Annotated in this window: 41 protein-coding genes (1 of these 41 cut by a window edge); 28 read left to right on the top strand and 13 right to left on the bottom strand. The window is 57.7% G+C overall.

The genetic code is table 11. The annotated features are described in order from the left end of the window. Positions 1–121: 121 nt before the first annotated feature. From SIK97_RS25650 to ampH, 4 genes are all read right to left on the bottom strand, one after another. On the bottom strand, positions 122–1,840 hold the full coding sequence (locus SIK97_RS25650; RefSeq protein WP_057173161.1) for a lysophospholipid acyltransferase family protein: 1,719 nt from the start codon (positions 1,838–1,840) through the stop codon (positions 122–124). A gap of 239 nt (positions 1,841–2,079) precedes the next feature. Then, entirely contained in the window at positions 2,080–2,571 is a 492-nt protein-coding gene (locus SIK97_RS25645) for an REP-associated tyrosine transposase (protein WP_064392185.1), read from the bottom strand. A gap of 212 nt (positions 2,572–2,783) precedes the next feature. After that, positions 2,784–3,758 (bottom strand): porphobilinogen synthase, encoded by a 975-nt coding sequence (gene hemB / locus SIK97_RS25640; RefSeq protein WP_057173160.1) that lies wholly within the window; start codon positions 3,756–3,758, stop codon positions 2,784–2,786. A gap of 106 nt (positions 3,759–3,864) precedes the next feature. Next, positions 3,865–5,025: a D-alanyl-D-alanine-carboxypeptidase/endopeptidase AmpH gene (gene ampH / locus SIK97_RS25635; RefSeq protein ID WP_014837555.1), complete on the bottom strand. Its 1,161-nt coding sequence runs from the start codon at positions 5,023–5,025 to the stop codon at positions 3,865–3,867. A gap of 220 nt (positions 5,026–5,245) precedes the next feature. On the opposite strand from ampH, the gene SIK97_RS25630 reads away from it, so the two are divergent. The 3 genes from SIK97_RS25630 to SIK97_RS25620 all read left to right on the top strand — a co-directional run bounded on the left by SIK97_RS25630 (position 5,246) and on the right by SIK97_RS25620 (position 8,221). Further along, positions 5,246–5,758, top strand: a complete 513-nt coding sequence (locus SIK97_RS25630) for a cysteine hydrolase family protein (RefSeq protein ID WP_160741885.1) — start codon at positions 5,246–5,248, stop codon at positions 5,756–5,758. A gap of 117 nt (positions 5,759–5,875) precedes the next feature. Further along, a complete protein-coding gene (gene sbmA, locus SIK97_RS25625; protein ID WP_046877017.1) occupies positions 5,876–7,096 on the top strand; it encodes a peptide antibiotic transporter SbmA in 1,221 nt (406 codons plus the stop codon). An 18-nt stretch (positions 7,097–7,114) separates the two neighbouring features. Continuing rightward, positions 7,115–8,221 (top strand): DUF1615 domain-containing protein, encoded by a 1,107-nt coding sequence (locus tag SIK97_RS25620; protein WP_046877016.1) that lies wholly within the window; start codon positions 7,115–7,117, stop codon positions 8,219–8,221. Here the strand turns inward: SIK97_RS25620 and SIK97_RS25615 are convergent. Further along, positions 8,218–8,520, bottom strand: a complete 303-nt coding sequence (locus tag SIK97_RS25615) for a DUF2755 family protein (protein WP_009653569.1) — start codon at positions 8,518–8,520, stop codon at positions 8,218–8,220. The genes SIK97_RS25620 and SIK97_RS25615 overlap by 4 nt on opposite strands. 255 nt (positions 8,521–8,775) lie before the next feature. Here SIK97_RS25615 and SIK97_RS25610 point away from each other — a divergent pair, with 255 nt between their 5' ends. Continuing rightward, entirely contained in the window at positions 8,776–8,979 is a 204-nt protein-coding gene (locus SIK97_RS25610) for a DUF2754 family protein (RefSeq protein WP_004132489.1), read from the top strand. A gap of 115 nt (positions 8,980–9,094) precedes the next feature. Here the strand turns inward: SIK97_RS25610 and ddlA are convergent, their stop codons facing one another. Continuing rightward, positions 9,095–10,192 carry a D-alanine--D-alanine ligase gene (gene ddlA / locus SIK97_RS25605; protein WP_057173163.1) on the bottom strand — a complete coding sequence of 366 codons (1,098 nt, stop codon included), beginning with the start codon at positions 10,190–10,192 and terminating at the stop codon, positions 9,095–9,097. A 101-nt stretch (positions 10,193–10,293) separates the two neighbouring features. On the opposite strand from ddlA, the gene SIK97_RS25600 reads away from it, so the two are divergent. The 8 genes from SIK97_RS25600 (at position 10,294) to psiF (ending at position 18,146) form a co-directional block, all read left to right on the top strand. After that, positions 10,294–10,977, top strand: coding sequence for an extensin family protein (locus tag SIK97_RS25600; RefSeq protein WP_014228135.1), 684 nt, complete (start codon positions 10,294–10,296; stop codon positions 10,975–10,977). Between the two features lie 169 nt (positions 10,978–11,146). Then, positions 11,147–12,346 carry a multidrug efflux MFS transporter gene (locus SIK97_RS25595; protein WP_014228136.1) on the top strand — a complete coding sequence of 400 codons (1,200 nt, stop codon included), beginning with the start codon at positions 11,147–11,149 and terminating at the stop codon, positions 12,344–12,346. A 177-nt stretch (positions 12,347–12,523) separates the two neighbouring features. Beyond that, a complete protein-coding gene (gene idnO / locus SIK97_RS25590; protein WP_014228137.1) occupies positions 12,524–13,288 on the top strand; it encodes a gluconate 5-dehydrogenase in 765 nt (254 codons plus the stop codon). Between the two features lie 94 nt (positions 13,289–13,382). Next, positions 13,383–14,669, top strand: coding sequence for an MFS transporter (locus SIK97_RS25585; protein ID WP_004848153.1), 1,287 nt, complete (start codon positions 13,383–13,385; stop codon positions 14,667–14,669). Positions 14,670–14,735: 66 nt separating this feature from the next. Further along, entirely contained in the window at positions 14,736–15,728 is a 993-nt protein-coding gene (gene idnR, locus SIK97_RS25580) for a DNA-binding transcriptional regulator IdnR (protein WP_014837560.1), read from the top strand. Positions 15,729–15,955: 227 nt separating this feature from the next. Then, entirely contained in the window at positions 15,956–16,216 is a 261-nt protein-coding gene (iraP, locus tag SIK97_RS25575; protein WP_004848155.1) for an anti-adapter protein IraP, read from the top strand. A gap of 88 nt (positions 16,217–16,304) precedes the next feature. Beyond that, positions 16,305–17,735 (top strand): alkaline phosphatase, encoded by a 1,431-nt coding sequence (phoA, locus tag SIK97_RS25570; protein WP_025107196.1) that lies wholly within the window; start codon positions 16,305–16,307, stop codon positions 17,733–17,735. A 90-nt stretch (positions 17,736–17,825) separates the two neighbouring features. Next, on the top strand, positions 17,826–18,146 hold the full coding sequence (psiF, locus tag SIK97_RS25565; protein ID WP_004132478.1) for a phosphate starvation-inducible protein PsiF: 321 nt from the start codon (positions 17,826–17,828) through the stop codon (positions 18,144–18,146). A gap of 46 nt (positions 18,147–18,192) precedes the next feature. Here psiF and proC read toward each other — a convergent pair whose 3' ends face one another. Beyond that, positions 18,193–19,002 carry a pyrroline-5-carboxylate reductase gene (gene proC, locus SIK97_RS25560; protein WP_004848157.1) on the bottom strand — a complete coding sequence of 270 codons (810 nt, stop codon included), beginning with the start codon at positions 19,000–19,002 and terminating at the stop codon, positions 18,193–18,195. Between the two features lie 116 nt (positions 19,003–19,118). Between proC and SIK97_RS25555 the strand changes: the two genes are divergently transcribed. Further along, on the top strand, positions 19,119–19,577 hold the full coding sequence (locus SIK97_RS25555; RefSeq protein ID WP_009653579.1) for a YaiI/YqxD family protein: 459 nt from the start codon (positions 19,119–19,121) through the stop codon (positions 19,575–19,577). Here SIK97_RS25555 and SIK97_RS25550 read toward each other — a convergent pair. After that, a complete protein-coding gene (locus tag SIK97_RS25550; RefSeq protein WP_014228142.1) occupies positions 19,574–20,272 on the bottom strand; it encodes a DUF2076 domain-containing protein in 699 nt (232 codons plus the stop codon). The genes SIK97_RS25555 and SIK97_RS25550 overlap by 4 nt on opposite strands. Before the next feature lie 334 nt (positions 20,273–20,606). Here SIK97_RS25550 and aroL point away from each other — a divergent pair, with 334 nt between their 5' ends. The 4 genes from aroL to ppnP all read left to right on the top strand — a co-directional run bounded on the left by aroL (position 20,607) and on the right by ppnP (position 22,702). Further along, positions 20,607–21,134, top strand: a complete 528-nt coding sequence (aroL, locus tag SIK97_RS25545; protein ID WP_004848163.1) for a shikimate kinase AroL — start codon at positions 20,607–20,609, stop codon at positions 21,132–21,134. Positions 21,135–21,205: 71 nt separating this feature from the next. Then, positions 21,206–21,397, top strand: a complete 192-nt coding sequence (locus tag SIK97_RS25540) for a YaiA family protein (RefSeq protein WP_004129622.1) — start codon at positions 21,206–21,208, stop codon at positions 21,395–21,397. Positions 21,398–21,649: 252 nt separating this feature from the next. Beyond that, the gene (locus SIK97_RS25535; RefSeq protein WP_165795123.1) at positions 21,650–22,330 is read left to right on the top strand and encodes an AroM family protein; all 681 of its coding nucleotides are present in this window, start codon (positions 21,650–21,652) and stop codon (positions 22,328–22,330) included. An 87-nt stretch (positions 22,331–22,417) separates the two neighbouring features. After that, positions 22,418–22,702: a pyrimidine/purine nucleoside phosphorylase gene (ppnP, locus tag SIK97_RS25530; protein WP_004099395.1), complete on the top strand. Its 285-nt coding sequence runs from the start codon at positions 22,418–22,420 to the stop codon at positions 22,700–22,702. A 42-nt stretch (positions 22,703–22,744) separates the two neighbouring features. On the opposite strand, the gene rdgC is transcribed toward ppnP, so the two are convergent. Further along, entirely contained in the window at positions 22,745–23,656 is a 912-nt protein-coding gene (gene rdgC / locus SIK97_RS25525; protein ID WP_032748204.1) for a recombination-associated protein RdgC, read from the bottom strand. A gap of 90 nt (positions 23,657–23,746) precedes the next feature. On the opposite strand from rdgC, the gene mak reads away from it, so the two are divergent. After that, positions 23,747–24,652, top strand: a complete 906-nt coding sequence (gene mak, locus SIK97_RS25520) for a fructokinase (RefSeq protein ID WP_057173159.1) — start codon at positions 23,747–23,749, stop codon at positions 24,650–24,652. 47 nt (positions 24,653–24,699) lie between these two features. Here the strand turns inward: mak and SIK97_RS25515 are convergent, their stop codons facing one another. From SIK97_RS25515 to sbcD, 3 genes are all read right to left on the bottom strand, one after another. Next, positions 24,700–25,062, bottom strand: a complete 363-nt coding sequence (locus SIK97_RS25515) for an NUDIX hydrolase (RefSeq protein WP_014228145.1) — start codon at positions 25,060–25,062, stop codon at positions 24,700–24,702. Positions 25,063–25,351: 289 nt separating this feature from the next. Next, positions 25,352–28,486, bottom strand: coding sequence for an exonuclease subunit SbcC (gene sbcC / locus SIK97_RS25510; RefSeq protein ID WP_057173158.1), 3,135 nt, complete (start codon positions 28,484–28,486; stop codon positions 25,352–25,354). After that, on the bottom strand, positions 28,483–29,685 hold the full coding sequence (sbcD, locus tag SIK97_RS25505) for an exonuclease subunit SbcD (RefSeq protein WP_057173157.1): 1,203 nt from the start codon (positions 29,683–29,685) through the stop codon (positions 28,483–28,485). The genes sbcC and sbcD overlap by 4 nt, the downstream gene beginning before the upstream one ends. Before the next feature lie 278 nt (positions 29,686–29,963). On the opposite strand from sbcD, the gene phoB reads away from it, so the two are divergent. The 5 genes from phoB to malZ all read left to right on the top strand — a co-directional run bounded on the left by phoB (position 29,964) and on the right by malZ (position 37,167). After that, positions 29,964–30,653: a phosphate response regulator transcription factor PhoB gene (phoB, locus tag SIK97_RS25500; RefSeq protein ID WP_004099401.1), complete on the top strand. Its 690-nt coding sequence runs from the start codon at positions 29,964–29,966 to the stop codon at positions 30,651–30,653. A 21-nt stretch (positions 30,654–30,674) separates the two neighbouring features. After that, complete coding sequence (gene phoR, locus SIK97_RS25495; RefSeq protein WP_004848171.1) at positions 30,675–31,964, top strand: phosphate regulon sensor histidine kinase PhoR; 1,290 nt, start codon at positions 30,675–30,677, stop codon at positions 31,962–31,964. Between the two features lie 418 nt (positions 31,965–32,382). Beyond that, entirely contained in the window at positions 32,383–33,702 is a 1,320-nt protein-coding gene (brnQ, locus tag SIK97_RS25490) for a branched-chain amino acid transporter carrier protein BrnQ (protein WP_014837566.1), read from the top strand. Between the two features lie 123 nt (positions 33,703–33,825). Beyond that, positions 33,826–35,196: a proline-specific permease ProY gene (gene proY, locus SIK97_RS25485; protein WP_014228149.1), complete on the top strand. Its 1,371-nt coding sequence runs from the start codon at positions 33,826–33,828 to the stop codon at positions 35,194–35,196. Positions 35,197–35,349: 153 nt separating this feature from the next. Continuing rightward, the gene (gene malZ, locus SIK97_RS25480; RefSeq protein WP_049101914.1) at positions 35,350–37,167 is read left to right on the top strand and encodes a maltodextrin glucosidase; all 1,818 of its coding nucleotides are present in this window, start codon (positions 35,350–35,352) and stop codon (positions 37,165–37,167) included. Here malZ and SIK97_RS25475 read toward each other — a convergent pair. Beyond that, complete coding sequence (locus SIK97_RS25475; protein WP_004129645.1) at positions 37,164–38,066, bottom strand: LysR family transcriptional regulator; 903 nt, start codon at positions 38,064–38,066, stop codon at positions 37,164–37,166. The genes malZ and SIK97_RS25475 overlap by 4 nt on opposite strands. Positions 38,067–38,357: 291 nt before the next feature. Between SIK97_RS25475 and SIK97_RS25470 the strand changes: the two genes are divergently transcribed. From SIK97_RS25470 to SIK97_RS25450, 5 genes are all read left to right on the top strand, one after another. Continuing rightward, complete coding sequence (locus SIK97_RS25470; protein ID WP_004848179.1) at positions 38,358–38,999, top strand: hydrolase; 642 nt, start codon at positions 38,358–38,360, stop codon at positions 38,997–38,999. 136 nt (positions 39,000–39,135) lie between these two features. After that, on the top strand, positions 39,136–39,681 hold the full coding sequence (locus SIK97_RS25465; RefSeq protein ID WP_025107189.1) for an antibiotic biosynthesis monooxygenase: 546 nt from the start codon (positions 39,136–39,138) through the stop codon (positions 39,679–39,681). A gap of 24 nt (positions 39,682–39,705) precedes the next feature. Next, entirely contained in the window at positions 39,706–41,574 is a 1,869-nt protein-coding gene (locus SIK97_RS25460; protein WP_047724320.1) for an amidohydrolase, read from the top strand. 136 nt (positions 41,575–41,710) lie between these two features. After that, positions 41,711–44,368 (top strand): DUF2339 domain-containing protein, encoded by a 2,658-nt coding sequence (locus SIK97_RS25455; protein ID WP_057173892.1) that lies wholly within the window; start codon positions 41,711–41,713, stop codon positions 44,366–44,368. Continuing rightward, positions 44,365–44,425, top strand: the start of a protein-coding gene (locus SIK97_RS25450; RefSeq protein WP_057173893.1) for a DUF3999 domain-containing protein. Its footprint extends 1,334 nt past the window's final position; 61 of the gene's 1,395 nt are visible here — the first part of the coding sequence; its start codon is at positions 44,365–44,367; the stop codon falls past the right edge of the window. Before SIK97_RS25455 ends, SIK97_RS25450 begins: the two co-directional genes overlap by 4 nt.

Below are 44,425 nucleotides of genomic sequence, written 5' to 3'. Positions count from 1 at the left end.
TTCGATGCCACACTGCATACGAAAAATGCTTGCATGGCATAACAGTATCTACCGGTCCGCAGAAAGCGGTAAACCCGTAGCCCGGCTAAGGCGCAATGCGCCGCAAGCCGGGAAAAGGCTTTTATGCCGATTTTTGCGCGTCCAGATGTACCCCAATATAGCGCTGATAGCGGTTGGCCTTCAGGTAGGTCAAGTCCACCAGCACCAGACCATCCACGCAGTTGTTGAAATCCGGGTCGCTGCCGAAATCGATAAACTGCACGCCGCCCGGCTCGCAAACTTCAGAGTACTGCTTATACAGCGGCGGGATCGCGCAGCCGAGGTTGCCGAGCAGGGACTTCAGCCGCGCCAGATCGTCGTTGTAATCTTCTCCGCCAAACTGCGCCAGCACATCGGGCAGCGAGGCCGGATAAGGGCGACGCGACTCCGCCAGCGGATGCGTCGCCGGGAACCACAGTCGATAGAACGCGACCAGCAGATCGCGCGCCGACGGCGGCAGCCCGCCGGAAATCGACACCGGGCCGAACAGATAGCGATAGTGCGGATAGCGCGCCAGATACGCGCCGATGCCGGACCACAGGTAGTCCAGTCCGCGGCGGCCCCAGTAGCGCGGCTGGATAAAGCTGCGCCCCAGCTCAATTCCGTGCTGCAGAATATCGTCCATGCGAGCGTCGTAATGGAACAGGCTGTAGCTATAGACGCCGTTCAGGCCGCGCTTTTCCAGCTGCATCGCGGTCGGCATAAAGCGGTAAGCGCCGACGATTTCCAGGTCTTCTTCATCCCACAGAATCAGATGCAGATAGTCGTCGTCGTAACCGTCAACGTCGCGACGTTTGCCGCTGCCTTCGCCCACCGCGCGGAAGGCGATTTCCCGCAGGCGGCCCAGTTCGCGCAGCACCGGCGCATCTTCCTGGCCGCGGCGCTGCCAGAGATAAATCACTTTGCCATCCGCCGTTCGCCCCAGCGTTTCCGCCCGTCCCAGTTCGCGCTTGAGCAGGGCGCGGTCTTCGGGTCGGGCGATAGCGCTTTCGCTTTTAAATACGCCGGGCTGCCCTTTTGCCAGCAGCTCCAGGTGGCGATAGCAGCGTTCGGTCAGCTCGCGAACAGAGCGCAGAGGATCGAACCAGCTTGACCAGGCAATCTGTTGGCCGAAATTAACCGGCAGGCTGCCGTTGCGGCGGCGAAACATTTGCTGCATCAGCAGCAGCAGCGGCAGGCTATCGGAAATCAGCGTGCTGGCGTAAAACAGCGCGCTGTTGCGCGCGCGGATCCACGCCGGCAGCAGCGGGGCGCGATATTTCGCCGCCAGCTTAATAAATCCGGAGTGCCATTTTTTATCGCGAATACCGCGCCGGGTGAGGCGTGAAACTTCACCCGCCGGGAAGAAAATCAGCACGCCGCCGTTTTGCAACTGCTGGTCCATCTGCTGCAGCGCCGCTTTGGCGGTTCGGCCGTTGATATTATCGACCGGAATAAACAGCGAGCTCAGCGGTTCAAGGTGGGTCAGCATGCGGTTGGTGACCACTTTGACGTCGCGACGCACGCGGGACACCGCGTAGAGCAGGGCCAGGCCGTCAAGCGTACCGGTGGGGTGGTTGGCGATAATGACCAGCGGGCCATGTTCGGGGATTTGTTCGAGATCGTGCGCCGGGATAGCGCAGCGGATATTAAGATGTTCGAGCACCTGTTCGACCGTATCCAGTCCTTTCAGGTGATGATGACGCGCGGCAAACTGCTGAAACTCTTCCTCATGCAGGAGCTTTTTCAGCACCTTTTTCTGCCAGAGCGCTGGCTTTGCCTGAGGCCACAGGTCATCGATGACATTGTCGAGACTAAACATAGCGGCACCTCCTCCGTCCTGCCCAGACAGTAGAAGGCGCAGATGTCGCTCAGATTACAGTTGAGTGAAGATTTGGGATATTTCCCCGGGTTGCGGCTGGCGCCTTACCCGGGCTACCGGCCCACAGACGGTGGTGAACCCGTAGCCCCGGTAAGCGCAGCGCAACCGGGGGAAGCCTGGCAATGAACCCGGCAACCGGAGCAGATCGTAGCCCCGGTAAGCGTAGCGCGACCGGGGGTTTACTGGCGTTCGCCGCACAAAAAATCGTGAATTTCGCCACCCCAATTATCGGGATATAACCCGCGGCGTACATCCCGGTGAAAGGTTGAAAAAGGCCAATCACAAACCTGTCGTACCCAACCGTGTTTTACAGGATTAATGTAGGTGTAATCGATATGCCGGCGGTAGTCATCTTCATCGCGGATTACATGTTCCCAGAAACGCGGTTGCCAGACATTTTCTTGTTTTAATGCTTTGCTAAAGCAACCTTTTATGTCCCGCCATCTGGCGGAGAAATCGCTATCGTCTCCGGGTAATGTCCAGATGCAATGAAGATGTTCAGGAAGGATAACCCATGCATCAATGTAAAAGGGTTTTCGCCGTTTGATGGTGAGGATGGCGTGACGTAAAGTTCCGATGTGCTCGGTCAGAAGTCTGCTTTTTCGGTTTCGCAAATTAACTGTAAAAAACCAGGTTCCACCCTTCAGGTAATAACGACGGTAGGCCACCATGCAGCGCTCCTTTGCAAAAGATAGCGTCTTAAGCGGCAGGATAGAGTCGGGGTAACAGTCTGGCAAGAATCCAAAGATAATGGTGGAAAGAGTCTCGCAACTTTCTGCAGCAGAGGAATTCCCCGGGTTGCGGCTGACGCCTTACCCGGGCTACCGGAGCAGGTTTGTAGCCCCGGTAAGCGTAGCGCGACCGGGGAACGGTAATAGCCGAATTAACGCAGGATTTTCTTTTCGGCGAGATCGAGGGCGAAGTAGCTGAAGATCAGATCCGCGCCGGCGCGCTTGATTGCGCCGAGGCTTTCCAGCACCACTTTCTCTTCATCGATAGCGCCGGCCTGGGCGGCGAACTTAATCATCGCGTATTCACCGCTCACCTGGTACGCGCCGAGCGGCAGGTTGGTGCGCTCGCGCAGATCGCGCAGGATATCGAGATAGGGACCGGCCGGTTTGACCATCAGGCAGTCGGCGCCCTGGGCTTCGTCCAGCAGCGATTCGCGAATCGCTTCGCGGCGGTTCATCGGGCTCATCTGATAGGTTTTACGATCGCCTTTCAGCGCGGTACCCGCGGCTTCGCGGAACGGACCATAGAACGATGAAGCGAACTTAGTGGAGTAGGACATAATCGCCGTATCGGTAAATCCGGCGGCGTCCAGCGCCTGGCGAATGGCCTGCACCTGGCCGTCCATCGCGGCGGACGGGGCGATAAAATCCGCGCCTGCGGCAGCGGCGACCACCGCCTGCTTACCGAGGTTGGTAAGGGTTAAATCGTTATCGACACCGTGGTCGCACAGCACGCCGCAGTGGCCGTGGGAGGTGTATTCGCAGAAACAGGTGTCGGACATCACGATCATCTCCGGCACCGCCTCTTTACAGATGCGGGACATGCGCGCCACCAGGCCGTTTTCGTTCCAGGTATCGCTGCCAACGGCATCGGTATGATGGGAAATCCCGAAGGTCATCACCGAACGGATACCGGCGTTGGCAATGCGCTCGATTTCGCGCGCCAGGTATCTTTCCGGAATACGCATCACGCCGGGCATCGCTTCGATGGCTTTGTAATCGTCGATTTCTTCTTCAACAAAGATCGGCAACACCAGGTCGTTCAAACTCAGTGTTGTCTCTTCAAACATGGCACGTAGCGAAGCGGACTTGCGCAGTCGGCGCGGGCGAGTGATTAAATCTGTCATGGTTTGCCTGATTTTGTGAAATGAAAAAAGCGAGTTTACCTCAATTGGCGGCGGGATGTTTCGCCAAAACGATCCTTATCTATCGTCGGCAAAACATCCCAACAGGTTACTGGCTGGCGGTCTCAATCCCGGGGCGGTCGCCGCTTAATTCGCTGACCAGCTCGTTGACGCCATCGCTCATGTTGTTGAAACGCGTCAATGAAGAGCGGGTGACCACCACGAAGGCGCCGACGTTAGCCTGCGGGTTCATCGCCATGTAAGTGATAAAACCGCCGCCGCCGCCGGTCTTCTGAATAATGCCCGGCTGGCCGTTTTTCGGCTTCATGTAGACCCAGCCGAGACCCAGCGCATCGGCTTTGCCCGGCACGTCCATCCCGATCACCCTCGTCAGCTGGCTGCGTTGATAAATGAGCGTCTGCATCCGGTCCGCCTGCTGCCCGCGGGTGAAGAAATCGGAAGAGAGGAACTGCTGCATCCAGCGCATCATATCGCCAGGCGTGGAGTAAACGCCGCCGCTGCCGATGGCCGCCAGCGTATTGTTGCACGGGCTGGCCCCTTTCTCCGGGATCATCAGGCGCCGGCACTGATCGGGCGAAGGCGTAAAGGTGGTGTCTTTCATCCCCAGCGGACGGGTAATCTGCTCTTCAAACAGCTGCGGCCAGGGCTTGCCCGCGGCGGTAGAGAGCGCATCGGCCAGTAAATCGAACGCCAGATTGGAATAGGCGGCCTGGGAACCCGGCGCGGCTTTTAACGTTGCCGTGGAGAGCCAGTTCCAGCGCTGCTGGCGCGTTGGCCAGACGAACACCGGACGATGCGCCGCGCCGCCTGGCTGCTCGCGCGGCAGGGCGCTGGTATGGGTCGCCAGATTCACCAGCGTAATGGGCGCTCCCTGATATGTCGGCACGCGCGCGCCCGGCGGGGCGTATTTGCTCAGCGGATCGTTGAGCTTCACCACGCCCTGGTCGAGAAGTTTGACCAGCATTTCGCTGGTCATCAGCTTGCTCAGGGAGGCGATGCGAATCACCGAATCGAGCTGCGGGTGCTCATTATTGCCCGGGCGCGTCTCGCCGAAGCTGCGGAATACGCGCTGGTTACCATCGATAACCACCAGCGCCATGCCGATCGCGCCGCTGCCGTAGTAGATATGGTTAGCGTAACGGTCGACAACATCCGCAGCGAATTCCGGGTCGACGCTCGGCTGCGCGGCCTGGGCCGATGTCAACGACGCCGCGCACAGCGCAGCAAAAATGAGCAGACTACGTTTCAACGGGGGCATCCATCATGGTGAAGAAAAATATAGAGCGTATTTATACTACGAAGCGCCGCCGAGCAAAGCGCTAATAACGCCATTCTGTGCGGAAAAACGTAACCTGGCGTAAAAAATCCTTTTTTTGCTTTCGGATAGCGGCTTTCGCCTGCGGGCGCGTATGATATTCGTTTTGGCTAAACATGGGTGGCAAGAGACGATGGCGGCGAAACGGGTAGTGATGGTAGTGGATATGCAAAATGGCGTTTTCGCGACGCCGCGTATTGAGCGCGAGCGCTGCGCGGCGCAAATTAACCGCCTGATAAACGCCGCGGATACCGTTATCTTCATTCAGCACTGCGAAGAGGGCGGTCTGGAAGAGGGGAGCGAAGGTTTTGCTTTGCTGCCTGAACTGCACCAGCCGGCAGGCGCGTTGTTCGTGACCAAGACCGCCTGCGACGCCTTTTACCGCACCCGCCTGGAAGAGGTGCTGCGCGAACATCACATCACGCAGTTTGTGATTTGCGGCTGCGCCACCGACTACTGCGTAGATACCACCATCAAAAACGGCGCCAGCCGGGGCTATGCGATTACCGTCGCTGAAGATGCCCATACCACAGCCAACCGCCCGGCGGCGCAGGCCGTCACGCTGATCGCCCACTACAACGAGGTGTGGCGTACGCTGACCGTTCCGGGCAATCCTTTACAGGTGAAATCGACAGAAACAATTCTGAACGGATGGTCGGCGAACTAAGCTGCTGATATCCGGTCTCATCATCCGCCCACTTTGCTTCGCTGCGACGGCTTTGCGGCGGGCGTCTTTGTGGTACACAGCACAGCAAAACGAAAAAGAAGTTAGCAGGAGAGCATGATGTTTAAATCCTTTTTCCCCAAACCGGGGCCGTTTTTTATTTCTGCCTTTATCTGGTCGCTGCTGGCGGTGATCTTTTGGCAGGCGGGCGGCGGCGACTGGCTGCTGCGGGTCACCGGCGCATCCCAGGATGTGGCGATTAGCGCGGCGCGCTTTTGGTCGCTCAACTACCTGGTGTTCTACGCGTTCTACGTATTCTGCGTGGGCGTTTTCGCCCTCTTTTGGTTTATTTACAGCCCCCACCGCTGGCAGTACTGGTCGATCCTCGGCACCTCGCTGATTATTTTCGTCACCTGGTTTCTGGTCGAGGTCGGGGTGGCGATCAACGCCTGGTACGCCCCGTTCTACGATCTTATTCAGGCCGCGCTGGCGACGCCGCATAAGGTCAGCATTAACCAGTTTTATCAGGAGATTGGCATCTTTCTCGGCATCGCGCTTATCGCGGTGGTCATCGGGGTGATGAACAACTTCTTCGTCAGCCACTACGTTTTCCGCTGGCGTACCGCCATGAACGAACACTATATGGCGCACTGGCAGCATCTGCGCCATATCGAAGGCGCGGCGCAGCGTGTGCAGGAAGATACCATGCGCTTTGCTTCCACCCTGGAGAGCATGGGCGTCAGCTTCCTTAACGCGGTGATGACCCTTATCGCCTTCCTGCCGGTGCTGGTGACGCTCTCCGCGCACGTCCCGGATTTACCGATTGTCGGCCACCTGCCCTACGGCCTGGTGATTGCCGCCATTGTCTGGTCGTTAATGGGTACCGGCCTGCTGGCGGTGGTGGGGATCAAGCTGCCCGGCCTGGAGTTCAAAAACCAGCGCGTTGAGGCAGCCTATCGTAAAGAGCTGGTGTACGGCGAAGATGACGCCAACCGCGCGACGCCGCCGACGGTGCGTGAGCTGTTTGGCGCCGTGCGCCGCAACTATTTCCGCCTCTATTTCCACTACATGTATTTCAATATCGCCCGTATTCTGTATCTGCAGGTGGATAACGTTTTCGGTTTGTTCCTGCTGTTTCCGTCGATTGTTGCCGGTACGATTACGCTGGGCCTGATGACCCAGATCACCAACGTCTTTGGCCAGGTCCGCGGTTCATTCCAGTATCTGATTAGCTCATGGACTACACTGGTTGAGCTGATGTCTATCTACAAACGTCTGCGCAGCTTCGAGCGTGAGCTGGATGGCAAAGAGCTGCAGACCGTGACGCAAACATTAAGTTGATCAACGCAAGGATGAACCATGCCGGTAGCGCAATCCCGAATCACTTCTCTCACCCTGACGCTACTGGCAGGGATTGTCCTCACCGCCTGCTCCAGCAAGCCGGAGCCGGAGCTGAAAAAGGGCGAAAAGGCGATTGATGTTGCCACGGTGGTGCGGCAGAAAATGCCCGCCAGCGTGAAAGATCGCGAGGCCTGGGCGCAGGCCATCGCCAAAACCTTTGCCAGCCAGAAGCTGGCGCCGACGGAAGAGAACGTCTGTTCGGTGCTGGCGGTGGCGCAGCAGGAGTCCAACTATCAGGCCGACCCGGCGGTGCCGGGGCTGAATAAAATCGCCTGGCAGGAGATTGACCGCCGGGCGGAGAAAATGCATATCCCGGTTTTTCTGGTGCATACCGCGCTGAAAATCAAATCGCCCAACGGCAAAAGCTATAGCGAACGCCTCGATAGCGTGAAAACCGAAAAGCAGCTGAGCGCGATTTTCGATGATTTTATCGGCATGGTGCCGATGGGGCAGAAGCTGTTCGGCTCGCTGAACCCGGTGCATACCGGCGGCCCGATGCAGGTCAGCATCGCCTTCGCCGAGCAGCATACCGACGGCTACCCGTGGAAAATCGACGGTACCGTGCGCCAGGAGGTGTTCAGCCTGCGCGGCGGTCTGTGGTTCGGCACCTATCATCTGTTGAACTATCCGGCGAACTACAGCGTGCCGCTGTACCGTTTTGCCGATTTCAACGCCGGATGGTACGCCAGCCGTAACGCCGCCTTCCAGAACGCCGTCTCTAAAGCGACGGGCGTGAAGCTGGCGCTGGATGGCGATTTGATTCGCTACGATAGCGACGAGGCCGGAACCACCGAACTGGCGGTGCGCCGGTTATCCTCACAGCTGGCAATGAGCGATGATGATATCCATCGTCAGTTAAAGAAGGGCGATACCCTGGCGTTTGAAGAGAGCGATCTCTATAAGCAGGTGTTTCGCATTGCCGATAAGAAAGCCGGCAAAACGCTCCCGCGGGAGGTGCTGCCGGGCATTCAGCTTGAGAGCCCGAAAATCACCCGTAACCTGACGACCGCCTGGTTTGCCAAACGCGTTGACGACCGGCGGGCCAGCTGTATGGCGCGCCGTTAGCGGCGGCTGCGCCAGCGGAATATCAGCCCAGGAATACCAATGAGCACGCAGCCCGCCAGGAAGGGAATCAGGCCGAACAGGGTACCGACCACCAGGCTAATCTCGACCCGCGGGCGGCTGCTGTCCTGCATTTGAATCAGATGCTCAAAAACGCCGGGCGCGTGGATCAGCATACTCAGCATTTGCGCACCGGCCCAGAAGCAAAACAGCACAAACAGAGCGTAAGCGATGTTGCTGCCGGTGAGAGAGCCCCTCTTTTTGCCGCCGTTGACGGTCTTTGCAAAGGTGAACTCTGCCATCTTGACCTCCGTACTTCACTTTCTTGCCGTTTTTTCCACGGCGACGTAGAGGGTAATTCTGGCAACGAAGGGGGGATTTCAGTATCAGATTGCTGGTAATTTCCGCCCAGGAATATTCCTGATTTCATCGGGTTGTGAGTTTGCTACAAATTTGTGAAATTTAGACCGATATCGCAATGTGCGACAATTCTCAACGCCGCTACAGACCCGCGGTGGCGGCTATGCGAAGATGCTTTTTTTGTTGTCGGAGTGGTTATGAAACTCACGGAAAAAATCCGCCGCGATTGGCACTACTACGCGGTAGCGCTGGGGTTAATTTTTATTATGAATGGCGTGGTCGGGCTGCTCGGGTATGAAACCGAAGGCTGGCGTTCTTACGCGGTTGGGCTGGTGACGTGGGTCATTAGCTTCTGGATTGCCGGGTTTATTATTCGCCGCCGCCCGGCAGAGGAAGCGTGAACCGGAGGTGGTGAACCCGTAGCCTGGCTAAGCGCAGCGCGAGCCGGGAAGATGCCGGGCTGATACATCAACCCCGGCGCACTCCCCGGGTCGCGGCGTAAACGCTTACCCGGGCTTAATTCATCGATGTTTTCAGCGCCCGATCGGCGGCGTGACGCTCAAGCGCCAGCTCAATCAGGCGGCTAATCAGGCTGGTATAGTCCAGACCGCTGGCCTGCCATAGCTTCGGATACATGCTGATGTTGGTGAAGCCCGGCAGCGTATTGATTTCGTTAATCACCACGTCGTTATCGGCGGTCAGGAACACATCGACGCGCGCCATGCCGCTGCAGCCGAGGGTCTGGTAGGCGCGAACGGCGATCTCGCGAATTTTATCGTTTACATCGCTGTCGATGGCCGCCGGAACCACCACCTTCGCGCCCTGATCGTCAATGTACTTGGTGTCATAGGCGTAGAATTCGCTGTTGAGGACGATTTCACCGCAGGTGCTGGCCTCGGGATTATCGTTGCCCAATACCGCGCACTCGATCTCACGCCCTTTAATCCCCTGTTCAACCACCACTTTATGGTCAAATTCGAAGGCCAGGGCGACGGCCTGCTGATACTGCTCTTCGCTGTTGACCTTGCTGACGCCCACCGAGGAGCCCTGGTTCGCCGGTTTGACGAACAGCGGCAGGCCCAGCTTCGCCTGCACTTCGGCAAAGCTCACCTGATGACGGTTGGCGCGGGTCAGGGTAATAAAAGGCGCAATCGACAGCCCGGCATCGCGCAGCAGACGCTTGGTCACGTCTTTGTCCATGCAGGCGGCGGAGCCGAGGACGTCGGAGCCGACGAAGGGCAGGTTAGCCATCCGCAGCATACCCTGCAGAGAACCATCTTCCCCAAGGGTGCCGTGAACAATCGGGAAAATGACGTCGATGGCCGCCAGCGGCTGGCCGCTATCGGCGTTAATCAGCTGCTGCGCTTCGCGTCCGGGAATTTGCGCCAGGGTAATATCGGATGGGCGCAGGGCAATATGGGCGGGGTCCTGCGGATTGAGCAGATAGTTGCTGGCGTCGTTGATATGCCACTGCCCCTGCTTATCAATCCCCAGCAAAACGACGTCGAAGCGCGTTTTGTCGATGGCTTCCACGATATTTTTCGCTGACTGTAGCGATACTTCATGTTCTGCCGACTTACCGCCGAAAACGATCCCAACCCTCATCTTAGCCATTTCAACTTCCATCATGATTACATCAAAGGGCATAACATAGCATGTGAAACGGCCGCCTGGCTGCCATAATATTCACCGGGTAAAGCATTGGGAGGCAGCGCGTGAAAGGAAAAGGGCTTATCGTTCTGTTGGCGCTGCTGGCGGCCGGATATTACGGCTATCGTTATCTTCCCGCGCACTATAACCCGCTGGCGCCGCTGCGTCTGGAGGATCCGCCGGGGTTCATCACCCACTATAAGCTGCGGCGATTGACGCCCGGACAGTGCGCCAACCTGCTGAAGGAAGCGAATCAGCGAAATCTCATCACCAGCCGGGCGGTGGCCGATAGCGGGGGAGAGTGCCCCCTGCAAAACGTGGTTCGGGTACGCGATTTTGGCGCGGTAAAGCTTAGCAGCAGCTTCCTCGCCAGCTGCCCGCTGGCGTTAAGCAGCGCGCTGTATCTGCAACAGCAGGCGAAACCGCTGACTCGGCGGATGCTGGGGCAAGAGCTCCGCCAGGTCGACCATTTTGGCAGCTATGCCTGCCGTAATATTTACCATCGTCAGAACGCGCGGCGCAGCGAGCACGCTACCGCGGAGGCGCTGGATATCAGCGGCTTTCGTTTGGCCGATGGCCGACGTATCAGCGTGCTGAAAGGGTGGCCCGATGCGCAGTATCACCCCTGGCTGCAGGCGTTACTGGCCGGCGGTTGCAGCTATTACGGCAACGCTTTAGGGCCGGACTATAACGCGGCCCATGCGAACCATTTTCACCTCGGTATGCGCGGCCAGGGGTTCTGTTTCTGAGCATAACTCGCTGTATACCACGCTTTTCACCATGAAATTATTCGCAACAGGGCAATCTGGTGTCATAAAACACTAAACTCGCCGTCAGCGCATCTCTGGTAGTACGTCGGACAGGGGAAATTGCTAAGCTAGTTAATAATTGCCAAAAAATTAATGAATACGCGTAGTTATGGAATCCTGGAAGGTTAATCTTATCTCCGTCTGGTTTGGCTGTTTTTTTACCGGCCTGGCCATCAGCCAAATTCTTCCCTTTTTGCCGCTGTACGTTTCCCAACTGGGCGTGACCTCGCATGAAGCGTTATCCATGTGGTCGGGCCTGACGTTTAGCGTCACTTTTCTGGTGTCGGCGATTGTCTCGCCGATGTGGGGGAGCCTCGCCGACCGCAAAGGGCGCAAGCTGATGCTGCTGCGCGCCTCGCTGGGGATGGCCATCGCCATTTTACTTCAGGCGTTCGCCACCAACGTCTGGCAGCTGTTTATCCTGCGCGCGGTGATGGGACTGACTTCCGGCTATATTCCCAACGCCATGGCGCTGGTGGCGTCTCAGGTTCCGCGCGAGCGTAGCGGCTGGGCGCTGAGCACGCTGTCGACGGCGCAGATCAGCGGCGTGATTGGCGGGCCGCTGCTCGGCGGTTTTCTGGCTGACCACGTCGGTTTGCGCGCCGTATTTATCATCACCGCGATTTTGCTGACCGTAAGCTTTCTGGTGACGCTGTTTCTGATTAAAGAGGGCGCCCGGCCGCAGGTCACGAGGGCGGAGCGGCTGAGCGGCAAGGCGGTATTTGCCTCGCTGCCCTATCCGGGACTGGTGATCAGCCTGTTTTTCACCACTCTGGTGATCCAACTTTGCAACGGCTCAATCGGCCCGATTCTGGCGCTGTTTATCAAGTCGATGGCGCCGGATAGCAATAACATCGCCTTTCTCGCCGGCATGATCGCCGCCGTGCCGGGCGTGTCGGCGCTGATTTCGGCTCCCCGTCTGGGGAAACTGGGCGACAGGATCGGCACCTCGCGGATCCTGCTGGCGACGCTGTGCTGCGCGGTGGTGATGTTCTTTGCCATGTCGTTCGTTACCACCCCATTCCAGCTTGGCGTCCTGCGGTTCCTGCTCGGTTTTGCCGATGGGGCGATGCTGCCGGCGGTGCAAACCCTTCTGCTCAAATACTGCAGCGACAGCGTCACCGGGCGTATTTTCGGCTATAACCAGTCGTTTATGTATCTTGGCAACGTGGCCGGGCCGCTGATCGGCGCGTCGGTCTCGGCCATGGCCGGCTTCCGCTGGGTGTTTATCGCCACGGCGGTTATTGTCCTGATCAATATCTGGCAGCTGGCCATCATGCTGCGCCGCAGCCGCCGTCCTGCGGCTTAATTCCGCTCTTTCTCCTCGGCCGCGATGGATGCGACAGCGTCAGTAGCGGCCTCGGTGTTCCTTAAGCTTTAAATGTATCACCGATCACAAAACGATCATTTTCCCCTCTCATCCTCTTCTATTCCTGACTGTTACGCGTATACAGTTACGCGTAACAGTTATTGAAAAAGAGGTTTTATGCGAAATTTATTTGATTTGTCAGGGAAGCGCGCGCTGATCACCGGATCCGCTCAGGGGATTGGCCATCTGCTGGCCGGCGGCCTCGCCGAGTACGGCGCGGAGATCATCATCAACGACCGCACCCAGGCGCGCGCGGACCAGGCGGCGCAGGCGCTGGTGGCGCAGGGTTTTCATGCGGTAGGGGTCGCCTTTGATGTCACCCGGGCGGCGCAGGTCGAGCAGGCGATAGCCCGCATCGAAGAGGAGATCGGCGCCATTGATATTTTAATTAATAACGCCGGGATCCAGCGGCGTTTCCCTTTTACCGAATTTCCGGAGGAGGAGTGGGATAACGTTATTGAGGTCAATCAGAAGGGCGTTTTCCTGGTTTCACAGCAGGTGGCGAAATATATGATGGGCCGCCGCGCGGGGAAAATAATTAATATTTGCTCAATGCAGAGCGAGCTGGGGCGTAAAACCATTACGCCTTACGCGGCCTCGAAAGGGGCGGTTAAAATGCTGACTCGCGGCATGTGCGTTGAGCTGGCCGAATATAATATTCAGGTTAACGGTATCGCGCCGGGATATTTTGCCACCGACATGACGGCCGCCCTGGTCAACGATGAGGCGTTTTCCGCCTGGCTGTACCAGCGTACCCCGGCGGCGCGCTGGGGAAAACCGGAAGAACTGATTGGTGCCGCGGTATATCTGGCCTCGTCGGCGGCAAACTTTGTTAACGGTCATTTGCTGTTTGTGGACGGCGGAATGCTTGCCGCTGTCTGAATCACTTCGCGTCCTTCGGGCAGCAGCGTGCCCGCACTACCTGAAGGACAGAGTATTAAACCCGTGTGATGATATTGATATCTGAGGAGTGCTTATGCACATGCTCGCGAAATTACCCGCGCGTCGCTGGTGGTATTTAATGCCGATTATATTTATTACCTATAGTCTGGCCTACCTTGACCGTGCGAATTATGGTTTTGCCGCTGCGGCGGGAATTGAAAGCGATTTGGGTATTACCAAAGGAACGGCATCGCTTATTGGCGCGCTATTTTTTCTCGGCTATTTCTTTTTCCAGGTACCCGGCGCGATATATGCGGTAAAACGCAGCGTGCGAAAAATGATTTTCTTTAGCCTGATTTTATGGGGATTCTGCGCGGCGGCGACCGGGTTCGTCAGCAATATTCCGATGCTGATGGCGATTCGCTTTACCCTTGGTGTGGTTGAGGCGGCGGTGATGCCGGCGATGCTGATTTATATCAGCAACTGGTTTACGAAAACCGAGCGTTCGCGCGCCAACACGTTCCTTATCCTCGGAAACCCGGTAACGGTGCTGTGGATGTCCATCGTTTCCGGCTACCTGATTCAGGCGTGGGGCTGGCGCGAAATGTTTATCATCGAAGGCATTCCGGCGGTACTGTGGGCGGTATGCTGGTGGATACTGGTGCGCGATAAACCGTCCGAGGTTTCCTGGCTGAACGAGCAGGAAAAAGAGACCCTGCAGAAGGTGATGGACAGCGAGCAGAGTCATATCAAGCCGGTGCGCAACTACGGTGAAGCGCTGCGCTCGCGCAATGTGATCATGCTCTGCGCCGTGCACGCGCTGTGGAGCATCGGCGTGTACGGCTTCATGATGTGGATGCCGTCGATTCTGAAGAACGCCGCGCAGATGGATATCGTGGCGGTGGGCTGGCTGGCGGCGGTGCCGTACCTGGCGGCAATTATCCTGATGCTGACGGTCTCCTGGCTGTCGGATAAGTTCCAGAATCGTAAACTGTTTATTTGGCCGTTATTGCTGATTGCCGCTATCGCTTTCTTTGGCTCCTGGCTGGTGGGCAACCAGGCGTTCTGGCTCTCCTATGCGCTACTGGTCATTGCCGCAGCCTGCATGTATGCGCCGTATGGGCCGTTCTTCGCGCTTATTCCTGAACTGCTGCCGCGCAACGTTTCCGGCGTATCGATGGGCTTAATCAACAGCTTTGGCGCGCTCGGCGCTTTCCTCGGCGCGTGGCTGGTGGGGTACCTCAACGGGATTACCGGCGGGCCGGGGGTTTCCTATACCTTTATGGCTGTCGCGCTGCTGTCCTCCGTCGTGCTGATGTACAACGTGCGCGCTAACCCGCAACCCGTCTCCCCGGTGACGGCAAAAAAGGTTGCCGGCTAACATAAACCGCCGCTGCTGTGGTAAGGTTCTCTGCGAGCATAAAAGTCGCTTGTCGTAGAGAACCTGATGAAAAACAACCGGATGACATTGCAGGATATCGCCAACCTGGCGGGGCTGAATAAAATGACGGTCAGCCGTTATTTACGTGACCCCGGCCAGGTTTCTGAGCGCAGCCGTGAGCTGATTTCAAAGGTCATGGAAGAGAATAACTATATCCCTAACCGCGCCCCGGAAATCCTGCTTAACGCCCGGAGTAAAACGATTGGCGTGCTTATTCCCTCCTTCCGCAACCAGATTTTTGCCGATGTGCTGGCCGGCATTGAGTCGGTGACCTCCGCGCACCAGTATCAGACCCTGATTGCCAACTACGAATATGACCCGCAGCGCGAAGAGCGCGAAGTGCTCAATCTGCTCTCTTATAATATCGATGGGCTGATTTTGACCGGGAAGCAGCACAGCGATCGCATGGTGCAGTACGTGCGCGCCAGCGGTATCCCCGTCGCTGAACTGATGGACTACGGCGGCCAGCAGCTGGATATCCAGGTGGGGTTCGATAACGAAAAGGCGGCGTGGGATATGACCCATGCTTTTCTTGAGAGCGGCAAACGGGCGATCGCCTTTTTTGGTTCAATGGACGATCCCCGCGATTTAAGCCGCTTCCGCGGCACCGAGCTGGCGCTGGCGGAGCACGGCCTGAAGGCGTATCACATGGCGCCGCGGACCATCTCCTCGGTTGCGCTTGGCCGGCAGATGTTCCTGCAGATGCAGCAGACGCGCCCGGATATTGACGCCATTTTTTGTACCAACGACGATCTGGCGGTGGGGGTGCTGCTCGAGTGCCAGGCGCAGGGGAAAGCCGTTCCGCAGGAGATCGCCATCGCCGGTTTTCACGGGCTGGAAATTGGCCGTGCGCGGCTGCAAAAAATAGCCAGCGTCATTACCCCACGTTATGAAATCGGTAAAACGGCGAGCGAAATACTTATTGCGCGCCTGGCCGGTAAAGACGCGCCGGACAGCGTGAATCTGGCCTACCAGATATATTATGGCGATACGTTATAGTTATCGATAGAATAGCGATATTCCATTTTATTCTTATTTGTTAAAGTTGGTTATGATGCTTATTAATCCGCATTGAGTAAATTCCTGGCGGGTGGCATGCAAAGAGCAAAACGTTTCGCTTGTTATTCACCAGCGTGGCCAACTTTTTTAAAAAATAATAGTGGCAACCGACGGCTAATGTATGACATAAATAGCAGACTACGGACCTCGCATAAGGATAAAGTGCTGTGAAGAATCTCATTGCTGAGCTACTGGTAAAACTCGCCCAAAAGGAAGAAGAATCGAAGGAGCTGACGGCCCAGGTTGAGGCGCTGGAAGTGGTGGTGACCGCTCTGCTACGTCATATGGAGCAGGACGCCCAGCAGGCGCTCATCACCGATATTGAGCAGGCCATCGATGAGGCCAGCCCCGGCCCGCTGGTGGATGACCGCGATACCCAGCTACTGCAGCAATATATAAAGAAGCTGTTACGGCATCCTCGTAGTTAGTTTTGTGACAGGGTATGGATGCTGTCATTTTACTGTCACATCGCTTTTATACAGTCTCCCTCGTTTTGTTTTTTAAAGTATTTTTTACATGGAGACGATAAAAGTGAAATTAAGCGCCCTGTTTATTGCCCTGCTGCCTCTGCTGGGCTCCCCGATTATTCACGCAGAAACAACAACCGCACCGGTTCTGGAAAATCGTGCCGCGCAGGGCGATATCACCACGCCGGGCGGCGCGCGTCGTTTAAGCGGTGACCAGACCGAGGCGCTGCGCGCTTCGTTAATCAATAAACCGGCTAAAAATATTATTTTGCTGATTGGCGACGGAATGGGCGATTCTGAAATCACCGCCGCGCGAAATTATGCAGAAGGGGCGGGCGGCTTCTTTAAAGGCATTGACGCGCTGCCGCTGACCGGCCAGTACACCCATTATTCTCTGGATAAGAAAACCGGCAAGCCGGATTATGTCACCGACTCCGCCGCTTCCGCAACGGCCTGGACCACCGGCGTGAAAAGCTATAACGGCGCGCTGGGCGTGGATATCCATGAAAAAGATCATCAGACCATCCTTGAGCTGGCGAAAGCGGCGGGCTTAGCCACCGGTAACGTCTCCACGGCGGAACTGCAGGACGCCACTCCCGCTGCGCTGGTGGCGCATGTGACGTCGCGTAAATGCTACGGCCCGAGCGTGACCAGCGAAAAATGCGCCAGCAACGCGCTGGAAAAGGGCGGTAAAGGTTCCATTACCGAACAACTGCTGAACGCCCGTCCCGACGTAACACTGGGCGGCGGCGCGAAAACCTTCGCGGAAAGCGCGACGGCCGGTGAATGGCAGGGCAAAACGCTGCACGATCAGGCGGTAGCCCGCGGCTACCAGATCGTCACCGACGCCAGCTCGCTGGCCGCCATTAGCCAGGCCAATCAGGACAAACCGCTGCTCGGTCTCTTCGCGGAAGGCAATATGCCGGTGCGTTGGGAAGGCCCAAAGGCGTCTTATCACGGCAATATCGATAAGGCGGCGGTGACCTGTACGCCGAACCCGAAACGCGATGCATCGGTGCCGACGCTGGCGCAGATGACCGAAAAAGCCATCGATCTGCTGAGCAGCAATGAGAAGGGGTTCTTCCTGCAGGTGGAAGGCGCTTCTATCGATAAACAGGATCACGCGGCGAATCCGTGCGGTCAGATTGGCGAGACCGTCGATCTGGACGAAGCGGTACAGAAGGCGCTGGAATTTGCCAAAAAAGAGGGCAATACCCTGGTTATCGTCACCGCCGACCACGCTCACGCCAGCCAGATTATCCCGGCAGATACCAAAGCGCCGGGCCTGACGCAGGCGCTGAACACCAAAGATGGTTCGGTGATGGTGATGAGCTACGGCAACTCTGAAGAAGAGTCGATGGAACATACCGGCACCCAGCTGCGTATTGCCGCCTACGGCCCGCACGCGGCCAACGTGGTGGGTTTAACCGACCAGACGGACCTGTTCTACACCATGAAAGCCGCACTTAATCTGAAATAACCGGGCGCCGGTGATGAATTTTCGTTACCGGCTGGTTTTTTCTCCATCAGCGACCAGACTTACAGAGATCCACTCATAGAGGATGGTGCGATGAAAATAACATTACTTGTGACCCTACTTTTTGGCCTGGTATTTATGACAGCGGTGAGTGCCGCGGAAAAAGAGTTGACCCCTCAGCAGCAAAAGATGAGCGTCTGCAATAAAGAAGCGTCATCGAAGTCGCTGAAAGGGGATGAGCGTAAAACGTTTATGAGTAGCTGCCTGAAGAAAGATGGCGCCGCGCAGGACGGTAAGGGGCTAACGCCTCAGCAGCAGAAAATGCGCGAGTGTAACGCTCAGGCGACCCAGCAGTCCCTGAAAGGGGACGATCGCAGCAAATTTATGAGCGCCTGCCTGAAAAAACAGGTGTAAGAAATGGGCGGGTGAGGGAAACTTCACCCGCTATTCGCTATTGCAATCAGGAACGGCTCAGCTTCTCTGATTTCTCCATGCACTTCACCATCGCTTCGATGACGGCGGAACGGAAGCCTTTTTCTTCCAGCACGCGCACGGCTTCGATGGTGGTGCCGCCGGGCGAACACACCATATCCTTCAGCGTTCCCGGATGCTCGCCGCTTTCGAGTACCATTTTGGCCGAGCCCATCACCGCCTGCGCCGCGAATTTATAAGCCTGCGCGCGGGGCATTCCGCCAAGCACTGCGGCGTCGGCCATCGCTTCGATAAACATAAAGACGTAAGCCGGCGCGGAGCCGCTGACGCCGACCACCGGATGAATCATCGGCTCAGCAATGATTTCCGCCTGACCAAAGCAGCGGAATATGGTCAGGATCTCCGCGGTTTCTTCGGCGCTGACCAGCGCATTCGGCGTGACCGACGTCATCCCCGCGTTGACCAGCGAAGGCGTGTTGGGCATCGCGCGGACTATTTTGCGGTCATGGCCTAAGGCGCGCGCCAGCTGGTCGAGCGTCACGCCCGCGGCGATAGAAACCACCAGAGAGTCTTTATTCAGGCTGGAGGCGACGTCGCTGAGCACTTTTACCATCACGCCCGGCTTTACGGCGCCAAAAACGATATCCGCCACCTGAGCCACTTCCTGCGCGCTTTGCGCCGCATTAATGCCGTATTGGTCGTGCAGGGCCGCCACTTTATCCGGCGACGGGGTATAGACCCAGATTTGACCCGGCTGCACCTGCCCGCTGGCGATCAGGCCGCCCAGGATGGCCTTGCCCATGTTGCCGCAGCCGATAAAGCCGATTTTCTTCTCCATCACCAATCCCCTTTGTTTGTTTTATCGTTAGCGATATAGCTTAACATCTTGTTGCTTTCGCGGAAGGCAAAAGCAGGCGACAATACGGCATCTCTTTTTCATCGACAGGAGCCGCAATGGCTATTTGGGTTGATGCGGACGCGTGTCCGAACGTCATTAAAGATATTTTGTTCCGCGCCGCCGAGCGCGCGCAAATCTCACTGACGCTGGTTGCTAACCAGCCTCTGCGCGTCCCGCCGTCGCGCTTTATCCGCACGCTGCGCGTGGCGCAGGGGTTTGACGTGGCGGATAACGAAATCGTACGTTTATGCGAGCCGGGAGATCTGGTGATTACCGCCGATATCCCGCTGGCGGCGGAAGTGCTGGAGAAAGGCGGGGCGGCGCTGAATCCACGCGGTGAACGCTACAGCGAGGCGACCATTCGCGAACGCCTGACGATGCGCGACTTTATGGAAACGATGCGGGCCAGCGGCGTGCAGACCGGCGGCCCGGATAGCTTATCCCAGCGCGATCGGCAGCAGTTTGCCGCCGCGCTGGAGAAATGGCTGTTAGACGTTAAGCGCCAGCAGGGTTAAACCCAGCTGTCGTCGTCGCTGCCGAAATCATCATTGCCGAAACCGGCGTCAAAGTCGGCGTCATAATCGTTGTTGTCGGCGAGGAACTGCCCGTCATCCTGGCGGAAGGTATCGTCAGCGACGCTATTGTCCTGCGCCTGGCTGAGATCCGGCTGCGGTTTCTCTTCGATGATATTGACGATCTCCTGCGGATGCGAGCCGCTAAACATATTGGTCAACATGTTTCCCAGCACCACGCCGCCCGCGACGCCTGCCGCCGTTTGCAGCGCGCCGGCCATAAAACCGCCGCCGCTGCGCGACGCCTGAGGGGCGTAGTTCTGCTGCTGCGCCTGCGGAGCATACTGAGGCTGGGCGCCGGCCTGCGGTCGGCCATACTGCTCGGCGCCAGGAATCGGGTCGGAACCGCGCGACTGACCGCCGCCAAACAGGCCTGAGAGAAACCCGCCGCTGCTCGGCTTCGCGGCCTGAAGCTGGGTCACCTGGCTCTCCAGCGCCTGAATGCGGTCGTTGAGCTGTTTGATCGCCGCTTCCTGAATCAGAATCGTTTGCGCCATATAGTAAGGGGCGAACGGCTGCTCTTTAATGTGCCCGGCAATCCGCTCCTCAGCGCTGGCATCCCGTGATGCGCTGTGGCTCTCGGCCTCTTTTAATCGGGAAAACAGTCCATCGATAAGGCGTTGCTCTTCAGATTGCATACTACATACCTCTGTCATACTGATTGATTAGCTTCAGATTCGCTCCGAAGCACGCATCTTGTAAATATGCGGCAGCGTAAAGCTGTGCAGAAATGTGTTACTGTTTACGCCAGACTGCGAACAAAAAATAACTTCTGTACAAAAGTAAAGCTGGCATAACACCAAATGCAATGATAAGTTTACATTAAATGTCCTTTCTAATACTAAGGTGAAAGGGTTTGCAGATGGTGTGTAACGTTTATTTTACGATTTGCGTTGGGTAAGTTTGCGGTACCATTGTTTCTCTTTTCGCTTTCATTTATCCGCAAAATGCGGAACCAAGGGGTCTTCGGTAATGACACAGCTAATATTTCTTGTCGGGCCTCGCGGCTGCGGTAAAACGACCATCGGACACGCGCTGGCGAAAGCTCGCAGCTTTAAGTTCGCCGACACGGACCATGAGCTGCAGGAGCATGAGCAGCGCACGGTAGCGGCTATCGTCCAGCAGGAAGGCTGGGAACGCTTTCGTGCGCTGGAAACGCAGGCTTTAGAACGCGTCGCTCAACCCGCGACGATCATCGCCACCGGCGGCGGCATTATCCTCAGCGAATACAACCGACAGTTTATGCGGGAAAATGGCATCGTTATCTATCTCGAGGCCTCGGTTTCCGCGCTGATTGACCGCCTTGAAGCCTATCCGAAGGCGGAACAGCGCCCGACGCTGACCGGAAAGCCCATCCGCGATGAAGTGGGTGAGGTGCTGGCGCAGAGGGAAGCGCTGTATCGCGCGGCCGCGCATCATATTATTAATGCGACCGCCACGCCGGATGAGGTCGTGGAACAGATTATGACCACCGTCTGCGGCGAGACCTATACCAGTTAAGACTTTGCCTGGGGTAAACGGATCGGCAGCGCCTATACTTTAAAGCTCTTAAGGTAAAAAAAGGAAACGCTATGCCGACCAGACCTCCATATCCAAGGGAAGCGCGTGTTGTCGCCGTTGAAAAGGGCCCGCAGGGCCAAACGGTCACCTGGTATGAACTGCGCGCCGATCACCCGACGCCAAACTCACTCATCAGCGAACATCCTACAGAACAGGAAGCGCTGGACGCCAAACGGCGTTACGAAGATCCTGATAAGTCTTAATTCCTCTTAAATGTCCGGGATTCGTTCTGAAAAGATCGCTACCGGACATGTATCACATTTTTAATCTATTAACGGTACTAATGATTACCTAAGGTACGGATTTTCAGGAGCGTTTTTGACGCTTCTGGAATCTTTACATTCCATATCAGCCGTAACCTGCTACGCTTCTCGACGGTTGCTTTGGGTCACCAGGGGGCAGAAGTTGTAAATAAAAGCCTGTTTTGAAACAGCGGTTGTGAAAAGGTAAACGATATGAGTAGTGCATCGATGGCAATCTTGACCATTGGGGTCGTACCCGTGGCGGAGATGCTGCCGCTTTTAACTGAACATATCAGGGAAGACGAGATCGCCCACATTAGCCTGCTCGGCAAAATGACGCGCGAAGACGTTATGCGGGACTACAGCATAGAGCCCGGCGATGAGATGCTATTGACCTTGCTTAACGATAATCAAATTGCGCAGGTCTCACGGCAGAAGGTTGAGCGTGATTTACGTAGCGTCATTGCGATGCTCGATAAACAAAATTACGACCTTATTTTACTCATGAGCACTCATCCCTTTAGCGGATTTACGGCGAATAATGCGATCCTGCTTGAGCCGCAAAGAATTATTCCGCCGCTGGTCGCGTCGATTGTCGACGGCCATCAGGTGGGGGTGATTGTTCCGGTTGAAGAGATTTTGCCGCTGCAGCGGAATAAATGGCAGGTATTAGAAAATACTCCGTTTTACGCCATTTCCAATCCGGTGAGCGGCGGTAAAGAGGAGTTAATCGCCGCGGGCAGGGAGTTGATTGAACAGGGCGCAGACGTATTAATGCTGGATTGCCTTTGCTACCACCAGCAGCATCGCGACATATTACAAAAGGCGCTGGATATTCCGGTTCTGTTGTCAAATGTGCTGGTTTCACGGCTGGCGGCAGAACTATTAGTTTAACCTGATGTAACGCGTTAATTTTACGTGACAGGGGCAAGGAGCGCCCCCTATATTGTGCCTTCAACACAAGATCATAAGGGCGAGTTTATGCTTCAAAGCAATGAATACTTTGACGGAAAAGTAAAATCTATCGGCTTCACCAGCAGCAGCACCGGTCGTGCGAGCGTGGGCGTGATGGCGGAAGGGGAATATACCTTTGGTACCGCGCAGCCGGAAGAGATGACCGTAGTCAGCGGCGCGCTGAACGTACTTCTGCCGGGAGAGACCGAGTGGAAAGTCTATGCCGCCGGGGAAGTATTCAACGTTCCGGGGAATAGCGAGTTTAATCTGCAGGTGGCTGAGCCGACCTCTTATCTGTGCCGCTACCTGTAATGTTCGTTTCCTTCCTGCGCTGGCAGGAAGGAATTCACGAGATTAGCGCTGCGCTTCGCCGCCTAGCCCTTCCACCAGATTCTGAATCAGCGCGGCCAGCTCGCCGGTCATCAGAATAAAGTCCGCGTCAAAACGCTGGGCGAAATCTTCCCGATCGATATCTTCATTCTGATCGCGCAGTTCGTCGCAGAACTTCAGGCGTTTAATCGAACCATCATCGCACATTAAGAACTGAATACGCTGCTGCCAGTCGAGCGCCAGCTTGGTGACGACCTTACCGGCTTCAATGTGCACGGCGATCTCGTCGCTCACCAGATCCTGTTTTTTCGCGCGGATCACGCCGCCGTCTTCCAGCATCGCTTTCAGCTCGGCTTCATCCAGCAGCTGGAAGCCCTGAGCTACGGTACCGGAACGCACCCACTCGGTCAGCGTCAGTTCGATCGGGGTTTCCAGCGCCAGCGGAACAACCGGCAGCGAGCCCAGTGTTTTACGCAGCAGCGCCAGCGTATCTTCCGCTTTTTTGGCGCTGGCGCAGTCCACCATGATCAGTCCGTTGACGGTATCGATCCACATCATGGTCTGGCTGAAGCGGCTGAAGGCGCGCGGCAGCAGGGAATGCAGCACTTCATCTTTCAGAGAATCTTTTTCGGTTTTTTTCAGCTTACGGCTCTGCTCGGCTTCCAGCTTGAAGATCTTTGCTTCCAGCGCCTGTTTGATCACCGGAGACGGCAGGATCTTCTCTTCTTTACGCGCGCAGATAACGATCTGGCCATTTGCCGTATGCGTCAGCGCATCGCTGTGCGATCCCATCGGCGGTACCCAACCGGTTTTGGCCATATCCTGGCTGCCGCAAGGGGTAAAGGTCAGCTCGGCCAGCTGTTTTTCCATCTCCTCGGCGCGCAGGGAAATGTCGCGGCTGAGACGATAAACCATTAAATTTTTGAACCACAGCATGATAATTTCCACGGCTTAGTCGTTAAATCCAGCGGGCATGATAGCGAATTGTCGCTATGCTTGCATTGTTAATCGGGAGAGGAATTCACAGTGCGCATTGGCATTGATTTAGGCGGAACCAAAACGGAAGTCATCGCGCTGAGCGACCAGGGAGCGCAGCTATTTCGTCATCGCCTGCCTACGCCAGGGAGTGATTATCGCCAGACGATAGAGACGATAGCCTCGCTGGTCGAGATGGCCGAGCAGGCTACCGGGCAGAGCGGCACGGTCGGCATCGGCATCCCCGGGTCGATTTCGCCCTATACCGGCGTGGTCAAAAACGCTAACTCAACCTGGCTCAACGGTCAGCCGTTTGATAAAGACCTTAGCCAGCGTCTGCAACGGGAAGTGCGTCTGGCCAACGATGCCAACTGCCTCGCGGTGTCGGAAGCGGTAGACGGCGCGGCGGCCGGGGCGCAAACGGTATTTGCGGTGATTATCGGCACCGGCTGCGGTTCAGGCGTGGCCCTTAACGGACGCGCCCATATTGGCGGCAACGGTACGGCGGGCGAGTGGGGGCACAACCCGCTGCCGTGGATGGATGAAGATGAACTTCGCTATCGCGCTGAAGTACCGTGCTACTGCGGCAAGCAGGGCTGTATTGAAACCTTTATTTCCGGTACCGGCTTTGCGACCGATTACCGGCGGTTAAGCGGTCATTCGCTAAAAGGCAGCGAGATTATGCAGCGCGTGGGCGAGCGGGAGCCGGTGGCGGAGCTGGCGCTGAGCCGCTATGAGATGCGGCTGGCGAAGTCATTGGCTCACGTGGTTAACATCCTCGATCCGGACGTTATTGTGCTTGGCGGCGGAATGAGCAACGTTGACCGTCTCTACCAGACGGTGCCGAATCTGCTAAAACCATGGGTATTCGGCGGTGAATGCGAGACGCCGATTCGCCGGGCGGCGCACGGGGACTCCAGCGGCGTGCGCGGCGCGGCCTGGCTGTGGCCGCTGTAATCATCAACCGCTGCGCGGCCTGAACGGCGCAGCGGGTATCCCGTGGATTACCGGTCCGGGATCTCCTCCAGGCTGTAGTAAATCGACAGCCCCCTTTTTTTGCCCTCCTCAATATCCAGGTCCGCTCCGCGGGATTCGCCCGGCATGCGCAATATAGCGTCGCAGCGGCTAATGACACGGTGAGCGACCGGGTAGAGATATTCTTCGCTAATCGCATCGCCAATTTCCGTTGAACCCGCAGCTTTGGCGATGGGCAGAGCCAGCCATTCGCCGACCACGGGGATATGCCCTTTCTGGTAAACGCGTAGCGCAACCTGGGCCATATTGTTCAGGTTAGCGTCGATAAGTTCCGCGCGATTGTGGGTGCCGCTGCGTACCGGGCCGGCAATCAAAATAAGTAAGCTTTTCATGGTTAAGACCTTCTTAATGGGCCAGAGGGGATGGGACGATGCTGCCGGAGGCAGCAGTACGCCCTCAGAAAAAGTTATGAATGCACGTTTTTGCACGAAATGATGTGTTTAAAATAATAAGCACGGTTTTTATGCATGATTCCGCCTGATACTCATCGTTAAAGCAACGAATTTAAACTTATCATGCAAATTCGTGCAATATCAAGATTTATCGTGAATGCTGAGCCCGGGCAACGGCGCGACCTCTCCCGTGGGGGAGAGGCTTGAAGACAGGTGCGGAGGGGGAAATTTATTCGACGGCGAAAGCTTTATCGAGACGGCTATAGCCCAGCCCGTTGATTTTTTTAACTTTAATTTGCACAGGAATGCGCTCTTTCATCGCCTCAACGTGGCTGATGACGCCGATAATCTTGCCGCTGGCGTTGAGCGCGTCCAGCGCATCCAGCGCGGTATCCAGGGTTTCGCTGTCCAGAGTGCCGAAGCCCTCATCGAGAAACAGCGAGTCTATCCGCGTTTTATGGCTCACCAGATCGGAGAGCGCCAGCGCCAGCGCGAGGCTCACGAGGAAGCTCTCGCCGCCGGACAGCGTCCGGGTGTCGCGCACCGCGTCCGCCTGCCAGGTATCGACCACTTCCAGCTCCAGGGCGTCGCTGGCTTTGCGTTGCAGCAGATAGCGGCCGTGCAGGCGGTTGAGCTGATGGTTGGCCAGCCACACCAGGTTATCCAGCGTCAGGCCTTGCGCAAACTTACGGAATTTATCGCCCTCTCTGGAGCCGATAAGCGCGTTCAGCCATCCCCAGTCTTCCACTTCCTGCGCAGCGCGTTCCATCTGCTGGCGTAACGACTGCTGACGCTGCTGGTTTTCTGCATTCTGCTTCAGCTGCTGGCGAATCTCTCCCTGACGGGCGCTGTTTTCCCGCAGCAGCGTCGTCAGCTGCTGAAGCTGTTCCTGTACCCGCTCAAGAGGCTGGCTGATATCCGTTTCCGCCGGCGGCTGCTGGCGGTGGCTATCCAGCGCCTCGCGGGCCCGCATCGCCAGCGCCTGATTCTGCTGTAGCGTACTTTCCAGCGTCTGCTTCAGGCGTTCAAGGCGCCGGCGCGTCTCCTCATCGAGCAGCGCGGCGAGAAACGCCTGCTGGTCAGCGAACGGGCTGGCGGCCAGCGCCGCGCTGAACTGCGCTTCGCTCTCTTTCAGCTGAGCCTGCTGCTGGCTCTCCTGCTGCCCCAGGGTTTGCCACTGGCTCTGAAGCGCGAGGCAGTCGTCGTGCACCTGGCGCCAGCCGTCCAGCGGCGCGGGTTCCGCCGCTAAGTCCGTTTCCGGCAAGGACTCCAGCAGCGGGGTCAACTGCTGAAGCTGTTCCTGCAGGGCGATCAGTTCGTTCTGTTTGGCCTGCCAGCCGCGGGTCTCGTCTTCCCGCTGCGCCAGCCAGCCTGCGGCCTGCTCTGCTGCCGGTAAATTCAGCGCAAATGCGGCCAGTTCAGCCGCCAGCGCGGCGCTGCGCTGCGCTTGTTCCTGCTGGAGCTGCTGGAGCTGCTGCTGGCACTCCTGCTGCTGGGCCTGCCAGGCCAGACGCTGCTGATGCTGATACAGCCGCTGTTCATGCTCCTGCTGCGCGTTTAGCCAGCCGGGAATGTCATCCTTTGGCGTCAGGTCGATATTTAATCCGGCGATCGTCGCCTGCCAGCGTGAGGTAAGCGCTTGCTCCTGCTGCAGAAGCGATGCTTTCTCGGTGGCCTCTTTCTGCTGCTGCTTAAGCAGGGCGTCCAGCTCGCCGCGCACCAGGGCGCCGGCCTCCGCCAGCTGTTTGACTTCGCGCTCAAGCGCATCGCGCCGCGCCTGATTTACGCCGGGAACCAGCGCCTGATACTCGGCGACGGCCGGATGCTGCGCGGAACCGCAGAGCGGACAGGGGGAACCGGGCTGCAGGCGGGCTCGTTCGGCCTCCAGGCCGGCAATGCGCGCTTCCATTTCGCACAGGGCTTTGACATCGCTAAACTGCTGATTCTTCTCTTTATAGGCCTGACGGCGCTGGGCCAGGGTGGTTTCCAGCCGCTCCTGCTCCTGCTTACTGGCCTGCCCGGCGGCATGAAGCTGTGATAATCGCTGGCTCAGCGGCTGCAGCTGGCCATGCAGGGCCGCGAGCTGCTGGCGCAGAGCGCGCGCCGCGGCGTGCTGCGCGAGGCTGGCGCTGACCTGCTCAGCATCCAGCGCCAGCCCGTCGGGCGGCAGTTCGCCCAGCCGGCGGCTGGTTTCCGCCAGACGCTGCTGCAGAGCGGCTTGCTGCTGCGTATCGCGGGCCTGCTGCTGGAAAGCGGCCCGCCAGCCCGCCAGCGCATTGCCCCATCGCTGGTAGCGGTCGTGCTCTTTTAGCCATGCGGCGAGCGTTTGCTGGTGGTTCTGCAGGCGTTCAGATTGCTGCCGGGCGGCGAGGCGAATCCCCGCCCGCAGCCGCAGTCGTTCATGTAAGCGAGTATTTACTTCTTCTCTCAGATTGCGGGTTTGCGCCAGCGCGGCGATTTGCTCCTGTTGACGCGTCCACTGCGGGCGTAGCTGCTCCGCGGGCTGGGCATTCAGCAATACGGTAAGCTGCGGTTGCGCCTGCTCCAGCGCAGCCTGCGCTTCGCGTAGCGCGGTTTGAGCCTGCCGATCTTCTGCCGTCAGCTCTGCGCCGCGTACCAGCCACTGACGGGCATTTTGCAGGCGGGTTTGTTCGCTAACCTGCTGTTTTTCTTCATCAGTAAGCGCTTGCAAACTTTGTTGGAGCGCCTGCTGCTGTTCGTCGCTCAGCAGCAGCACGCCGGAGGCCTGGGCCTGAATTTTCTCCAGCTCGACGCGGGCCTGCTTATGCTTTTCAAAGACCTGTGCCGAAATCTGGCCGTAAATCTCGGTGCCGGTCAGCTCCTCCAGCAGCTCGGCGCGCTCTTTCGGTTTCGCATTCAGGAAGGCGGCGAACTGCCCCTGCGACAGCAGCATCGAGCGGGTGAAGCGGCCATAGTCCAGGCCGGTGAGCGAGGCGGTCAGTTCCAGCTTATCTTTGACCTTATCGGCGAGGATCTTGCCGTCCTCGCAGCGCGCCAGCTCGACGCGCGGAACCTGCAGGTTGCCGTCCGGCTGGTTTCGCGCCCGGTTCTGGCTCCAGAAGGCGCGGTAGGCGATGCCTTTTACCTCAAACTCCACTTCCGCCAGGCATTCGGCGGTGTCGCGGGTCATCAGATCGTTCTGCGATTGCGACACGCTGCTCAGGCGCGGGGTTTCGTGATACAGCGCCAGACAGATTGCATCCAGCAGGGTGGTTTTTCCGGCTCCGGTTGGCCCGGTAATCGCGAACAGTCCGTTGCTGGCGAAGGGCTCAGCGGTGAAATCAATTTTCCATTCGCCTTTGAGTGAATTGAGGTTTTTCAGGCGTAAGCTGAGTATTTTCACTGGCGATCCTCACCGTTCAGGCTATGCAGCGTTTCATTAAAGAGCTGTTCCAGGCGCTGCTGCTGCGTTGCTTCCAGCGTTTCCAGCGCCAGACGGCGGGCGAAGACGTCCTCCACCTGCAGTTCGCTGAGGGTCTCGCGCTGAGCGCCGGCCAGAATGCGATCGCGCTGGGCGCGGCTGCGGCGCACCAGCAGCACTTCTACCGGCAGCGTTTCGGTCTGCGCCTGGATTTTACGTTGGATATCATGCATATATTCGTCGCTGGTGACTTCGATATCCAGCCACGCTGAGGGCTGCTGGTCGTTATTCTGCCATTGGTTTAGCTGTGCGCTAATGCTGGCGAAATCGCCCTTAAGGACCGCCAGCGGCTGGGTGACGGGGACGATAAGCGGCGTGACGTCCGTCAGGCAGCCGTTAGCGAAAGTGACCAGATTGACGCTCTTATTTTTCCCGGTTTCGTCAAAGCTCAGCGGGATGGGCGAACCGCTGTAGCGGATATGTTCGCAGCCGCCGACCACCTGCGCCCGGTGAATGTGGCCGAGCGCGATATAGTCGGCGGGCGGAAAACGGCTCGCCGGGAAGGCGTCCAGCGTACCGATATAGATTTCGCGAACCGCGTCGCTTTTGCTGGCGCCGACGGTGGTTAAATGGCCGCTGGCGATAATCGGCAGCGCCCGGTCGCCGCGCAGTTCGCAGGCCAGCTGGTACTGCTGCTGGTAGTAGTCGCTGATGGCGCTGAGCAGCAGCTGCTGCTTTTCGCCGCCAGAGTGCCCGGCCTGGCTGGTCACCAGCTCACGCGGGCGCAGAAACGGTACCGGACAAAAAATCGCCCCCGGCGTACCGTCGCGCAGCGGCAGGATAAAAGGGGCGTGGCCGGCATTGGCCACCACCGTCGTATTCAGGAAGGCGAGAATGTCTCGCGACTCGTTGAGGGTGGCAACCGAATCGTGGTTTCCCGCCAGCACCACCAGCCGGCAGCGGGTCTGCTGTAGCTGAACGACAAAGCGGTTATACAGCTCGCGCGCGTAGCTCGGCGGTGAGCCGGTATCAAAAATATCGCCCGCAACAATAATGGCATCGACATCATGTTCCTGCGCGCTGGCCAGCAGCCAGTCGAGAAACGCCTGATGTTCGGCGGCGCGACTTTTGCTGTAAAAATTTTGCCCAAGGTGCCAGTCAGAGGTGTGAAGGATGCGCATAGTTGTTCCCTGGAGAAAAAGCGTAAGCGGCATTATATACCCGTCATCCTTCAAGTTGCTTATGCGTTGGCTACGTCCAGCCACCTGGTTACCTGTGCTTGTGGGGAGTGAAACCTGAATTATTGAGGGGATAACGCTGCTTTTGGGTGAGTTAAGTCCGTGTCACAATTCGAAATCCGCGTTCATCTGGCGGTCATTTTTTTCATAAATCTGTCATAAATCTGACGCATAATGGCCGCGCACTTCTATACTGATGGCTAAAAAATACAGGGTAAATAATGGCGAGAAGAATTCTGGTCGTTGAAGATGAAGCTCCAATCCGCGAAATGGTTTGCTTTGTTCTGGAGCAAAACGGCTTTCAGCCCGTCGAGGCGGAAGATTTTGACAGCGCGGTCAATCAGCTCAATGAACCCTGGCCTGATTTGATCCTCCTTGACTGGATGCTGCCGGGCGGGTCGGGTCTGCAGTTTATTAAACAGCTCAAGCGTGAAGCGATGACCCGTGATATTCCGGTGGTGATGCTGACCGCCCGCGGCGAAGAGGAAGATCGCGTCCGCGGCCTGGAGACCGGCGCCGATGACTACATCACTAAGCCGTTTTCCCCGAAAGAGCTGGTGGCGCGAATTAAAGCCGTGATGCGGCGCATTTCGCCGATGGCGGTGGAGGAGGTGATTGAAATGCAGGGGCTGAGCCTCGACCCCTCTTCGCATCGCGTCATGACCGGCGAAAATCCGCTGGATATGGGGCCTACGGAGTTTAAATTACTCCACTTCTTCATGACGCACCCGGAGCGAGTCTATAGCCGCGAACAGCTGCTGAATCACGTCTGGGGAACCAACGTTTATGTCGAAGACAGAACGGTAGACGTGCATATTCGCCGTCTGCGCAAAGCGCTGGAACATAGCGGCCATGACCGGATGGTACAAACGGTTCGCGGTACGGGATATCGTTTCTCCGCCCGTTTCTGAATGCTGACAGGAGTGTGAACCGTGCTGGAACGGCTGTCATGGAAAAGGCTGGCGCTTGAGCTTTTCTTGTGTTGTATCCCGGCCCTGATCCTCGGGGCGTTTTTAGGTTATCTGCCGTGGTTTTTATTGGCGGCAGTGACCGGTCTTCTTGTCTGGCATTTCTGGAATCTGATGCGCCTGTCGTGGTGGCTGTGGGTTGATCGCAGCATGACGCCGCCGCCGGGCAGCGGCAGCTGGGAGCCGCTGCTTTACGGACTGCACCAGATGCAGATGCGTAATAAAAAGCGCCGCCGTGAGCTGGGAAGCCTGATTAAGCGCTTTCGCAGCGGGGCGGAGTCTCTGCCGGATGCGGTGGTGCTGACCACCGAAGAAGGGGTGATGTTCTGGTGCAACGGTCTGGCCCAGCAGATCCTGAATCTGCGCTGGCCTGACGATAACGGGCAGAACATCCTTAACCTCTTGCGCTACCCTGAATTTGCCAATTATCTGAAATACCGCGATTTTTCCAAACCGCTCAATCTGGTGCTGAATAACGGCCGTCATCTTGAAATTCGCGTGATGCCCTATAGCGATAAACAGCTGCTGATGGTGGCGCGCGATGTCACGCAGATGCACCAGCTGGAAGGGGCGCGGCGAAACTTTTTCGCCAACGTCAGCCACGAACTGCGCACGCCGTTGACGGTGCTGCAGGGGTATCTGGAGATGATGCAGGAGCAGGTGCTGGAAGGGGGAACGCGCGAAAAAGCGTTGCACACCATGCGTGAACAAACCCAGCGCATGGAAGGCCTGGTTAAGCAACTGCTGACGCTGTCGCGAATCGAAGCCGCGCCGGTACTGGCGATGAACGATAAAATCGATGTGCCGATGATGCTGCGGGTGGTCGAGCGCGAGGCGCAAACGCTAAGCCAGCAGAGGCAGGTGCTGCATTTTTCGGTCGATGAATCGCTGAAAGTACTGGGTAATGAAGAACAGCTGCGCAGCGCCATTTCCAACCTGGTCTATAACGCGGTCAACCATACGCCACCGGGAACGGACATTACCGTAAGCTGGCAGCGCGCGCCGCACGGAGCGTTGTTCAGCGTCGAAGATAACGGGCCGGGCATCGCGCCGGAACATATTCCGCGTCTGACCGAGCGTTTCTACCGGGTGGATAAAGCGCGTTCAAGACAGACCGGCGGCAGCGGTCTGGGGCTGGCGATCGTCAAACACGCCGTCAGCCATCACGATAGCCGCCTCGAAATTGAGAGTACGCTGGGGAAAGGCACCCGCTTTAGCTTCCTGTTACCGGAACGTTTAATTGCCAAAAATTGAGCCCGAGCGGCCGGGTGTCAGAATAACTTGCCAATGACCAGCTTCGGCTGGTCATTTTCCTTTGCAGCGCAATCACAGCTGCGTAATTAACGAACGCTCGCTGCTTTTTTGTTCGCATGATAAGCCAGATGTTTTCTATCCATCAGGTAAATAATTCTACGCATCAAAATAGAGTTAGCATAATCATCTGCTTTTGCGATCCCTCCTTGCTTTAAAACGTTATAAGCGTTTAAATTGCCCCCCTACGGTCGCAGACAGACTGTTTTTGCGTGGTAATTCAAAAAACAATTCTTTTCCACGCCGCTTTGGGAGCATATCCCGCTGAGTTTACTGACAATGGCCGCTGTATCATCCCCAGGGGAAAGGCGCGGTATTTATCCGTTTTTACAACACCACATCCACAGGCTGTAATGAATTTATGACCCATCAGTTAAAATCTCGCGACATCATAGCGTTGGGCTTTATGACCTTCGCGCTGTTTGTCGGCGCAGGCAATATTATCTTCCCCCCAATGGTTGGCTTACAGGCCGGCGAACACGTCTGGAGCGCGGCCATTGGCTTTCTGATTACCGCCGTGGGTCTGCCGGTGCTAACGGTCGTGGCGCTGGCAAAAGTCGGCGGCGGCGTAGAGAGCCTGAGCACGCCGATTGGTAAAGTCGCCGGTATCCTGCTGGCGGTCGTCTGCTATCTGGCCGTAGGGCCGCTATTCGCGACCCCGCGTACCGCGACCGTCTCTTTTGAGGTGGGGATTGCCCCGCTGACCGGCGACGGCCCGCTGCCGCTGCTGATTTACAGCGTTATCTATTTTGCGCTGGTGATCCTCGTTTCGCTCTACCCGGGCAAGCTGCTGGACACCGTGGGGAATTTCCTCGCGCCGCTGAAAATTATCGCCCTGATTATTCTCGCCGTGGCGGCAATCGTCTGGCCTGCCGGTCCCCTGAGCCACGCGATGGAAGCCTACCGCACCGCGCCGTTCTCTAACGGCTTCGTCAACGGCTATCTGACCATGGACACCCTCGGGGCAATGGTCTTTGGTATCGTGATTGTCAACGCCGCGCGTTCACGCGGCGTGACCGAAGCCCGCCTGTTGACCCGCTACACCGTCTGGGCTGGCCTGATGGCCGGCGTGGGCCTGACGCTGCTGTACCTGGCGCTGTTCCGTTTAGGTTCCGATAGCGGCACGCTGGTGGAGCAGTCCGCTAACGGCGCGGCGATTCTGCATGCTTACGTCCAGCACACCTTCGGCGGCGCGGGAAGCTTCCTGCTGGCGGCGCTGATCTTTATCGCCTGTCTGGTGACGGCGGTGGGCCTGACCTGCGCCTGCGCGGAGTTCTTTGCCCAGTACCTGCCGTTCTCCTACCGTACGCTGGTGTTTATCCTCGGCCTGTTTTCGATGGCGGTCTCCAACCTCGGCCTGAGCCACCTGATTCAGATTTCGATTCCGGTGCTGACGGCTATCTATCCGCCGTGTATCGCACTGGTTGTATTAAGCTTTACCCGCGGTTGGTGGCATAATTCGTCCCGCGTAATCGCCCCGGCAATGTTTATCAGCCTGATGTTTGGTATCATTGACGGCATTAAAGCGTCGGCGTTTGCAGAGATGATGCCGTCCTGGACCGCGCGTCTGCCGCTGGCGGAGCAGGGCCTGGCCTGGCTGATGCCAACCGCCGTTATGGTGGTGCTGGCGGTTATCTGGGATCGCGCAGCGGGACGTCAAGTGACATCCAGCGCGCACTAACCGACGCTTTACACAGGTGTTTAACCACGGGACTTCAGGTCCCGTGGTTTTTTGTTTTTTTGGTCACCCTCCTTTGTTCTTTGCCCCCGCGAAGGCCAGAGGAGAAAAACGGCATGGAACACGATGGAAAGTAGTAACAAGCTTAAGCGCGGGCTAAGTACCCGGCATATTCGCTTTATGGCGCTGGGGTCGGCAATCGGTACCGGCCTTTTCTATGGTTCGGCTGACGCGATTAAAATGGCGGGGCCGAGCGTTCTGTTGGCTTATATTATCGGCGGCGCCGCGGCCTACATTATCATGCGCGCGCTGGGCGAGATGTCGGTGCATAACCCGGCCGCCAGTTCATTCTCGCGCTACGCGCAGGATTATCTTGGCCCGCTGGCGGGCTATATCACCGGCTGGACCTACTGTTTCGAAATTCTGATTGTCGCCATCGCCGACGTCACGGCCTTCGGTATCTATATGGGCGTCTGGTTCCCGGCGGTACCGCACTGGATTTGGGTGCTCAGCGTGGTGCTGATTATCTGCGCCGTCAACCTGATGAGCGTGAAGGTCTTCGGCGAGCTGGAGTTCTGGTTCTCCTTCTTCAAAGTCGCCACGATTATCATCATGATCCTCGCCGGTTTCGGCATCATTATCTGGGGTATTGGCAACGGCGGGCAGCCGACGGGTATCCACAACCTCTGGAGCAACGGCGGCTTCTTCAGCAACGGCTGGCTGGGGATGGTGATGTCGCTGCAGATGGTAATGTTCGCCTACGGCGGGATCGAAATCATCGGTATCACCGCCGGCGAAGCGAAAGATCCGGAGAAATCCATTCCGCGCGCCATTAACTCGGTGCCGATGCGTATCCTGGTGTTTTACGTCGGGACGCTGTTTGTGATTATGTCTATCTATCCGTGGAACCAGGTGGGGACCAACGGCAGCCCGTTCGTACTGACCTTCCAGCATCTCGGCATCACTTTTGCCGCCAGCATCCTGAACTTTGTGGTGCTGACCGCTTCGCTGTCGGCGATTAACTCCGACGTCTTTGGCGTGGGGCGTATGCTGCACGGCATGGCGGAACAGGGCAGCGCGCCGAAGATGTTCGCGAAAACCTCCCGTCGCGGGGTGCCGTGGGTGACGGTGACGGTGATGACGATTGCCCTGCTGTTCGCGGTCTATCTTAACTACATTATGCCGGAGAACGTCTTCCTGGTGATCGCCTCGCTGGCGACCTTCGCCACCGTCTGGGTGTGGATTATGATCCTGCTGTCGCAGATCGCCTTCCGTCGCCGCCTGCCGCCGGAAGAGGCAAAGGCGCTGAAGTTCAGGGTGCCTGGCGGTGTCGCGACCACGGTGATTGGCCTGCTGTTCCTGGTCTTTATTATCGGTCTGATCGGCTACCATCCTGATACCCGCATCTCGCTGTACGTTGGCTTTGCGTGGATTCTCCTGCTGCTGATTGGCTGGCAGTTTAAAACTCGCCGCGAGCGAAAACTGGCGAAAGCCTAGTCATTTTCGTTCTCTTCTTGCCGGATACGCACGGGCTATCCGGCAAGCTATCCCTCCACCCCCGCCATCCTCCCCCAATAATTCTGCCGATGATGAGTCATACGCCAGTACGCTGTGGCAAGGTGTGCCCATTCTGCAAAGAGAGGAATAATGATGTTGAAGGCATGGCACCTCCCGGTTGCTCCGTTTATTAAGGAACAGCAGGAACGACTGATTATTACGCTATGGTTAAGCGGCGACGATCTGCCGCCGCGGGTCACGCTGCGCGCGGAAGAGGATAACGAAGAGCTGTCGCTGCCGATGCACCGCCTGCGGCAGGAGCCGCATCCGGGCGTGGTGGCGTGGCGCGGGGAAATCAGCCTCGTTAACGGGCAGCCGCGTCGCCGCTACAGCTTCAAGCTGCTGTGGGCCGACCGCCAGCTGTGGTTCACGCCGCAGGGGTTCAACCGCTTTCCGCCGGCGAGGCTGGAGCAGTTTGCGGTCGATCTGCCGGACAGCGGACCGCAGTGGGTAGCCGATCAGGTATTTTATCAAATCTTCCCTGACCGTTTTGCCCGCAGCGAGTCTCGCGAAGCGGGACAGGATGTGATTTATTACCATCACGCCGCCGGTCACGACATCGTACGCAAAACGTGGGATGAACCGCTAACCGCCGAGGCGGGCGGCTCCACCTTTTACGGCGGCGATCTCGATGGTATCAGCGAGCGGCTGCCGTACCTGAAGCAGCTTGGCGTGACGGCGCTGTACCTGAATCCGGTATTTGTCGCCCCCAGCGTGCATAAATATGATACCGAGGATTATCGTCGCGTTGATCCGCAGTTTGGCGGCGATGCGGCGCTGCTGCGCCTGCGCCACCATACGCAAAAAGAGGGAATGCGTCTGATCCTCGATGGCGTGTTCAACCATAGCGGCGATTCGCATGCCTGGTTCGACCGCCACCAGCGCGGTAGCGGCGGTGCCTGCCATAACGCCGATTCGCCGTGGCGCGACTGGTATAATTTTTCCCCCGAGGGCGTTGCCCACGACTGGCTGGGATACGCCAGCTTGCCTAAGCTGGACTACCGGTCGTCGACGCTGATCGATGAAATCTATGGCGGGGAAGATAGTATCGTGCGCCACTGGCTGAAAGCGCCATGGAGCATGGACGGCTGGCGCCTGGACGTGGTGCATATGCTGGGCGAAGAGGGCGGGGCGCGCAATAACCTGCGCCATATCGCCGGCATTACCCAGGCGGCGAAGCTGGAGCGGCCGGACGCTTTCGTGTTCGGTGAGCATTTCGGCGACGCGCGCCAGTGGCTACAGGCCGACGTTGAAGACTCGGCGATGAACTACCGCGGCTTTACCTTTCCGCTGTGGGGCTTTCTCGCGAACACCGATATCTCCTACGATCCGCAGAAAATTGATGCGCAGACCTGTATGGCGTGGATGGATAACTATCGCGCCGGACTGTCGCACCAGCAGCAGCTGCGGATGTTTAACCAGCTCGATAGCCACGATACCGCGCGCTTTAAGTCTCTGCTCGGCAAAGATGTTGCCCGCCTGCCGCTGGCGGTAGTGTGGCTATTTAGCTGGCCGGGCGTGCCGTGCATTTACTACGGCGATGAAGTGGGCGTGGATGGCAATAACGATCCGTTCTGCCGTAAGCCGTTCCCGTGGGATCCGGCTTTGCAGGATGGCGCTCTGCTCGAACTGTACAAGCGGATGAGCAAGCTGCGTAAGGCCAATCAGGCGCTGCGCTACGGCGGCTGTCAGGTGATTTATGCCGAAGATAACGTGGTGGTGTTCGTGCGCGTCTATAAACAGCAGCGCGTGCTGGTGGCGATCAACCGCGGCGAAGCCTGCGAGGTGGTGGTGGAGGATTCGCCGCTGCTCGACGTCAACGGCTGGCAGCTGAAAGAGGGCGCCGGGGCGCTACACGACGGCGTGCTGACGCTACCGGCGATCTCCGCCAGCGTCTGGTTTAGCCGCTAGTCGTAGAGCTGGCCCAGGCTTTCACTTTGCAAAATGGCCTCGCGCCACCAGCGCTGGGCCAGCCCGTCGTTGCCGCTGCGCCAGGCCATATAGGTGATATCTTTCTCGCGGCAGGAGATGACGGCCTTTTCGACCAGCTCGCCTTTTTCCAGCCACGGCCGGGCAATGTGGCGCGGTAAAAAGCCGCAGCCCAGCCCGGCGCGCAAGAGTTCGACTTTACTGGCGAAATCATCGACGCGGATTTGCGGCTGCTCGTCGAGCAGGTTGCTGTTGAGCGGATGGCAGTAGCGGGCGCTGTCGCTGATGACCACCGCGCGATGCAGGCTGAGCTGCTTGTTGGTCAGCGGTTGGGTTGTTTCCGCCAGCGGATGCCCCGGCGCGATGACGAAAATATTGTCCATGGCGCCGAGCATTTTCCACGACCATTCGGCGGAGGTCGGCGGTTCATTGATCGCCCCGAGAATAATATCCGCGCCGTTGTGGGTGAGCTCTTCCCACGAGCCCGCAAGAGTATGGTGGGTAAAGTTAAGGCGGGTTTGCGGATGCTGGGCGTAGAACGCGTCGATCAGCGGCAGCAGCGCGCTAAACGGGAAAGAGTCATCCAGGGCGATTGCCAGATCCCGTTCCCAACCGGCGCTGAGCTGCACCGCCTGCTTTTCCAGATCTTTGGCGGCATTCAGCAGCAATCGGCCTTTCTCCAGCATCATTCTGCCCGTATCGGTAAATTTTGCCCGGTGCCCGGAGCGATCCAACAGAGTGATATTCAGATCGTTTTCCAGCTTTTGAATCATGTAGCTCAGCGCGGCAGGGGTTTTAAATAGCGATTCTGCGGCGGTGGCAAAAGAGCCATGTTTGTCCAGCGCGTCGAGAATCAACAGGACATCAAGGTTCAGGCGCATGCGTCAGCTTCCGGTAAAAAAGAGTGCCCCCGTTTTACCGGAGCGCCCTGTTCAATTCCAGTGAATAATTTAGAACGGTTAACCGTAAAAATTTGATAAACATAATTTCGCCCATCTTGTAATGGTTAATCGAATAGTCATAACTTTTCGCTTTGGAAATAAATCAGAAAAAAATCTTTAATAACTCGTTAGAAATTACTGACTATACTCACCATGCTTTATCAGTCAGGATCCAGACAGCACAACGGAAACGGTAGTATCTTTTTAACTCATTGATTAACAGGATATGTTATGTCTATTCGTGAACTGATCGATCCCTCAAACTCAGCGCTTATTTTTATTGACCACCAGCCGCAAATGTCTTTTGGCGTAGCTAATATTGACCGTCAGACCCTGAAAAATAATACGGTGGCCTTAGCCAAAGCGGGCAAAATTTTTAATGTTCCGGTGATTTATACCTCAGTAGAAACCAAAAGCTTCAGCGGCTATATCTGGCCGGAACTGCTGGCCGTACATCCTGATGTGAAACCTATTGAACGTACCTCAATGAATTCCTGGGAAGACGCGGCTTTTGTTGAAGCGGTAAAGGCGACCGGACGCAAGAAACTGATTATTTCCGCACTGTGGACGGAAGTCTGCCTGACTTTCCCGGCGCTGATGGCGCTGGATGCGGGCTATGAAGTTTACGTGGTGACCGATACCTCCGGCGGCACCTCGGTTGATGCCCACGAACGCTCCATTGACCGTATGGTGCAGGCCGGCGCGGTGCCGGTAACCTGGCAGCAGGTGCTGCTGGAGTACCAGCGCGACTGGTCGCGTAAAGAGACGTATGACGCGGTGATGGACCTGGTGCGCGAGCACAGCGGCGCCTACGGGATGGGCGTGGATTACGCTTATACCATGGTGCACGGCGCGCCAGAGCGTAAAGCTTAAATACACTTCATCCTTCAAGCTGCCTCTTTGTTGGCTTCGTTTGCCCGCCCCGACGCAGCGTGAATGATTTTGTGTATGGTCATGTATAGCGAATGGCGGCGGACAACCCGCCATTCCCTGAAGCAAGGAACTCTTAATGGCGCAACAGAAATCGGTGACCCTGGTGATCAGCCATATGCTCGACCCGGAGCATGGCCAGCGGTATGAAGCGTGGCTGGGCAAAATTATGCCGATTGCGGCAGAGTTTCCCGGCCATCTTGGCGCAAACGTCATTCGTCCGGCCCCCGGGCAGAATTTATGGAGCGTGATTATTCGCTTCGACACCATTGAGCATCTTTACGCCTGGACCCAGTCGGAGACCCGCCGCCAGCTGGTGGCGGAAATTGCGCCGCTGCTGAGCGAAGGCGATCGTACCGAAGTCCGGACTGAACCGGCCTTCTGGTTTACGCCCCCCGCGGCGAACGTGCGCCAGCCGCGACGCTGGAAGCAATTTTTAATCACCCTGCTGGTGATTTTCCCCAGTACAAACCTGGTGCCGTCAATAACCGGAATACTGTTGCCCTCGCTGAAGGGAAGCCTGTTGCTGCATCTGATCAATGATGCCTGTGTGGTCGCGCTGGTGGTCTGGTTCTGGATGCCCATCGTGACCCGTCTGTTTGCTGGCTGGTTAAAGAAAAACTGAGCCAGTCTCCTGAAGGAGTGCGTTATGTCGCAAACTGCCACACTGATCCTGACCCACGGTCGGGTTCATACTCTCGATCGTCAAAATCCCCTGGCCGATGCGGTGGCGATCGCTGACGGTAAAATTCTCGCCGTCGGTAGCCACGATCGGATCATGAGCTTTGCCGCGGACGGGACGCAAATTATCGATCTCAAAGGCCATACGGCGATCCCCGGCCTGAACGACTCCCACCTGCACCTGATCCGCGGCGGCCTGAACTACAATCTGGAGCTGCGCTGGGAGGGGGTTCCCTCGCTGGCGGACGCGCTGCGGATGCTAAAAGATCAGGCCGACCGCACGCCGTCGCCGCAGTGGGTGCGGGTGGTCGGCGGCTGGAGCGAGTTCCAGTTCGCCGAACGGCGGATGCCGACGCTGGAGGAGCTTAACGATGCGGCGCCGGATACGCCGGTATTTGTCCTGCATCTGTACGATCGCGCATTGCTAAACCGCGCGGCGCTGAAGGCGGTGGGCTACACCAAAGAGACCCCGGATCCGGCGGGCGGCGAGATCGTTCGCGACGGTAAAGGCAACCCGACCGGGATGCTGATCGCCAAACCCAATGCGATGATCCTCTACTCGACGCTGGCCAAAGGGCCGAAGCTGCCGCTGGAACTTCAGGTCAACTCAACGCGGCAGTTTATGCGCGAGCTTAATCGTCTGGGGCTGACCAGCGCTATTGATGCCGGGGGCGGTTTCCAGAACTACCCGGAAGATTATGAAATTATTGAACAGCTGCACGCCAAAGAGCAGATGACCGTACGTATCGCCTATAACCTGTTTACCCAGCGGCCTAAGCAGGAGCTGGAAGATTTTGAGCGCTGGACCGATATGCTCAAGCCGGGACAGGGCACCGATTTTTACCGCGCCAACGGCGCCGGGGAGATGCTGGTTTTCTCGGCGGCGGATTTCGAAGACTTCCTCCAGCCGCGTCCGGATCTGCCGGAAGGGATGGAAGATGAGCTGGAGCGGGTGGTGCGCCATCTGGTTGAACACCGCTGGCCGTTCCGCCTGCACGCCACCTATGATGAATCCATCAGCCGGATGCTCGACGTCTTCGAGAAGGTGAATCGCGATATTCCGTTCAACGGGCTGCACTGGTTCTTCGATCATGCGGAAACCATCACCGAGCGCAATATCGAACGCGTTAAAGCGCTGGGCGGCGGCATTGCCGTACAGCACCGTATGGCTTTCCAGGGCGAATATTTTGTCGACCGCTACGGTAAAGACGCGGTCAAACATACGCCGCCGGTCGCGAAAATGCTCGAACTGGAGGTTCCAGTGGGTCTGGGGACGGATGCCACCCGCGTGGCGAGCTACAATCCGTGGACCGCGCTTTACTGGCTGGTATCAGGGCGTACCGTCGGCGGGATGGCGATGTACGACGACAGCAACCGCCTGCCGCGCGACGTGGCGCTGGAACTGTGGACGGCGGGAAGCGCGTGGTTTTCCAGCGAGCAGGGCAAGAAAGGGCGCATTGAGCAAGGCCAGCTTGCCGACCTGGTGGTGCTGTCGAAAGACTACTTCAGCGTCGCGGAAGAGGAAATCAAGGGGATCGAGTCGGTGCTGACGGTGGTGGACGGCAAGGTGGTGTACGCGGCGGGACACTTTTCGCCGCTGGCGCCGCCGCCCATTCCGGTGCTGCCCGAGTGGTCGCCGGTGGTGAAAGTTCCGGGCCATTACCGTTCCGCGCCGCCGACGGCCGCGAATATCGGCGCGATAGTTCAGATGCACCAGTGCTGCGGCAGCTGCGGCGTACATGGGCATCAGCATGATATTGCGCGCAAATCGGCGATTCCGGTTGCCGATGAGCAGGCGTTCTGGGGCGTACTCGGCTGCTCCTGCTTTGCTTTTTAGCGCGACGGACGCTTATTAGTACCGGTAGGCCAATGAGAGCGTTCACGCCCTCATTGGCCTTTTTCATTTTCTCGGATAGCGCTGATAAGACAATGTGTGTCATTCTGCTCCCTCTTCAAACAGTGAAGGTGAGAACATGGATGATCTACTGATCTTTGGCGCTGTGATTTTATTCTGCGGGCTGGTGGTTGGGCCGCTCGTGGCGATTGCCGCGCTCAGGCGCAGCGCGGCGGTCCGTGTGGAACTGGCGGCTTTGCAGCGTCGGGTTGAGGAGCTTGAGCTGCGCGGCGTTGCGCAGGCACCGGTGGCGGAGGCAAGTGGCGTCGTGCCGGCTGCTCCGGAAGTCGTTGCCTCTGTTGACGCAACAGCGCTGGTAGAACACGAGCCATCACCGGCGCCCGTGGCGGAAGCCGTTGACCCATGGCTTTCGCAGCCGAAGCCAACGCCGAAGCCGGAGCAGATGGCGAAATCGGCTCCTGAAACCGAACAACCTTCCGCGTTTGGCGGGATGGTATCGTCATTGGTTCGTTGGTTTATGCAGGGTAACCCGCTGGCGAAGCTCGGGATCCTACTGCTGTTTCTTGGCCTCTCCTTTCTGCTGCGCTATACCGTGGAACACGCGCTGTTCCCCCTCGAGTTGCGTCTGGTCGCAGCGTCGTTGTTCGCCATTGTCCTGCTGGCTGTCGGATGGCGGTTGCGGCATAAGCAACCGATGTACGCCCTGATCTTACAGGGTGGGGCAACGGGGGCGCTCTATCTCACCGTTTTTGGCGCCTTTCGCCTGTGGCAGATGCTGCCGATGACCCTGGCGTTTGCGCTGCTGGTGGTGATTTGCGCGGCGAGCGTAGGGCTGGCGATTGTGCAAAAAGCGCTCAGCCTGGCCATGCTGGCGAGTCTTGGCGGTTATCTTGCGCCGCTGCTGCTCTCTACCGGCGGCGGCAGTCATGTGGCGTTGTTCTCATTTTATCTTCTGCTGTCGGTGGGCATTCTTACCATCAGCATCCGCCAGCACTGGCGGGAGCTTAATCTGCTTGGCCTGCTGTTTACCTTTGGCGTCGGTGGCCTGTGGGGGCTGAATGATTATCGGCCAGAGTATTACCTGAGCTGCCAGCTGTTCTTAATCGCCAATACGATTATTTTTGGCGTGTTGAGCGTGGCGCTGTCGCTGCGGGCGCAGGAAAAGGGTAAGCAGATTATTGACGGCGTTCTGCTGTTTGCACCGCCGCTGGTCGGCTTTGGTATGCAGTACGCTATCACCCGGCATATGGAATACGGTCCGGCGCTCAGCGCGCTGGGCTACGGTGGCTTCTATCTGGCTTTAGCCTGGCTGGCACTGCGTCGCTACCCCTCTTTAGGGAAGCCGCTGGTACTGGCCGCGCTGGCGCTCGGCGGCGCATTTACCACCCTTGCTATTCCCCTTGCGCTTTCGGCTCGCTGGACCGCGATGGCCTGGTCGCTGGAGGGGCTCGGGATCCTCTGGCTGGGCGTGCAACAGCAGCAGCGGCGTATGAGCTATAGTGGGACTGCGCTACTCTTTTTGGGGGTTGGCAGCGCGCTCTGGGCGCAGGCAAATGACGCCACGCCGCTTTCTTTGCTGCTGATTTTCGCTGTACTCAGTCTTAGCTGGCTGGTCGCCGCCTGGCTGTGGCGAAGCATTGAAGTGCACGCCAGTGGAGGACTGCTTTTGGGCGGGCTACTGTTCTGGGTGGTGGCGCTTGTCGGCGCATCGCAGCTGGCGTTGAGTAAAGACTCGCAGATTATATTTGGCGTGCTGGCGACGCTGGCCGCGTCGGTATGGTGCTGGCGCGCGGTCGCTGCGCGTTTAGTCTGGCAAGAGCTGGATGCCAGCAAATGGTTGTTGTGGCCAATGATGTTGATAGTGCTGTTTTATCAGCTATCCCAACAGCAGATTTTCGCTGCTGGCTGGCAAAATCTGGCCTGGTGCGCGGCGCTGCCCGCGGCGGCGGCGCTGCTCTGGCGTGATGGGCCTTCCCTCCCGCCGCGCATAAACAGGCTCGCCCACCTGTCGCTGTTCTGGATGGTGTTGCTGGCGCTGGCGATGGAGCTGTTTTGGTTTACCCGGGATTTGCCGTGGGGGATGTCGGCCTGGGCGAGTGGATTAATGATGGCGGCAGGCGGGGGACTGATCTTCCTTGTCTCTGAAGCCGTTCATCGGCAAATATGGCCATTCCGGGTATGGCCTGGGCTGTATGCCTCTCAGGCCATGATACCGGTGGCGGTTGCGCTGGGATGCCTGCTAACGCTGACGAACGTGCAGGATGGTACGGTCTACGGTCAGACCTATTTGCCGTTGATTAACCCGCTGGAAGAGGGCGCCGCTTTCGCGCTGCTTGGGCTGACGATATTTTATCGCGTTTCGCGGCGTTATTTTCCGCTGCAGCTATCGGTATGCCGCCCCTGGCCCGCGGTCGCGCTGCTGGCGCTCGGCTTCTGGTGGCTGAATGGCCTGCTGCTGCGCGCCCTGGCCTGGTACGGCGAGGTGGCCTGGAATATAGAGGCGCTGTGGCATTCGCGCTTAATTCAGACCACTTTCGCTCTGGTCTGGACGCTGGCGGCGCTGGCGGTCATGCTGCGTGCGACGCGGCGACACTCCCGCCGCGAATGGCTGTGCGGCGCGGCGTTGTTAGGCGTTGTCATTGTGAAACTCATGCTGGTGGACAGCGCGCGCGGCGGCGGGCTGGCGCGCGCTGTCGCGTTTATCGGCGTGGCTATTTTGGTGCTGATCGTCGGGTATTTTTCCCCGTTACCGCCCAAAGCAGGAGAAGAAAAATGAAATGGATGAAAGCGGTGTTATGCAGCGTGCTGCTGGGCGTGACGGGCGCGGCTGTCA

The organism is Klebsiella sp. JN_Kp126 (assembly GCF_033843325.1).
GTDB lineage: Bacteria > Pseudomonadota > Gammaproteobacteria > Enterobacterales > Enterobacteriaceae > Klebsiella > Klebsiella michiganensis.
The sequence above is the reverse complement of the archived record's forward strand: the minus strand, read 5'-3'. Positions and strand labels throughout refer to the sequence as shown.

Coding starts and splice junctions, on each gene's coding strand:
- ppnP (WP_004099395.1), top strand. CDS start 22,418: ATGCTTCAAAGCAATGAATACTTTGACGGAAAAGTAAAATCTATCGGC.
- idnO (WP_014228137.1), top strand. CDS start 12,524: ATGCGAAATTTATTTGATTTGTCAGGGAAGCGCGCGCTGATCACCGGA.
- proC (WP_004848157.1), bottom strand. CDS start 19,002: ATGGAGAAGAAAATCGGCTTTATCGGCTGCGGCAACATGGGCAAGGCC.
- rdgC (WP_032748204.1), bottom strand. CDS start 23,656: ATGCTGTGGTTCAAAAATTTAATGGTTTATCGTCTCAGCCGCGACATT.
- SIK97_RS25630 (WP_160741885.1), top strand. CDS start 5,246: ATGGTAGTGGATATGCAAAATGGCGTTTTCGCGACGCCGCGTATTGAG.
- SIK97_RS25460 (WP_047724320.1), top strand. CDS start 39,706: ATGTCGCAAACTGCCACACTGATCCTGACCCACGGTCGGGTTCATACT.
- phoB (WP_004099401.1), top strand. CDS start 29,964: ATGGCGAGAAGAATTCTGGTCGTTGAAGATGAAGCTCCAATCCGCGAA.
- SIK97_RS25555 (WP_009653579.1), top strand. CDS start 19,119: ATGGCTATTTGGGTTGATGCGGACGCGTGTCCGAACGTCATTAAAGAT.
- brnQ (WP_014837566.1), top strand. CDS start 32,383: ATGACCCATCAGTTAAAATCTCGCGACATCATAGCGTTGGGCTTTATG.
- SIK97_RS25620 (WP_046877016.1), top strand. CDS start 7,115: ATGCCGGTAGCGCAATCCCGAATCACTTCTCTCACCCTGACGCTACTG.
- psiF (WP_004132478.1), top strand. CDS start 17,826: ATGAAAATAACATTACTTGTGACCCTACTTTTTGGCCTGGTATTTATG.
- SIK97_RS25455 (WP_057173892.1), top strand. CDS start 41,711: ATGGATGATCTACTGATCTTTGGCGCTGTGATTTTATTCTGCGGGCTG.
- sbcD (WP_057173157.1), bottom strand. CDS start 29,685: ATGCGCATCCTTCACACCTCTGACTGGCACCTTGGGCAAAATTTTTAC.
- SIK97_RS25645 (WP_064392185.1), bottom strand. CDS start 2,571: ATGGTGGCCTACCGTCGTTATTACCTGAAGGGTGGAACCTGGTTTTTT.
- SIK97_RS25540 (WP_004129622.1), top strand. CDS start 21,206: ATGCCGACCAGACCTCCATATCCAAGGGAAGCGCGTGTTGTCGCCGTT.
- phoA (WP_025107196.1), top strand. CDS start 16,305: ATGGAGACGATAAAAGTGAAATTAAGCGCCCTGTTTATTGCCCTGCTG.
- SIK97_RS25585 (WP_004848153.1), top strand. CDS start 13,383: ATGCACATGCTCGCGAAATTACCCGCGCGTCGCTGGTGGTATTTAATG.
- SIK97_RS25550 (WP_014228142.1), bottom strand. CDS start 20,272: ATGCAATCTGAAGAGCAACGCCTTATCGATGGACTGTTTTCCCGATTA.
- SIK97_RS25615 (WP_009653569.1), bottom strand. CDS start 8,520: ATGGCAGAGTTCACCTTTGCAAAGACCGTCAACGGCGGCAAAAAGAGG.
- aroL (WP_004848163.1), top strand. CDS start 20,607: ATGACACAGCTAATATTTCTTGTCGGGCCTCGCGGCTGCGGTAAAACG.
- idnR (WP_014837560.1), top strand. CDS start 14,736: ATGAAAAACAACCGGATGACATTGCAGGATATCGCCAACCTGGCGGGG.
- hemB (WP_057173160.1), bottom strand. CDS start 3,758: ATGACAGATTTAATCACTCGCCCGCGCCGACTGCGCAAGTCCGCTTCG.
- SIK97_RS25610 (WP_004132489.1), top strand. CDS start 8,776: ATGAAACTCACGGAAAAAATCCGCCGCGATTGGCACTACTACGCGGTA.
- malZ (WP_049101914.1), top strand. CDS start 35,350: ATGTTGAAGGCATGGCACCTCCCGGTTGCTCCGTTTATTAAGGAACAG.
- SIK97_RS25475 (WP_004129645.1), bottom strand. CDS start 38,066: ATGCGCCTGAACCTTGATGTCCTGTTGATTCTCGACGCGCTGGACAAA.
- SIK97_RS25470 (WP_004848179.1), top strand. CDS start 38,358: ATGTCTATTCGTGAACTGATCGATCCCTCAAACTCAGCGCTTATTTTT.
- SIK97_RS25535 (WP_165795123.1), top strand. CDS start 21,650: ATGAGTAGTGCATCGATGGCAATCTTGACCATTGGGGTCGTACCCGTG.
- sbmA (WP_046877017.1), top strand. CDS start 5,876: ATGTTTAAATCCTTTTTCCCCAAACCGGGGCCGTTTTTTATTTCTGCC.
- proY (WP_014228149.1), top strand. CDS start 33,826: ATGGAAAGTAGTAACAAGCTTAAGCGCGGGCTAAGTACCCGGCATATT.
- SIK97_RS25595 (WP_014228136.1), top strand. CDS start 11,147: ATGGAATCCTGGAAGGTTAATCTTATCTCCGTCTGGTTTGGCTGTTTT.
- ddlA (WP_057173163.1), bottom strand. CDS start 10,192: ATGGCTAAGATGAGGGTTGGGATCGTTTTCGGCGGTAAGTCGGCAGAA.
- SIK97_RS25650 (WP_057173161.1), bottom strand. CDS start 1,840: ATGTTTAGTCTCGACAATGTCATCGATGACCTGTGGCCTCAGGCAAAG.
- SIK97_RS25465 (WP_025107189.1), top strand. CDS start 39,136: ATGGCGCAACAGAAATCGGTGACCCTGGTGATCAGCCATATGCTCGAC.
- SIK97_RS25515 (WP_014228145.1), bottom strand. CDS start 25,062: ATGAAAAGCTTACTTATTTTGATTGCCGGCCCGGTACGCAGCGGCACC.